We start from the raw sequence: 57,671 nt of genomic DNA, 5'->3' as shown, positions 1-57,671 counted from the left end.
GGTCGGCGCCATCCTCGTCGGCGGTGTCATCGCCGCACCGATCGCGGCATGGCTCGTGCGCCACATCCCGCCGCGCCTGCTCGGCGCCTCGGTCGGCGGCCTGATCGTTCTCACCAACACGCGCAGCCTGCTCAAGAGCGATTTCATCGACGCCCCCGGCTCGGTACGCAGCGTCTTCTACATCGTGATCGCCATCGCCTGGGCCGCGGCGTTCGCCTACTCGCTCCGCGAATACCTGCGCGACCGTGAGAACGAGTCCTCGGACGCGGTCACCCACTTCCGCGAGGAGCAGGAAGAGGCGCTCGTGGGCGCGGAGGGCACGAACCGGTCCGTCGTCGAGGGCGCATCGACGTCCGACATCCCGGCCGCCGATTCCGCACCCGAGCCCGACGCGGGTGCAAGCGGAACGCACTCCCCCACCCGGACGAGCTGACCGTCCGACCCGAACCGTGCAGAACACGTAGAGTGGTGCGACCCGGCCCCCATGGCCGGGTCGCAGTGCGTTCGGGCGATCGTTGTTCAGTTGTTGCGTGATGTAAACGGTGAGTGACGACACACCGAGCGCACCCCCGGAACAATACGAACGCCTCGAGCGTCTGACAGAGTGAGGTTGACGCATCGCCCGGATGTGTCGGCTCGAAGGGAAGGCGACCGGACACCGGCGCCGGACCGGGACGGAGGAACGACAACCATGACTGACATCGCCACCACAGCCCCGATCTACCTGCCGCTCACTGCCGCCGATCGCTGCGATCGCTGCGGCGCCGCAGCCAAGGTACGGGCCGTCCTGCCCAAGGGCGGCGAGCTTCTCTTCTGCCGCCACCACTTCAACGAGCACGAAGCCCGTCTCGTCGAGCTGAGCGCCACCGTCGTCGAGTCCGCCGGCGAGTTGGTCTGACGATCCCGACAATCTGACACGGGCGTTCCTACGCGCACAGAGCCCGGCCGGAATCATCCGGCCGGGCTCTGTCGTGTCTGCCTGGCGAGTCCCGGTCGAGTCCGGGCCGTCACCGGACCCGATCGATCAGCGCCACTGGCGCAGCGCGGCGATCCGTTCCTTGAGCTGCTCGGCGCTCGCCATCGCGGTCGGCGGCCCACCGAGGCGGGTGCGCAGCTCGTTGTGCACCATGCCGTGCGGTTTACCCGTGCGATGGTGATGCATGGCGACGAGGGTGTTCAGTTCCTTACGGAGGGCGTGCAGGTTCTCACCGGTCGTCCCGGGGGGCCGGCCGGGCGTCGGTTGCTCGGAATTCGCCGAGGACTCCGGGGTCGACGCGGCCGACCGCGCGGTGACCTGGTCCTCCTGCCGCTTGCGTAGCAGCGCGCGCACCTGATCGGCGTCGAGCAACCCCGGAAGTCCGAGGTAGTCCGACTCCTCGTCGCTGCCCGCGAACGTCGCCGTGCCGAACGACGTGCCGTCGAAGATGACCTGATCGAGTTCGGCGTCGGCGTGCAGGGACTGGAACTTCGGCTCGTCCTCCCCCGGCTCGTCCTCCTGCTTGTTAGCGTCGATCAGCAACTGGTCGTCGAGGCCGTCGCTCTCGCGGTGCGGCTTGCCGAGCACATGGTCGCGCTCGACCTCCATCTGGCTGGCCAGGTCGAGCAGCACCGGCACCGACGGCAGGAAGACGCTCGCGGTCTCACCCGGACGGCGCGATCGCACGAAGCGGCCGATGGCCTGCGCGAAGAACAGCGGCGTCGACGAACTGGTGGCGTACACGCCCACCGCGAGACGCGGCACGTCGACACCTTCGGACACCATGCGGACGGCGACCATCCACTCGTCGGTGGACGCGGCGAACTGCCCGATCCGCGACGACGACTTCGGGTCGTCGGAGAGCACGAGCGTCGGTTCCTTGCCGGTGATGGCGGTGAGGAGTTCGGCGTAGTCGCGGGCCGCGGTCTGATCGGTGGCGATCACCAGGCCGCCCGCGTCCGGTGTGCCGGTCGCACGCAGCTGTCCGAGTCGGGTGTGCGCCGCGGTGAGCACCGCCGGGATCCAGTCGCCGTGGGCATCGAGGGCAGTCCGCCAGGCGCGGGTGGTGTGTTCGGCCGAGAGCGGCTCGCCCAAGCGCGCGGTGTACTCCTCGCCCGCACTGTCCCGCCAGCTGGCCTCACCGGAGTAGGCGAGGAACACGACCGGACGGACGACGCCGTCCTTCAGTGCGTCGGCGTAGCCGTAGGTGTGGTCGGCCTTGGACCGCTGGTGCCCGCCGGCCTCCGGCTCATAGGTGACGAACGGGATCGGCGAGTCGTCCGAGCGGAAGGGCGTACCGGTCAGCAGCAACCGGCGCTCGGCGTCGTCGAAGGCCTCCCGGATCGCCTCACCCCAGGACTTGGCATCGCCGCCGTGGTGGATCTCGTCGAGGATGACCAGCGTGCGGTAGTTCTCGGTACGCACCCGATGACGAGCCGGATGGGCGGCAACCTGCGCATAGGTGACCACGACACCGTGGAAGTCCGAACTGGTCTGGCCGGCGGCGTTGGTGAACCGGGAGTCGAGTGCGATCCCGACGCGCGCCGCGGCCTCGGCCCACTGGTGCTTCAGATGCTCCGTCGGGGCGACCACGGTGATCTTGTCGACGGTGCGGTCGTCGAGGAGTTCGCGGGCGATCCGCAGACCGAAGGTCGTCTTGCCTGCGCCGGGGGTCGCCACGGCGAGGAAGTCCTTCGGCTTCTGCGTCAGGTATTTGGTCAACGCACGACGCTGCCAGGCGCGGAGCTGCTGCGTGGGGCCGGGGGTCGTGGACCCGGACGGGCTGCCGGCGGAGGGTTCGGCTGACGTCACCTTCTGTGCTGCTCCTCCACGCGTGCGGGTGTACTGCCGGACATGAAATGACCCCTCGCGTGCGGCACCCGCGCCCAAGGGGACCCGCCAATCGTACCGCCGACGGGCGACAGGTCCCGCATCCCGACACCGGGCCGCGGTGCCCGCGGAAGTCGCCGCCCGTGGGCGATCCGAACGACTCGCCTGGTGACCCGAGTACCCAACCGCCCCTCCGATCAGGGATATTGAACACATCACAACGCGCAAGAGGAACCCGGTCCCGCTGGCCGACGAGACGTCGTCGGTGGCTGCGCCGAGCCTTCCGACCGGGCCGCCGCCCGCGCCCGTTCCTGCCGCGATCACCGCCCCGATCGGCGACACCGCGACCGAACCCCTGCGCGCCGCCCGCTTGCGCGCCGCGCCGGCATCCGGCGACGTCGAGGTGGTCCCCGACCCGCACCGTTCCGCGAAGCCGGGGAACGACGACCCGGTCCGGGCCGAGGCACCGACCGGGCCCGGCCTCCCGGTGCTGCCGAACATCCACCGCGTCATCTGGCGCACCATCGTCAAGTCCTGGGACGACGGGATCATCGGCTGGGCCGCGCAGGCCGCGTTCTGGCAGGCGCTGTCCCTGCCGCCATTGCTGCTCGGACTGCTCGGTTCGGTCGGTTACGTCGCCGGCTGGTTCGGTCCCGACACCGTCGACGTCGTGTACGCCCGCATCATCGACTTCGCCGACCGCACGTTCACCCCGACCGTCGTCGACGACCTGATCACCCCCACCGTCGACAGCGTGCTCGGTCGCGGCCGGATCGGGCTGATGTCGGTCGGTTTCGTCCTGTCCCTGTGGGCGGGATCCTCGGCCGTCTCGTGCTTCATCGCCTCGATCGCACACGCTCACGATCAGCACGAGGTCCGTAACCCGGTGTGGCAGCGGTTCTTCGCGCTGTTCCTCTACGTCGGCTTCCTGAGTGTGGCGGTGTTCCTGCTGCCCCTGGTGGCACTCGGACCGAACTACCTCCGGGCGATCGTGCCGGAGTCATGGGGATCGTTCGTCACGACCCTCATCGACTACGGCTATTTCCCGTTCGTCGCGGTCCTGCTGCTGTTCGTGCTCACGACGCTCTATCACCTCGCGCTGCCCAATCCCCTGCCGTGGCATCGGCTCATCGGCGGCGCCGTCGTCGCCGGCGTGTTCTTCTGGGTGGCGAGCTATCTGCTGCGCATCTACCTCACCAAGATCACCGAGGCCGGGGTGTCCTATGGAGCACTGGCCACCCCGATCGCGTTCCTGCTCTTCACGTTCTCGCTGGGATTCGGCATCGTGATCGGCGCCGAGTTCAACGCCGCGGTGCAACAGTTCTGGCCGGCCAAGGCCTCGACCACCACCCAGGTGCGCCACTGGGTGAACTCACAGACCTCGGACTTCACCGGACAACTCCGGACCCTGCCCGACCGCCTGTCCTCAGGTCCGATCCGCCGACATCCGCGGGAACGCGGACGCGACTGACCGGGCCGGGCCCGCCGCCGCGCGGCAGCGTACGAGCCCGGTCAGGGAGCCGCTACTTACGCATCTTGCTGTAGATCTTCTTGCACTTCGGGCACACCGGTGACCCGGGCTTGGCCGACCGCGTCACCGGGAAGGTCTCGCCGCAGAGCGCGACGACGTGGTTGCCCATGACCGCGCTCTCGGCGATCTTGTTCTTCTTCACGTAGTGGAAGAACTTGGGGCGGTCGTCGTCATCCCGATCGGTCGCATCGGCATCGGGACGCTCGTCGGTCTTGGTGTCGGACCATTCGTCGAGGTCCGGGCGTTCGATGGTTTCGGTTCCCATACGTCCATTGTGCGTCAACCGCCCAACGACGGAGCACCGGAGTCCGGATCTGCTCCGCTCCCGGCGGCGGCATGTGATTCGCCCCGCTCGCCCCGCTCCCGGCGGCGGCATCCATTCGCCCCGCTCGCTCCGCTCCCGGCGGCGGCATCCATTCGCCCCGCTCGCTCCGCTCCCGGCGGCGGCATCCATTCGCCCCGCTCGCCCCGCTCGCTCCGCTCCCGGCGGCGGGCGAAGCCGCGGGTGCATTCGATGATCGAAAGTGGGACAGTAGAGAGAGTGTTCGAACAAAGGGAATCCATGGGTGAGACCGGTCGCGGTCAGCACGGCCACAGCAGCACGTCACCGCACGTCGACGAGCACGGCCACCCCCTGTCCAAACGGGCGGACGCGGAGACCTACCTGATCACCGACGCGCCGGACTCGCTGGAGGCCCAGCACCGGGCACGTGTGCGGAAATACTTGTTCCTCATGGCTTTCCGCGTGCCCGCTCTCCTGATCGCCGGCATCGCCTACGGCATCACCGGGTCGGGACTCCTGGCTCTGGCGATCGTCGCGATCTCCATCCCGCTGCCCTGGGCGGCGGTGCTCATCGCCAACGACCGTCCGCCGCGCAAACGCGGCGAGGTCCCCCAGTACAAATACGGCGCGGACCACCACGTCGTCGGTCCTCCTGCGCTCACCGACACCGACCACCAGCTGTCCCGCACCGTCGACGGGCACGTCGTCGACCCCGACGATCCCCGCGCCTGACGCCACCGCGCCTCCACGGGGTCGCCTCGGTTCCATCGCGGTTCCGTCGCGCGCGACATCTCAGCAACTTCTCAGCCACTTGTCGAGTCGCCGAAAAGAATGCGCAGGTCACCAAGCCTCATCGAGGTTTGCTCCGAAGCACTCTCGGGAACTATCGGCCACACATGGACGTTGGACCCAGTGAACGCACTCAAGTCAGGAGGCCGCATGTCACGCTCGACAGTTGCACGTTCGACCCCGACCAAAGGTTTCGCCGAAGTCACCCCTCCGGGTACCCGGCCGGCGATGACCGAACAAGATCTCGACGCCCAGTCTCCAGCGGCGGATCTGGTCCGTGTCTATCTGAACGGAATCGGTCGCACCGCACTCCTCAACGCGGAGCAGGAGGTCGAACTCGCCAAGCAGATCGAGGCCGGCCTCTACGCCAAACACGTTCTGGCGACCAAGAAGCGGCTTTCCGCCGCCAAGAAGCGTGACCTGGCGGTCATCGTCCGTGAAGGTGAGGCCGCCCGAGCTCACCTGCTCGAGGCGAACCTCCGTCTGGTCGTCTCGCTGGCCAAGCGGTACACCGGCCGCGGCATGCCCCTCCTCGACCTGATCCAGGAGGGCAACCTGGGTCTGATCCGGGCGATGGAGAAGTTCGACTACGCCAAGGGCTTCAAGTTCTCGACCTACGCCACCTGGTGGATTCGCCAGGCGATCACCCGTGGGATGGCTGATCAGAGCCGCACGATCCGCCTTCCCGTCCACCTCGTGGAGCAGGTCAACAAGCTCGCCCGCATCAAGCGTGAACTGCACCAGCAGCTCGGCCGCGAGGCGACCGACGACGAACTGGCCAACGAGTCGGGCATCCCCGCGGAGAAGATCGCCGACCTGCTCGACCACAGCCGTGATCCGGTGAGCCTGGACATGCCGGTCGGCAGCGACGAAGAAGCACCGCTGGGTGACTTCATCGAAGACGCCGAGGCCACCTCCGCCGAGAACGCCGTGATCGCCGGACTGCTGCACTCCGACATCCGCGCCGTCCTCGCCACGCTCGACGAGCGGGAACAGCAGGTCATCCGGATGCGCTACGGCCTCGACGACGGCCAGCCGCGCACCCTGGACCAGATCGGCCGCATGTTCGGGCTGTCGCGCGAGCGCGTGCGTCAGATCGAGCGAGAGGTCATGGGCAAGCTCCGCCACGGTGACCGTGCCGAGCGCCTGCGCGCCTACGCGAGCTGAGCGTCCCCCCACGCTCGACTCCCGCCTTCACTGAGTCCTCGGTCGGGTCCTCCGATCAGCCGAGTCGTCTGGGTCCGGTGTCCCGCCTGTCGGGCACCGGGCCCACTCGTATCCGGGCATTGAGCACGGCCGCCCCGTCGACCGAGGCCAGGATCGGGTCGCACACCACCTCGCGGACCTCCGGGATGTCGTCGATGAGGGTGGAGATGCGGAGCAACAGATCCACGAGCGCCTCCTTGTCGGCCGGCGCCTCTCCGCGATACCCCGACAGCAGCGGCGCCGAACGGGGTTCCTCGATGAGTTCGCGCGCATCGAGCTCGGACAGCGGGACAGCACGATAACCGTGATCGCCGAGCAGATCGAAGGTGCGCCCGGACAGACCGAACGACATCACCGAACCGAACGACGGATCGTCACGGACCCGGATGACCGTGCCGACGCCCTTCGGCGCCATCTTCTGCACGTGCAGCACGCGGTCGCCGGTGAGTTCGGTGAGTTCGGCGAACGCGGTCACCACGGACGTCGCGTCGGGTAGGTCCAGACGCGCACCCTCGCGGTCGAGGCGACCGCGCCACTTGTCCGACGTCGCCTTCACCGCCACCGGCAGTCCCAGGTCGCGTGCCGCTCCGGACGCCTCGTGCATCGTGGTGACCTCGCGGAACGGGACCACGTCGATGCCGTACCAGCGCAACAGCTTCGCCGATTCCACGTGTCCGAGCAACCGCTCGCCGGGCTGCTCGGGGACACCCTCGCCCGCCATGGCCTCGCGCACGAACATCCGGGCCGCCTCGGGATCGGTGCCCTCCGGACGATGGACGACGGACTCCGGCCGCATACGCCACCGGGCATACTGCCAGGCCCGGGCCAGCGCTGCCGCGGCCCGTTCGGGTGAGCCGTACGACGGGATCGAGCCCTTCGTCGGCATGCCGCCCGGACCGGGCCGGGTCAGGCCCGGCGGGATGCCGTCGACGGCCAGGAAGGTCGTGACGATCGGCTTGTCGGCATCGGCATCGGGCGTGTTCGCCGCCGCCATGAGCGCGCGGGCATGCCAGTCGGCGCCGACCGCCACCGGCGGCACGAACACGACGATGATCCCGTCGACGCCCGAATCGGCCATCGCCGCCGAGACCGTCGACTCGAATTCCTCCTCGGACGCCCCAGCACCGAGGTCGATGGTGTCGACGACCTCGAGACCGCCGTTGCGCGCCGTGTCGGCCGCCAGGCTGCCCAGCACCGAGGAGTTGCCGATGATGCGGATCCGTGGTCCCCGCGGCAGCGGCTGATAGGCGAACAGGGCGGCGCAGTCGAACAATTCGGGGATCGTGTCGACCTGGATGACGCCGGCCTGTTCCAGCATCATCCGGGCGATCTGGTCGTCGAGGGTGGCCGCCGATCGCGCCGCGCGGACCGGTGTCATGGCACCCCGTCCGGATTTGACCGCGATGATCGGCTTCGAGCGGGAGACCCGGCGCGAGATCCGGGAGAACTTGCGCGGGTTACCGAAGCTCTCGAGGTAGAGCAGGATGACGTCGGTGGTGGCGTCGGTGTCCCAGTACTGCAGCAGGTCGTTGCCGGAGACGTCCGCGCGGTTACCGGCCGAGGCGAACGTCGACAGACCGATCTGGCGCCGGGCGGCGGTGTCGAGGATCGCGATCCCGAGCGCGCCGGACTGACAGAAGAACCCCACCCGTCCGGCGCCCGGGATGCGCGGGGCCAGCGTCGCGTTCAGAGCGACCGTCGGGTCGTTGTTCGCCACCCCCAGCGCGTTCGGCCCGACCAGGCGCATCCCGTGTTCGCGGACCTGGGCGACCAGTCGGCGCTCGTTCTCCAGCCCCTCTTCCTCGCCGGACTCGCCGAAGCCCGACGACACGACGACGAGCGTACGCACGCCCTTGACCAGGCAGTCGTCGAGCACGTCGTCGACACGGGCGGCCGGCACCGCGACCACCGCGAGGTCGACGGGGTCGGGGATGTCGCGAACGGTCTCGTACGCCCGGATCCCGCGCACCGACGGGGGGCGTTCCCGGGTACGGCGACGAGCCGGCGTCGGTTCGCGACCGAGCCCGCGGCGGCCCGGTTCGGGCTCCTCCTCCTCGATCCGGGCAGGACCGTTGACCGGGAACACGGGTCCGGTGAATCCCCCGGCGATGATGTTCGCCAGCAGGGCGTTGCCGACCTTGTTCGGGTCCGTCGACGCGCCGATGACCGCGACCGAGGTCGGACGCAGCAGGTTCGCGACGCTGCGTGCCTCCGAGGCGCGTTCCCGGGCGTTGCGCACCGACAGCAGCGCCTCGGTGGGGTCGATGAGGAACTCGACGTGCACGGTCGAACCGTCGAAGCTCCGCGCCAGCTGATAGCCGGCGTCGCGGAACACCGCGACCATGTTCGGGTTCTCGCTGAGGACCTCGGCCTCGAATCGCGTGAAGCCGTTCTCCGCGGCCGCCCCGGCGAGGTGTTCGAGCAGGATGGGCCCGAGGCCACGTCCCTGGTGTTCGTCGGCGACGACGAAGGCCACCTCCGCCGATTCGGGTTTGCCGTCGAAGCCGAGGCCTTCGTAGATGCCGACCGCGATGATCTCGCCCCCGAGTTCGGCGACGATCGCGACCCGCTGCTGGTGGTCGACGGTCGTCATCCGCGCCACCTCGCGCGGCGGCAGGGTCGGAGTCGGGCCGAAGTAGCGCATGTAGCGCGTTCGCTCGGACAACTTGGAGTGGAACGCCACGATGCGATCGGCGTCATCGGGCACGATCGGCCGCAGATGCACGACGCCGCCGTCGGAGGCCAGCACATCGGCGATCCAGTGCCGCGGGTAGTCCCACGGGCTGCGCGGTTCCGGCTGGTCGGCCACCGCGGCGGGCGGGTCGGCAGGCGCAGCGTCCGGTGCAGTGGTGGTGTCGTCAGTCACGGGGATCCTCCGGGTCGAGACCGTGGAGCGGGTACACCGCGCGTCGCGTGGCGAGAATCGCGCGGTCGGTCTGGCGCTGGGCGTTGGCCGGGACGCCTTCGGGTGGCTCCTGACCGGCGTCACCCGCCCATGGCTGGTAGTCGACGATGCCCCCGTCGCCCATGACCCGAACCGGCGGGGCGGCGTAGTCGGAGTGCACCTGCTCGGAGATCTGTTCGGCCGTGGCACACCAGGATTCGTCGATGACCGACGATACGTCGACCTCGCGCCCGAGAGCGACCCCCAGCAGGTGCGTCCAGCTGCGCGGCACGACGTTGACGACGCCGTAGCCGCCGCCGCCCACCGCGATCCAGCGTCCCTCACAGTATTTGTCGGCCAGGTCGCGCATCGCGATCATCGCGGCGCGCTGGCCGTCGACGGTCAGCGCAAGGTCGGTGAGCGGATCGGCCCGATGACTGTCGGCGCCGCATTGGCTGACGATGATCTGCGGCCGGAACTCGGCGATGAGCGACGGCACCACGGCGTGGAAGGCGCGCAGCCACAACCGGTCCTCGGTGTTGGGCATCAGGGCCAGGTTGACCGCGCTGCCCGCGGCGTCGCCGTCGCCGACCTCGGTCGGCCATCCGGTGCCCGGCCACAGGGTCGCCGGATGCTGGTGCAACGAGACCGTCATCACGCGCGGGTCGGCCGCGAACTCGACCTGGACCCCGTCGCCGTGATGGGCGTCGACGTCGATGTAGGCGATGCGGTCGAAACCGTGGTCGAGCAGGTAACGGATCGCGATGGCGCAGTCGTTGTAGATGCAGAAGCCGGCGGCGCGCGAGCGCATCGCGTGATGCATGCCGCCACCGATGTTGACCGCCCGGGTCGCCGCACCCGAGACCACCGTCTGCGCCGCGGCCAGTGTGCCGCCGACGAGCAGGCGCGCGGCCTCGTGCATCCCGGTGAAGACCGGGTTGTCGGCATCGCCGAGACCGAACAGCCGCTCGAGCAACGGGCCCGACAGCGACGCCGTGCCGGAGCCGACCGCACGCACCGCGTCGATGTAGTCGCGGCTGTGGACGACGGTCAGGGCGTCGTCGTCGATCGCCTGCGGCGGGATCGTCTCGACGTCGTCGAGGACACCGAGGCTCTGCGCGAGGGTCATCGTGAGGGCGAGTCGGACCGGGTTCATCGGGTGCGTGTGGGCCCAGCGATAGGACAGGAAGTCCTCGCTCCAGATGACCGCCGTCGTCATCGGGCGCTCGTAGTGTTGATCACGACCTCAGGCTAGTGGTACACCTCGCGCAGCGGCCACGGATGTCGCGTCGGACACGAGCGGGTACCGCGGCATCCTCGTCGCGGACCACCCGGCCGCGGTGAGATCGCGGTCACCGCTCGCAAAGAGGGTAATCTTGGCGGGGACGAAAGGGATTGCGCACAGTGAACGACCTGGTTGACACCACCGAGATGTACTTGCGAACGATCTACGATCTCGAAGAAGAGGGCATCGTGCCGCTGCGGGCACGTATCGCCGAGCGTCTGGACCAATCCGGTCCCACCGTGTCGCAGACCGTCGCCCGGATGGAGCGCGACGGGCTGCTCCGCGTCGCCGGCGACCGCCACCTCGAACTGACCGACCGCGGCCGCTCGCTCGCCGTCGCGGTGATGCGCAAGCATCGCCTGGCCGAGCGTCTGCTGGTCGACGTCATCGGGATGCCCTGGGATCAGGTCCACGAGGAGGCCTGCCGCTGGGAGCACGTGATGAGCGAGAACGTCGAACGTCGCCTGCTCGCGGTCTTGGAGTACCCGACGACCTCGCCCTACGGCAACCCGATCCCGGGCCTGGAACTGCTGGGCGTGGAGGTGCCGAGTTCCGACGACGGTGCCACCCGCCTCGCCGACCTCCCGCCGGGCGAGACGGTGCCGGTCATCGTGCGACGGCTGTCGGAGCACGCGCAGTCCGACACCGAACTCATCGGCGCGCTCCGCGAGGCGGGCGTGGTCCCCAATGCCCGCGTGACGGTCTCGAACACCGCGGGCACGATCACCATCGACACGCCCGGCCACGACGGCCTCGAGCTCTCGCCCGACATGGCGCACTCGCTGTTCGTCGAGAAGGTCGTCGAGAAGGTCTGATCCATCAGGTCGGTCACCCGGCGGTGCGCAGTGTCACCGCCGGGATGACGACGCCGAGACGTCTCGCCGCGTCGTAGGACTTGTCGATCGTGCCCCACAATCTGGCCGGGCGTACGCCTGCCCGTAGGGCCGAGTCCAGCAACGTGGTCAGCGGCGCCGGGTCTGCGCACGCGAGCGCGACATCCAGCGCGACACCGGCATAGGCCCCGTCCCCGCCGATGTAGTGCAGGTGCGCGAGAAGCGTTGCGGCGGTTGCGCGGCCGCGCCCGGTGAGGCGCCTGGTGAGTTCTCGCCACAGGCGTTCGGCAGCTCCCCGCAGTTCGGTCACGGCCAGGGCGAGCGCGGCGTCGCGGACGTCGTGGCGGAGGATCGCCCGTTCGAGCAGGTCCAGTTCTTCGCAGTCCAACGCCCGGTCCGCTCCGATCATCGCGCTGATCACCAGGTCGAGTGCCAGCGCCGAGACCTCGATGTCGTCGGTGTCGGGATCGCACCGGTCATGACCGGTCCGGTCCAGATCGCGGCCGCGGCACTGATGACAGTCCGGCCGGGGGCGAGCCGGACCACACTCGCCGTCCAGCGGTTCGAGCATGGATCTCATCTCCGAGCGCCGGCCGAGGATACGCCGGCCCGAGCGCACGGCTTCGGCGATCGCCGTCGGACTCGTGTGCGGGTCGTCGAGACGCCCGGTCGCGCCGGCGGACACATCGACGGACCACGCCCGATCCTCCGGGCACCAGATGGTGGTCCACTCGGCGCCGGCGTCGAACGTCGCCAGCGCGAAGCCCGCCGCGACTCCGCCGACCTCGCCGAAGTACCGGTCGCTCATCGCGAGGACCCGGCGATAGCGGTGATCGTCGACAGGATGGCGGTCGTCGATGATGACGACCACGATCTCCTCGATGCCATAGGTGGCGGTGATCTCACCGAGTCCGCCGAGGACGATGACCAACTCCCGGCTGGGGCTGCCGTCGTCCTCGAGGGCGAGGTCGTGTCGCATGGTCGCGTTGACGGTCCGGTCGGCGGCGAATGCGATCACGATGATCGATCGCTCCGGGACGAACCCGAGGCGTGCGGGGATCGAGGTGAGCAGCGTCGATGGGTCGTGGGGTCCCGGTGGATGTGAGTCGAGGATCTGCATGAACGCAGCTTCACCTGCGCGCGGTCGCCCGCACGCCCGCGATCACGTGCTGTGGACAACCCGGACCGGGTCATCCACAGGGCCGGGCAGAATCAGCCGAACGCGGCGGCGTTCGCCTTGACGAAGAGCGCGTCCAGCACGGCAGCCGCCTCCGGAGGCACCGGACCTGCCGCGGGCCAACGGTATTCGGTGTAGACCCGGACGCCGTCACGCTCGCCGAGGAGGGTGAGGGCACTCGTCGTCGTGGGGACGCCGCCGCCGGTCACGATCGTGCGCCGGATGGTGGCCGTCTGGACCCCGTCCGGTCCAGGCGGCGGAGGCAGGACCTCGGTGGTGACCGTCGACGACGCACCGAACGTCGTCGTCGTTGTCTGCCGACACCGCTGCGCCAGCTCGACCACGTCGTCGAGGGTCGAGTCGACACCGGCCACGACCGTGGTCAGCGTCGACCGCTCCCCCGGGCCGGGTCCCAGGTAGGCGACGGCGCCGTCGGCGGAGACGGGAGCCGGTGCGCAGTCCGGTGGCGACACCTCGGTGCCCGCCTGTCCGGACATCGGCGCTCCGGTCACATCCGCGAGCGCGTTCGCGACCGCCGTGGTCGGGATCGGGCTCGCCGCGCCGTCGGGGAAGTCGGCGGCCGTCACCGACCGCGAGGACAGGTCCTGACCCGATGGCTCCGGCTCGCCGGCCACCGAGCAGGCGGACACCACGATCGTCGCCGCCAGCAGGCAAGCGGCCGACACGAGGTGGATGGGACGGCGGGGCTCGGTCACAACGGTCTACTGTGCCACCGTCCCCGACCCCACACGCCCTCCGACACACCGCGCGTCGCACCCGGGGAATCACCGGCGTGTCGAGGTGGTTGCACCCAGATGACGCTCCGCACCCCGGTGCGAGACAATGAACATTCAGCTGTCTCTTCAGACGGCTGCAAGCAGAAGGAGGGACGACGTGGACGAGCAGCCCGCGCGCGATGACGCGCTGTATGAACTCGCCTTTCCCGCTCCGCAGGTGACCCGGCCCGACGGCACGGGTCCGGTACTGATCCATGCCCTCGAAGGGTTCGCCGACGCCGGGCACGCGGTCGCCCTGGCCGCCGCGCATCTGCGCGACAGCCTCGAGTCCGAGTTGGTCGCGACCTTCTCGTCCGACGAGCTGATGGACTACCGCTCACGCCGGCCGACCATCTCGTTCAGCGGCGAGACCTTCACCGACGTGGAGATGCCGTCGCTGGCGCTGCACGCCATCCGCGACAACTCGGGCAAGGGGTTCCTCCTGCTCGCCGGTTCCGAACCCGACCTCCGGTGGGAACAGTTCGTCGATGCGGTCCGTCGGCTCAGCGACGGTCTCGGTGTCACCGATGTCATCGGGCTGAACGCGATCCCGATGGCCGTGCCGCACACCCGCCCGCCGTCGATCACCGCGCACGGCAGCGATCCCGACGCCCTGGGCGACCTGCCCCGGTGGGGATCGGCGATGAAGCTGCCGGCCAGCGCGTCGATGCTCCTCGAACTGCGGATGGGCGAGCACGACTACCGGGCTTCGGGGCTGTCCGTGCACGTCCCGCACTATCTCGCGCAGACCAATTATCCGGCGGCGTCGGCACGGTTGCTGGCGGCGGTCGCCGAACTCACCGGCCTCGACCTCCCCCTCGCCGCGCTCGACAGCGCCGCGGAGAAGGTACGCGCGCAGGTCGACACCGAGGTCGAGGGCAACACCGAGATCGAATCGGTGGTGGCCGCGCTGGAGACCCAGTACGACACGTTCACGCAGGCCGCCCAGGAGCGGGCCTCGCTCCTCGCCGCCGAGGAATCGCTGCCCAGCGGCGACGAACTCGGCGCCGAACTCGAACGGTTCCTGGCCGAGCAGACCGGCACCGGTGAGGCGGACCCCGGGGACGAGGGTCCACGATCACCGATCTGACCCCGGACACCGCACCGATTCCCGGACCCCACGTCCTGGTCCCCACCGACGACGAGGACGCCGCCCTGGAGCGGTACACCGACTGGTGGACGGGGCGTGGCCTCGACCTCTACCCCCATCAGGAGGAGTCGCTTCTCGAACTCCTCGCCGGCAGCCACGTGATCCTGGCGACGCCCACGGGCTCGGGCAAATCACTCGTCGCGGCGGGTGCGCTGTACTTCGCGCGCTGCCGCGGCGAGCGCGCTTTCTACACCGCCCCGATCAAGGCGCTCGTCAGCGAGAAGTTCTTCGAGCTGTGCGCGATGTTCGGTGCCGACCAGGTCGGTCTGCTGACCGGTGACGCCGCGGTCAACGCCGACGCACCGATCGTGTGCGCGACCGCCGAGATCGTCGCCAACCTCGCGCTGGCCGCCGGCGGTGAGAGCGACATCGGCACGCTGGTCGCCGACGAGTTCCACTACTACGGCGAACCCGACCGCGGCTGGGCGTGGCAGGTTCCGCTCATCGAACTGCCGTCGACGCAGTTCCTGCTGATGTCGGCGACGCTGGGCGACGTCTCGTTCTTCGTCGACGACCTGACCCGCCGCACCGGGCGCGAGACCGTCGAGGTCACCGGTGCGCAGCGGCCCGTTCCCCTCGAACACACCTACGCGATGACCCCGGTCCACGAGACGATCGAAGAGCTGGTCGATCGCGGCCGGGCACCCATCTACGTGGTGCACTTCACCCAGGCCGCCGCCGTCGAGCGCGCGCAGGCGCTGCTCAGCGTCCGGATCTGCGACAAGACCGAGAAGGCGGCGATCGGGGAGGCGATCGGGGACTTCCGGTTCTCCACCGGCTTCGGCAACACCCTGTCCAAACTCCTGCGTGCCGGGATCGGCGTGCATCACGCCGGGATGCTCCCGCGGTACCGGCGTCTGGTGGAGCGCCTCGCCCAGCAGGGCCTGCTGAAGGTCATCGCCGGGACCGACACCCTCGGCGTCGGGATCAACGTGCCCATCCGAACGGTGCTGTTCGCGGCACTGAGCAAGTACGACGGACGCCGGGTCCGGCGCCTGCGGGCGCGTGAGTTCCACCAGATCGCCGGCCGTGCCGGGCGGGCCGGGTTCGACACGATCGGCTACGTCGTCGCCCAGGCCCCCGATCACGATGTGGAGAACGCCCGCGCGGTCGCCAAGGCCGGCGACGATCCCAAGAAGCTGCGGAAGCTGGTGCGCAAGAAGCCTCCTGAGGGTTTCGTGTCGTGGGGCGAGAAGACGTTCACCCAGCTCGTCGACGCTCCCGACGAGCCGCTGCGCAGCCACTTCCAGATGACGACGGCCATGCTGCTCGAGGTGCTCGGCCGGCCGGGCGACTGCTTCGCCGCGGTGCGCCATCTGCTCGAGGACAACCACGAACCCCGCGACCGGCAGTTGCGCACCATCACACACACGATCGAGCTCTACCGCGGACTGCGGGACGCGGGCATCGTCGTGCAACGCGACGAACCCGATGACACCGGACGGCACATCGCGCTGAGCGTCGACATGCCGGCGAACTTCGCGCTGACCAATCCGCTGTCCGCCTTCGCGCTGGCGACCTTCGAGATCCTCGACCCGGAGTCGTCCACGTACGCACTCGATGTGGTCTCCGTCCTCGAATCGACGCTGGAGAATCCGCGGCCGCTGCTGCTCGCCCAGCGCAAGGTCGCCCGCGATGCCGCGATCGCCGAGATGAAGGCCGACGGCATCGAGTACGAGGAGCGCATGACCCGCCTGGAGGAGATCACCTGGCCGCAGCCGCTGGCCGAGGAGATCTTCGCCGCCTTCGACATCTATCGCCGCGGCCACCCCTGGGTGTCGTCCTTCCCGCCGGCGCCGAAGTCGGTCCTGCGCGAGATGCTGGAGAAGGCCATGACCTTCACCGAGTTGATCTCCGCCTACGGCCTCGCCCGCAGCGAGGGCGTGCTGCTGCGCTACCTGTCGGACTGCTATCGCGTTCTGCGCCAGGGCGTTCCGACGAGTGTGGTGACGCCCGAGATCGAGCGGATCGTCGAAGACCTGGGCACCATGGTCCGCGAGGTCGACTCGAGCCTCGTCGACGAATGGGAGGCCCTCGCCGCGCAGGCGGCCGCCACCGAGTCGCTCGCAGCGACGGGCGAGCCGGCCTAGAGCGGGGTCACGGCCCCGGTCGCGCCGACGAGATCGCCGATGACGGAGGCCAGTTCGCGGTAGGCCTCGTCGTGGCGGGCGGAGGCCCGGAAGACCAGTCCGATCCGGCGGCCCGGACGGGGGGTCGCGAACGTCGCGGTGGCCAGGTCGCCCGACGCCGTCTCCGACGCCACCGCCGTCTGCGGGATGAGCGTCACTCCGAGACCACCGACGACACAGTGCACCGCCGTGGTCAGCGAGGCGGCCCGGGTCTGCCCGAGGTCGGGCCGAACGCCCGCGAGGCGGCAGACCTCAAGGGCCTGGTCACGCAGACAATGCCCCTCGTCGAGGAGGAGCAGCGGCAGGTCCGCGAGCGCGGTGGGGTCGACGCGGCGACGTCCGGCCAGGGCATGTCCGGACGGGAGCGCGAGAACGAAATCCTCACGGTAGATGGGAACTTCGACGATGCCGGGGATCTCGACGGGAAGCGCGAGCAAGGCCACGTCCAATGTGCCCGTACGCAATTGCTCGACCAGTCGCGCGGTCTGCTCCTCCACCACCCGGGGCACGAGGTCCGGGAGCCGCTCGCCGAGCCCGCGCAGCAGTGTCGGCAGGACGTATGGCGCCACCGTCGGGATGACCCCTACTCGCATGACCCCACGCAGCGGCTGTCCGGCGCCCGCGGCCGCAGAGGTGAACTCGTCGACGGCCTCGGTCACCGCGATCGCCCGCGGCAGGAGCTCGACCCCGTCGGCGGTCAACTGGACACGCCGCGTGGTGCGTTCGACGAGGGTCACCCCGAGACCGGATTCGAGTGCGGACAGCGCCTGTGACAGCGACGGCTGGCTGACGCCGAGATCGGCTGCGGCAGTGCCGAAGTGGCGGCGATGAGCGAGGGCCACGAAGGCACGCAGGCCGGCGACGGTCGGCTGATAAGTTCTATCGGGCATGCCTATCAGTGTAGTGCTAATCATCACGTTTCGCTTTTGGCCAGAATCCGGCACGATGGTACTCGTACGTCGCGAAACTCTTTCGCGCGCAAGTTTCCGTACATTCACCAGCTGAAGGAGCGAAACATGGCCCTGCTCACCATCGGTGACCAGTTCCCCGCCTACAACCTCACCGCCGTCATCGGTGGCGACCTCAGCAAGGTCAATGCCCAGCAGCCCGACGACTACTTCACCACCGTGTCGTCCGACGATCACCCCGGTCAGTGGCGCATCGTGTTCTTCTGGCCGAAGGACTTCACCTTCGTGTGCCCGACCGAGATCGCCGCGTTCGGCAAGCTGAACGACGAGTTCGCCGACCGCGATACCCAGGTGCTCGGCGCTTCGGTGGACAACGAGTTCGTCCACTTCCAGTGGCGCGCACAGCACGAGGACCTCAAGACCCTCCCGTTCCCGATGCTGAGCGACCTCAAGCGTGAACTGGCCACCGCTGCAGGCGTTCTCAATGCCGACGGGGTCGCCGACCGCGCCACCTTCATCATCGATCCGAACAACGAGATCCAGTTCGTATCGGTCACCGCGGGCTCGGTGGGCCGCAACGTTGACGAGGTCCTGCGGGTCCTCGACGCACTGCAGTCCGACGAACTGTGCGCATGCAACTGGAAGAAGGGCGACCCGACGATCGACGCCGGCGAGCTCATGACGGCCGGCGTCTGAGAGGAGAACAGATGAGCATCGACAATCTGAAGGAAGTACTCCCCGAGTACGCGAAGGACCTCAAGCTCAACCTCGGTTCGATCAGCCGCACGACCGCGCTGACCGAGGAGCAGCTGTGGGGCACCCTGCTGTCGACCGCTGCCGCCACGCGAAATGCGAAGGTGCTCAGCGAGATCGCCGACGAGGCCGCCGACACGCTGTCCGCCGAGGCCTACAACGCCGCACTCGGCGCCGCGTCGATCATGGGCATGAACAACGTGTTCTACCGCGGCCGCGGGTTCCTCGACGGCAAGTACGACGACCTGCGCCCGGGTCTGCGGATGAACATCATCGGCAACCCCGGTGTCGACAAGGCGGCCTTCGAGCTGTGGTCGTTCGCGGTGTCCTCGATCAACGGCTGCGGCCACTGCGTCGCCGCGCACGAGAACACCCTGCGCGAGGCCGGCGTCGACCGCGAGGCGATCCTCGAGGCTCTCAAGGTCGCCTCGATCGTCAGCGGCGTCGCCCAGGCGATCGCCACCACCGAGGTGCTCGCCAACGCCTGATCCACCGCGTGCACGACGACGAAGGGGCCCGGCCGCTCTCGAGCAGCCGGGCCCCTTCGTGACGCGCCCTCCGCAAGGTGCAGGCGCTCCTCAGGGAGTAGAACTAACGGGCGCCGGAGGGTCAGCTCAGGGCCGCGCGCATCCGGTCGGCGAGTTCGCCGACCTCGGCGGTCGTCATCACGAAGGCGGGCGAGATCTGCAGCGCCCCTTGTCCCGCGGCTCGCGTACTCACGCCGTGCTCGCGCAGCGTGCGCACCACCGCCGGGGCGGTGGCGGCGTCGGCCAGCTGGACCGCGGTGACCGCACCCAGACCGGTCCGGACCTCGGCGACCGCATCGAGGTCGGTGAGCGATGACAGCGCCGAGGCGAGGTCGCCCTCGAGACGCGTCGCCTCGGCGAGGAGGTTCTCGCGTCGGATGATGTCGAGGTTGGCCAGGGCGGCGGCGGCCGCACCCGCGTGCCCGCCGTAGGTGTAGCCGTGCCGCCACCACACGCCGCCGGCGAAGAACGGCTCGGCGATCCACGGCGCGATGAACACCGCACCCATCGGGACATAGCCGGACGTGAGGCCCTTGGCGGTGGTGATCATGTCCGGTTCGAGGCCGAACCGGGCCGAGGCGAACCAGGATTCGCCGCCGATGCGGCCGAAGCCGGTGACGACCTCGTCGACGACGAAGAGGATGTCGTGGTCCCGGCAGATGCTCCGCACCTCGGCGAGGTACCCCTCCGGCGGCAGGTAGATGCCGCCGGCGCCGATGATCGGTTCGCAGAAGAACGCGGCGATGTTGTCGGCGCCCACCCGTTCGATGAGTCCGAGCAGGCTCTTGGCGTCGTCCCAGTCGACGTTCTGGACGTCGTGCATGAGTTCGCCGTACCCGTCGTGGTTCAGCGGGATACCGGCCAGCGAGGTGCCCGCGGCGTGCATCCCGTGGTAGGCCTTGGTACGGCTGACGACGACCCGCTTGGACTCGCGTCCCTGCTCCACCCAATAACGGCGGGCGAGCTTGACGGCGGTGTCGATCGAGTCGCTGCCGCCGGAGGTGAAGAAGATCTTGGAGCCGGCCACGGGGGCGATCGCGCCGAGCTCCTCGGCGAGTTGCAGGGTCACGTCGCTCGCGATGTCACCGAAGTTCGAGTAGTGCGCGAGCGAGCCGAGCTGCCGGGCGACGGCGTCGGCGATCTCGGTGCGCCCATGCCCCACATTGGTGAACCAGAGTCCCGCGGTCGCATCGAGATAGGACTTGCCGTCGCGGTCGAAGATGCGCGCACCCTCGCCCCGGGTGACGACGAACGGACCTCTCGCGGTCACCGCACCCATGTCGGCGAAACCGTGCCACAGCGACCCGGGAGTTCCGGTACTCGAACCATCAGCCATGGCCCCAATGATGCCGGTCCGCGCACCCCGCACGGCCACTGGGGTGAACTCCGGTCCGCACCGACCCATATCCTGGAGGGATCATGCCGGCCCCGTCTTCCTCACCCTCTCCGTCCCCGGGAGGTGCCCCGTCCACAGGCGCATCGCGCGTCACCCGCTCGGACCTCCTCGGCGCACTCGACGACGTGGGCCTCGTCGACGCCGACCGGTTGCGGCGTCGCATCGACCGGCTCTCGGCGCGCCCCGACGCCGCGAAATGGCAGCAGCTCGTCGCCGACATCGACAAGGCACGCGCACGTCTCGACCGGCGGCGCGCGAGCGTCCCGACTCTGCGTTTTCCCGACGACCTGCCCGTCTCCGCAGCCCGGGACGAGATCGCCGAGGCGATCCGGGACCACCAGGTCGTGGTCATCGCGGGCGAGACCGGCTCGGGCAAGACCACGCAGCTCCCGAAGATCTGCCTCGAGCTCGGCCGGGGCGTCCGCGGGTCGATCGGCCACACCCAGCCCCGGCGGATCGCCGCGAGTTCGGTCGCCAAGCGCATCGCCGACGAGACCGACACCGAACTCGGCGACGCGGTCGGCTACTCGGTCCGGTTCACCGACCGGTCCGGCGCCGACACCCTCGTCCGGGTCATGACCGACGGCATCCTGCTGCGCGAGATCGCCACCGACCCGATGTTGCGCCGCTACGACACCCTCATCATCGACGAAGCGCACGAGCGCAGCCTCAACATCGACTTCATCCTCGGGTACCTGCGCCGGTTGCTGCCCCGACGACCCGATCTCAAGGTCATCATCACCTCGGCGACGATCGAACCGGCCCGGTTCGCACGGCATTTCAGTACCCCGGAGACGTCGGTCCCGGTCATCGAGGTGTCGGGCCGCACCTATCCGGTCGAGATCCGATACCGGCCGCTGAGCCTGCAGGAGCGCCCGGACGACGGGGACGACGCCGGTGGCGGCGAGCATGCCGACCTCGACCAGATCCAGGGCATCGACGCCGCCGTCGACGAACTGTGGGCCGGTGGCCGCGGCGACATCCTGGTCTTCCTGCCGACCGAACGCGACATCCGGGAGACCGCAGACGCGCTGCGTCGCCGAACCGGCGGCGGCAGGGGTCCCGGCGCCGAGATCGTGCCGCTCTACGCGCGGCTGTCGATCGCCGAACAGCAGAAGGTCTTCTCCCCCTCCGACGGGCGCCGGATCGTGCTCGCGACCAACGTGGCCGAGACCTCGGTCACGGTGCCCGGCATCCGGTATGTCATCGACACCGGCACCGCGCGGATCAGCCGGTACTCGACCCGGACGAAGGTCAACCGCCTGCCCATCGAGCCCGTCTCCCAGGCCAGCGCCCGCCAGCGCGCCGGCCGATGCGGTCGCGTCGCGCCGGGTGTCTGCATCCGCCTCTACAGCGAGAACGACTTCGAGTCCCGGCCGGCCTTCACCGATCCCGAGATCCTGCGCACCAATCTGGCCGCCGTCATCCTGCAGATGACCTCGCTCAAGCTCGGCGAGATCGCCGACTTCCCGTTCGTCCAGCCGCCCGACGACCGGGCCATCCGCGACGGCATGGGGGTCCTCACCGAACTCGGCGCCATCACCGTCCCGCGCGAAGGCGGCCCGCCGCGGCTCACCCCGACCGGCCGCTCGATGTCGCGGATTCCGGTCGATCCGCGGGTGGCCCGGATGCTCATCGCCGGACACGAGCTGGGCTGTCTCGACCACCTTCTCGTCATCGCCGCGGCGATGTCGCTCCCCGACCCCCGGGAACGGCCGGCCGAACACCGAGAGGCCGCCGACGCCCAGCACCGGCGCTTCGTCGTCGCCCAGTCGGACTTCCTGTCCTACGTGGAGTTGTGGCGCTATCTCGGCGAACAGCGCACGGCATTGTCCGGCAGCGCATTTCGCCGGATGTGCGAGCGCGAGTACCTGCACTTCCTGCGGATCCGCGAATGGCAGGACCTCCATCGGCAGCTGACCGAGATCGTCAAGGACCTCGACTGGTCGGTGGCCCCCACCGAACTCGACCCCGACGCGGTCCACCGGGCCATCCTGTCCGGTCTGCTGAGCAACATCGCCGCCCGCAACACCGAGGGGCGTGAGTTCACCGGCGCGCGCAACACGACGCTGCTGATCTTCCCGGCCTCGCCGCTCGCCAAGAAGCCGCCCGCGTTCATCATGGCCGCCGAGGTGCTGGAGACGTCACGACTCTTCGCGCACACCGTCGCCGGGATCGATCCGCTGTGGGCCGAGCGCCTCGCCGGCGACCTCGTCAGGCGCACCCACAGCGAGCCGCACTGGTCGGCCCGACGCGGGGCCGCCATGGCCTACGAGCGGGTCACCCTCTACGGCGTTCCCCTCGTCGCACGGCGGCGCGTCGACTACGGACCCATCGACCCGGTCGTCGCACGCGAACTGTTCATCCGGCACGCTCTCGTCGAGGGCGACTGGCGTACGCAGCACGCGTTCTTCGAGCGCAACCGCGCGCTCCTCGACGCCGCCTCCGATGTCGAGAACCGCACGCGCACCCGCGGACTCGTGATCACCGAGGATCAGCTCTTCGAGTTCTACGACCGGCGCCTGCCGCCGGACGTCACCTCGGCACGCCACTTCGACACCTGGTGGAAGAAGGCTCGCCGGGCCGAACCCGATCTGCTCGATCTGCGTCCCGAGGATGTCACCGGCGGCACCGAGGTGGCGCCCACGGACTACCCCGGCGCCTGGCAGCAGGGCGACACCCGACTCGAACTCCGCTACCGCTTCGAACCCGGCGCATCCGACGACGGGGTCACGGTCGTGATCCCACAGGCCCTTCTCCCCCATGTCCGACCGGCCGGCTTCGACTGGTCGGTCCCGGGTATGCGTGTCGAACTGGCCACCGCCCTGGTCAAGTCCCTGCCGAAACAGCTCCGCAAGAGCATGTCCCCCGCGCAGCGGTTCGCCGAGCTCGCTCTCGGCCGGCTCACCCCGCGCGCGGAGCCCCTCGCCGCCGGCTTGGCCCGCGAACTGTCGGCGATCACCGGGATGAGGGTCACCGCAGCAGATTTCGACACCGACCGGGTGCCGGCTCACCTCCGGATGCACTTCGCGGTCGCCGACGACACCGGACGGATCATCGCCCGCGCCGACTCGTTGTCCGAACTCCAGCAGAAGGGCGTGCCCGCGGCGCCGAAGACGGTGACGCGTACGTTGTACCGGACCTGGACCGCCGACGGGATCGGTACGCTCCCCGAGCAGACGACGGTCGACGTCGCAGGGCAGCGGCTCACCCGCTACCCGACGATCGACGCGGTCTCCGATGAGAAGGGCCGCCCCCGTGGCGTGATCGTCGTGGACGCGGCCTCCACCGAGACCCGCGAGCGCCTCCGCCGTCGCGGGATCGACGCCCTGCTCGACCTGGCGATTCCCCCGCTGTCCAAACGGGTCGCCGGATCACTCGGTCCCGCCGAACGACTCGCCCTCAGCCAGAGCCCGTATGCGGACATCGAGGCGCTGCTCGCCGACTGCACGCGACGGGCCATCCGGGACGCCCTCGACGGTGTCGCCGACGCCGAGTTGGCGGCTGTTCGCTCGCCGCAGGCCTTTTCGGCGTTCCTCGAGCGGATCAGGCCACGCGTCGCCGAGGCCGCACCGGACTACTTCTCGCTCGCCGTCGCGGCGCTCGAACGGCTGGCGCCGGTCCGGGCGGCGATCGACCGCCACGCCGGATCGCTGGCCGCCGACGACGTCGCCGAGCAGATCGACCACCTCGTGTTCGACGGCTTCGTGGCGGCCACCGCGCAGCGGCACCTGCAGAACCTGCCTCGGTATCTCGATGCAGCCCGATCCCGTCTCGAAGCGCTGCCCGCTTCTGCCGCGCGCGACCAGGCCGGTGTGGCGGTCCTCGATCGCGTCGTCGAGCGGTGGGCCCAACGGCTGGAACAGGTGCCGGAGCACCGCCGGGCGCGCGTGGACGACGAAGCGCAGTGGCTCGTGGAGGAACTACGGGTGGGGCTGTTCGCCGAGCGTCTCGGTACCGCGTTCCCCGTGTCGGAGAAGCGCGTCCTACGAGCTCTGGACCGACTCGGCTGAGACGGGATCGGCAGCGGTTTCCGCACGCCCGCCCGCGGACGCCGACGACTTCAGGTCGTCGATCTCGCGCTGGAAGTCCTCGACCGAGTCGAATGACCGGTACACCGAGGCGAACCGCAGGTATGCCACTTCGTCGAGATCACGCAGCGGCCCCAGGATCGCGAGACCTACCTCGTTGCTGGGGATCTCCGCCGATCCGCTGGCCCGCACGGTGTCCTCGACCTGCTGGGCCAGTTGCGCGAGTGCGTCTTCGGCGACATGCCGGCCCTGACAGGCGCGACGCACACCGCGCATCACCTTCTCGCGACTGAACGGCTCGGTGACACCGTTGCGTTTGACCACGGCGAGAACGGCGCTCTCCACCGTGGAGAATCGGCGCCCGCACTCGACACACGAGCGACGCCGTCGAATGGCCTGCCCTTCATCTGCGACACGCGAGTCGATGACCTTGGTGTCGTCGTTCTTGCAGAAGGGGCAGCGCATCGTGTCCTCACGCAGGTCGCGGGACGCTGGAACGCACCGAAACCGTGCGCCCCGCCGCTTCTCGGCCGGCCCCTGTGCCATCGAGGATACCGCCCGGCCTCAGCGGTACCGGGGGGTGAGCAGGGGCTGACCCACCTGCAGCGCACTCGACGGCAGATCGTTCATCGCGACGATCTCGTCGATCACGACCTCACGAGGCATCTCGGGCGCCACCCGGCCGGCGATCGAGCTGAGCGACTCCCCGGCGCGCACGTGGACGACCTCCGCGCTCACCGCGGCGGGCGTCATCGAGTCCGAATAGTTCTGACCGACGACACCGAACACCCACACCACGAAGGCGAGCCCGACGCCGGCGAGGACCGCGATCGCCGCGCGGCGACGGCGACGGAACACGGCCGCCTCCGGGCCGACCGGCCCCCGGCCCCGCACGCCCACCGCGGAACCACAGTGCGTGCCGCCGACACGTGGCGTCAGCGGTGACCCGCCCACCGGACGGTTGCCTGCCGGCCGGTTGTCGACGGGGCGGGAGCCGTCGGACAGCGGGGTCCGGGTCCGGACACGGTCGGCGCGGTCGGTGCGCGCCCGGATGGTGTCGGGACGGTCGGTACGGACGGGAGCGACGAGAGTGGCGGTGCGCATGGTGCCCTCCGGGTGTTCGGTGCGGATCTTCTGGTGTTCGGGTGTGGCGGTCGGTGTTCGAACTTCGATCAGATGTTCGATGCACTGATGTTCGAATTTGTAGCACGGCGCACCGACAAAGTCCCGCGACACATCGAACAAATGTTTGAGGTGGAGGTCGCACTCCGCTAGGCTCGGACCCGGCTGAACATCCCCTCGGGACATCCCACGGGCCATCTACCAGCACGTTCCGAAGACGAGAGGAACCGAACATGAGTGACACCGGCGATAGGCGCGGCCGAGCGCGGGGAGCCGACGACGAGGCCCCGATCGACGTCGCCGCCGCCGAGGCCTCACTCACCCCGCGACAGCTCGGGGTCCTGGAAGTGATCCGCCGCTCGGTACGCGAGCGCGGCTACCCGCCGAGCATCCGGGAGATCGGCGACGAGGTCGGCCTGGCGTCGACATCATCGGTCGCCCACCAGCTACGGACCCTCGAGCGCAAGGGCCTGCTCAAGCGGGACGCCAACCGGCCGCGTGCGGTCAACATCGCCCCGAGCGAATCGCCCTCGCCGGAGACCCCGTCGGCCGGCCAGCTGCCCGAGCCGACCTTCGTGCCCGTCCTCGGGCGGATCGCGGCGGGTGGTCCGATCCTGGCCGAGGAGGCCGTTGAGGACGTGTTCCCACTTCCCCGCGAGCTGGTCGGCGAGGGTTCGCTCTTCCTGCTGCGCGTCGTGGGCGAGTCGATGATCGATGCCGCCATCTGCGACGGCGACTGGGTCGTCGTGCGGCAGCAGAACGTCGCCGACAACGGCGACATCGTCGCGGCGATGATCGACGGCGAGGCCACCGTGAAGACCTTCAAGCGTCAGGGCGCCAATGTGTGGCTGATGCCGCACAACGAGCTGTTCGACCCGATCCCGGGCAACGACGCCGTGATCCTCGGCAAGGTCGTCACCGTGATGCGGCGAGTCTGACCTCTCCACCGACCGAACGGTCGAGCACCGCCGCGGCGGCTTCCCGCGCCGCGGCGGGATCGGACGTGGCCAGGGCGGCGTCGGCAGCAGCGCGGCAGTCCTGCGCGGTCACCTCGCCGAGCCGGGCGCCCACCGCAGCGGCCGCGGCCGGCGCGCTGGACAGCGACGTCACCCCGAGACCGACGAGCACGCAGGCGAGATTCGGATCGGCGGCCGCCTCACCGCACACCCCGACCGGCTTCCCCTGACGGACACCCGCCGCGGCGACACCCGCGATCAGGCTCAGCACGGCGGGCTGCCACGGGTCGGTCAGTCCGGCGAGGTCGGCCGACATCCGATCGGCCGCCATCGTGTACTGCGTCAGATCGTTGGTGCCGATGGACACGAAGTCCACCTCGGCGAGCACGGCCTCGGCCAGGATCGCCGCCGCGGGCACCTCGATCATGACCCCGGCGACGAGGCCCCGTCCGCGAACCTCCGCGGCGAAGGCGCGCGCCTCGGCCGGCGAGGCGATCATCGGCGCCATGACCCACGGCGCGACGTCGGAATCCGCGGCGGCACGCGCGATCGCGTCGAGCTGATGAGCGCGGATCTCGGGATGCGCCAGGGCGATTCGATCCCCACGGACACCGAGCGCGGGATTGGACTCGTCGGGGTGGGTCACGAACCGGAGGGGTTTGTCCGAGCCGGCGTCGAGGGTACGGATCACCACCTTCTGGCCGTCGAAGGCATCGAGTACCTCGCGGTAGATCGCCGCCTGTTCGTCCACCGACGGTTCGTCGGCACGTTCGAGGAAGGCGAGTTCGGTGCGGAAGAGTCCGACGCCCTCGACCGGGTGCCCGGCGGCGGCCCGCGCCGACGATCCGTCGGCGACATTGGCGAGCACCGAGACGGCGATGCCGTCGGCGGTCTGCCCCGGACCCGTCCACCCGGCGACGAGCTCGGCGTGCCGACGATCCTCCTCGACTCGCGCCCGCGCCGTCTCCGCGTCAGGCTCCACCTCGACCCGGCCGGTCGTCCCATCGACGAGAACCGTTGTGCCGGGACCGATCTCGTCGAGATCGGCCACGGCCACCACACACGGAATCCCCAGTTGCCGGGCGATGATCGCGGTGTGGCTGGTCGGCCCACCCAGCCGGGTGACGAGCGCGATCGTGGTCGTCGGGTCGAGGCCGGCGGTGTCGGCGGGCGCTAGGTCGTCGGCGAGCAGCACCGAGGGCACCTGCGGTGTCGGCACGCCCGGTTCGGGTAGACCGAGCAGTTCGGCGAGCACGCGGTCGCGAACATCGTTCAGATCGGTGACCCGCTCGGCCATCAACCCGCCGAGTTTGGCGAACACCGCCGCGAACTGATCGGTCGCGGCGACGGCAGCGGCCTCGGCCGTGGCGCCCTTGGTGATGAGCGCGCTCGCGGCCCCGATCCACCCCCGGTCCTCGGCGAGTCCCGCAGTCGCCGCGAGCACCTCCGCGGTCACCCCGGTGTTCTGGGAGGCGCGCGTACGCAGTCGCGAGGCGACGGCGCCGGCCGCCGTGGCGAAGCGTGTCACCTCGTCGGCACGACGCTCCTCGGGGATCTCCACGCCGACGCCGAGCTTCTCCGGTGAGTGATCGGGTCGTCCGCCCGGCCACAGCGCGGGACCGTGGGCCAGTCCGCCGACCACCGGGGTCCCTGTCAGGATCTGCGCCATCGTCTTGCCTCTCACTCGACTACCGATGTGACCACCGTTACAAAAAGTGCTTGACTTGTCAACACAAACAGGCGTAAACACAATTACTACAACATGCAATCCCACACGCCTCAACAAGCGGGGTGGTCGGAACCGGAGATCGGAGCGGTGTGTACGCCGAGGAGAGACAACAGGCGATCGTCGACGAGGTGCGCGTCGCCGGGCGGGCGTCGGTGGCCGCGCTCGCCGAGAAGTTCGACGTCACGAGCGAGACCGTCCGTCGAGACCTCGCCGTCCTGGAGCGTGCCGGACATCTGCAGCGAGTCCACGGCGGTGCCGTGCGCGCCGAGGTCATGCGCGCCCTGGGCGAGCTCGGCATCGACGAGCGCGAGTCGAGCCAGATCGAACAGAAGACGGCGATCGGCCGGGCGGCGATCCGTTTCCTGCCGCCGGACGGCGGTTCCGTGCTCTTCGACGCCGGCACCACGACCTACCGCGCCGCCGAGGCGACCGCGCCCGATCGGAGGCTCACCCTGTTCACCAACAGCCTGCCCATCGCCGGCCTGCTGGCCGGCACCCACCCCGACGGGCTCCATGCGCTCGGCGGACGCGTCCGTGGTCTCACCCAGGCCACGGTGGGCGTCGAGACGGTGGACGCGCTCCGCCGCCTGCGGGTCACCACCGCGTTCCTCGGCACCAACGGTCTGAGCGAATCTCATGGGCTGTCGACTCCCGATCCCGACGAGGCGGCGGTGAAAGCGGCGATGGTCGCGGCCGCGCAACGCGTCGTGGTCCTCGCCGACAGCTCGAAGATGGATCGCGAAGACCTCTCCTCCTTCGCCGGAATCGACGACGTCGACGTCCTCATCACCGACTCCGGGATAGACCCGGCCTTCTCGGCGGCACTGTCCGCGCGCGGCGTCGAGGTCGTGATCGCATGATCGTCACCGTCACCGCGAACCCCAGCCTCGACCGCACCCTCGAGCTCGGCGCACCGCTGGCACGCGGCGAGGTGCAGCGCGCCGGTACGGTCCGCACCGAACCCGGCGGCAAGGGCGTCAACGTGGCCCGCGTCGTCGCGGCCGCCGGCCTGTCCACCCGAGCCCTGCTCCCCGCGCGGACGGGCGACCCGCTGCGGACCGCACTCGACGAGCTCGGACTCCCCTACGACGCCGTGCCCGTCGACGGCGAGGTCCGCTCCAACATCACCATCGCCGAGTCGGACGGCACGACCACCAAGATCAACGCTCCGGGTGTCGCGCTGACCGCGCGGGATCGCGATGCGCTCGTCGAACTCATCCGGGCGCACGCCGCCTCCGCCCAGTGGGTCACCCTCTGCGGCTCCCTCCCGCCCGGCGTGCCCGACGACTGGTACCGCGCGATCGCCGACGACCTCGTCCTGGCCGGGTGCCGCGTCGCGGTGGACACGTCCGGCGCCCCGCTCCGGGCCACCGTCGCCGGTCGCGTCGACCTGATCAAACCCAACGAGGACGAACTCGCCGAACTGACCGGCGCCGACCCGGCCACGCTCCGGGAAGCCCTGTCGCGCAACGACCTCGAACCCGTGGTCGAGGCCGCGACCTCGATCGCGGATCAGATCGGCGGCAACGTCCTGGCCACACTCGGCGCCGCCGGCGCCGTCCTGGTCACCGCATCGGGCGTCTGGTCGGCGACACCCCCGCCGATCGTGCCGCGCAGCACCGTCGGCGCCGGCGACTCCTCGCTCGCCGGCTTCCTCATCGCCCAGAGCACGGGGGCCTCGCCCGCGGACTGCCTCCGGTCGGCGGTGGCCTACGGCGCCGCGGCCGCCTCGTTAGCGGGCACCCAGGCCCCGACTCCCGACCATCTCGACCTTCCCGGCGTCCGGGTGACCGAACTGTCGGGAGCCGCGCGCATGACCTGACGCCCCGGAACAACCCGAACCGCCCAGAACCACCCGTTGACCCCGTACCCCCTGTCACCGAAGGACATCCCATGACCGAGCAGATCATCACCGCCCAGACGGTGAGTCTCGACGTCGACGCCGGCGGCGATCCCGCCGCCGTCATCACCACGCTGGCCGACGCGCTCGCCGCAGCCGGCCGGACCACCGATCCCGCCGATCTCGCGCGGGCTGCGCTGGACCGGGAGGCCAAGTCCGCGACCGGACTTCCCGGCGGCATCGCCATCCCGCACGCCCGCACCGCGTCGGTGACCACGGCCAGCCTCGCCATGGCGCGGCTGTCCCGCAAGGTCGACTTCGGCGCGCCGGACGGGCCTGCCGACCTGGTCTTCCTCATCGCCGCCCCCGAGGGGGGCGCCAGCGCGCACATGAAACTCCTCAGCTCGCTGGCCCGCTCGCTCGTCCGGCCCGACTTCGTGGCCTCGCTCCGTGCGGCGGAGAACGAGGAGCGAGTGATCGAACTGGTCGACGAGGCCATCAACCCCTCACCCCCGGCTGCTGCGACCGCGCCGCCGGCCTCGTCGGTATCGACCGCGAAGACCGAGGGCGTCCCCCCGAGCACGGACACCCACAGCACGGACACCCACAGCACCGAGCCCACGGACCAGACCGCGGAGTCCGCGAAGCCGCGCATCGTGGCGATCACCGCGTGCCCGACCGGGATCGCCCACACCTACATGGCCGCCGATGCGCTCAAGTACGCCGCCGAGCGGGCCGGTGTCGAGTTCGCGGTGGAGACCCAGGGGTCCTCGGCCACGACCGCCTTCGATCCGGAGGTGATCGCCTCGGCCGATGCCGTCATCTTCGCCACCGACGTCGGAGTGAAGGGCCGCAACCGGTTCAGCGGCAAACCCGTCATCGCCTCCGGGGTGAAACGGGCGATCAACGAACCCGACGCGATGATCGCCGAGGCGATCGCGGCGGGACGCAACCCGAAAGCGGCGCGCGTCACCGGCGACGGCTCGGACGCCGACGCGGCGGAGTCGTCGACATCAGGGGTGGGCCTCGCGGGCCGCACGCGCCAGGCTCTCATGACCGGTGTCAGCTACATGATCCCGTTCGTCGCCGCCGGCGGACTCCTCATCGCACTCGGCTTCCTCCTCGCCGGCTACGAGGTCGCGAACACGACCCTCGACGACGGCGGCACCCTCAGCGACGGCGCCTTCATCGCGCTGAACAACAGTCTGTGGGACCTGCCGTCCGGCGGACTCCTGCAGTACCTGGGCGCGGTGAGCTTCGCGATCGGCTCGGGGGTGATGGGACTCGCGGTCCCGGTGCTCGCGGGCTACATCTCGTTCGCGATCGCCGACCGCCCCGGAATCGCACCCGGTTTCGTGGCCGGGATCGTCTCGCTCGCGGTGGGCGCCAGCTTTATCGGCGCGCTGATCGGCGGTCTCATCGCCGGCGTGGTGTGCCTGTGGATCGCGCGAACCCCGGTGCCCCAGTGGGCGCGCGGCCTGATGCCGGTCGTGGTGATCCCGCTGTTCGGCAGCATGATCGTCGGCGGGTTGCTCTACATGGTGCTCGGCAAGCCGCTCGCCTGGCTGACCGAGCAGATGAACAGCGGCCTGGAGAGCATGTCCGGCGGATCGGCCATCGCCCTCGGAATCGTGCTCGGCCTGATGATGTGCTTCGACCTCGGCGGGCCGGTCAACAAGACCGCCTACCTGTTCGCCACCGCCGGGATCGCCGACGCGGCGACCTCCGGAACCGCCCAGTACCAGATCATGGCGGCCGTGATGTGCGCCGGCATGGTCCCACCGCTGGCGCTCGCACTCGCCACCGTCCTGCGCCCCGGCCTGTTCACCGAGCCCGAGCGCGAGAACGGCAAGGCCGCATGGCTTCTCGGCGCGTCCTTCATCTCCGAGGGCGCCATCCCGTTCGCGGCGGTCGATCCCTTCCGCGTCATCCCGTCGATGATGGCCGGCGGTGCGCTCAGCGGCGCGCTGATCATGGCGTTCGGCGTCGAACTCCGCGCCCCGCACGGCGGCATCTTCGTCTTCTTCGCGATGAACAACTGGGTGCTCTTCCTCGTCGCGCTCGTCGCCGGTACCGTCTTGTCCGCCGTCCTGGTGATCGCGGCCAAGCAGGTGCATCGCAGTCGCGATGCCGTCGCCTTCGACGAACTCGAGGCGGTCGCCGCCTGACGCCTCGACGACGCGACCACACGACCACGCGACATCCGGGTCGGAGCCCGGCACCGAATCGCACGACGACCGATCACATTCGACACCTCACCCCACCAGAAGGAGTTCCCATGCCCAGCACCACCGCCACCGTCGGCTCCGCCGTCGGTCTGCACGCCCGCCCCGCCACGATCATCGCCGAGGCGGTCGCCGAGATCGGGAGCCCGGTGACATTGGGCCTCGAGGGCGGCGACCCGGTGGACGCGGGATCGGCGCTGATGATCATGACGCTCGGCGCCGAGAAGGGCACCCGGGTGGTGGTCACCGCCGACGACCAGACCGCGCTCGACACCGTCGTCGATCTCGTCGAGAAGGACCTCGACGCGGACTAGTCCATACGCAGGGATCCGTTCAGATCCGGAGGTCCGCGATCTCGCCCGCGAAAGCGGCCGGGACGCGGACCTTCAACGTCGTGCCGGCCGCGGTGTGCTCGGAGGAGATGACCTCGCCCTCGCTGTGGACGCGCGAGACAACGTCGCCCCGGTCGAACGGCACCTCGATGGTCATCTCCACGTCCTCGCGACCGACGAACTCACGAACCCGCCCGAAGAGTTCGGGCAGTCCCTCGCCGGTGCGGGCGGAGATGAAGACCGCATCCGAACCGAGCGCACCGCGCAACTCGGTGAGGCGGTTGCCGTCGATCGCGTCGATCTTGTTGATCACCAGCAACTCCGGCGGCGCGGTGACCCCCTCCTCGGCGACGATGTCGTTGATGACCTGGCGGACAGCCGAGATCTGTTCCATCGGAAAGGCGTCCGCTCCGTCGACGACGTGCAGCAGCAGGTCGGCGTCGACGACCTCCTCGAGCGTGGAGCGGAATGCCTCCACGAGCTGGGTCGGCAGATGACGGACGAAACCGACGGTGTCGGTGAACACGACCGCCCGACCGTCGTCGAGCGTGGCGCGCCTCGTGGTGGGATCGAGGGTCGCGAACAAGGCGTCCTGCACGAGGACCCCCGCACCGGTCATCGCGTTGACCAGACTGGACTTCCCCGCGTTGGTGTATCCGGCGACGGTGATCGTCGGGATCGAACCACTCTTGCGCGCAGCGCGTTTGGTCGTCCGCGCCTTCTTCATGCCGCGGATCTCGCGGCGCAGTTTGGCCATCCGCTCCCGGATCCGCCGACGGTCGGTCTCGATCTTGGTCTCACCCGGACCGCGAAGGCCCACGCCGCCGTTGCTGCCGGCCCGGCCACCGGCCTGCCGGGACATCGACTCGCCCCAGCCGCGCAGCCGCGGAAGCATGTACTCCATCTGTGCGAGGGAGACCTGCGCCTTGCCCTCCCGCGAGGTCGCGTGCTGGGCGAAGATGTCGAGGATCAGCGCGGTGCGGTCGATGACCTTGACCTTCACCACCTTCTCCAGCGCGTTCAGCTGCGCGGGGGTGAGCTCACCGTCGCAGACGACAGTATCGGCGCCGGTCGCGAGGACGATCTCGCGGAGTTCCTCGGCCTTGCCACTGCCGATGTAGGTGGCGGGGTCGGGTTTGGAGCGGCGCTGGATCACCGCGTCGAGGATCTGCGAACCGGCCGTCTCGGCAAGCGCGGCCAGCTCGGTCATGTTGGCCTTGGCGGCGGCCGCGCTGCCCTCGGTCCACACGCCGACCAGGACCACGCGTTCCAGTCGTAGCTGCCGGTACTCGACCTCGGTGACGTCGGTGAGTTCGGTGGAGAGTCCCGCGACGCGTTGCAGTGACGCGCGCTCGGAGAGTTGGAGTTCGCCGGTGGTGGGGTCCACGCCGTTCGGGTCCCCACTGGTGGGACCCGCGGTGTCCCGGACACCGAGATCGGCTGCGGACATGATGTCTTCTCGTGATTCGGTCATACGAGGTCCATGGTCTCACGTCCGCCGGGACGCGAGCACGCGAATATCGAGCTCAGCACTCCCAGCCGGGCCGCAGCACGCCGTCGGCGACCAGCATCGACGGTCCGCGCAGGGTCGATCCGTCGGGACGGATCGTCACCGTGACCTCACCGCCGGGGATGCCGATGCGTAACTCCCCCGTGTCCGTCCCGCGGGCGTCGAGCGCGGCGCGCGCGGCCGCGACCAGGCCGGTCCCGCAGCTGCGCGTCTCGCCGACACCTCGCTCGAAGACCCGCATCCGCGCGGTCAGGCCGCCATCGGGCCCCTCGACGGGCGGGGTCAGCAGTTCGACGTTCGCACCATGGGGGAAGTCGTCGGCCTCGATGGTGACGCCGGCGCCGAAGTCGACCGCGTCGAGGTCGGCGGCGGTCATGTCGGCGACGACGCACGCCAGGTGGGGATTGCCGACGTCGACCATCGCGCCCGGGTAGATGTCGTCGCCGATGCGGACCACCGACGATCCGTCCAGGCGTGCCACGCCCATCTCCACGGTGACCTCGGCGTGCACCGCGTCGAAGGAGTGGATGGTGACGCCCCGGGCGCCCGCCCGGGAACCGACGGGGAACGTGTCGGAGTCAATCAGGCCCGACGCGCGTACGAAGTGCGCGAACACCCGGACGCCGTTGCCGCACATCTCGGCGACCGAGCCGTCGCCGTTGCGGTAATCCATGAACCAGTCGTCGTCGGACACCCCGTCGGGCAGCGCATCGAGTACGCCGGCGGCCAGCAGGGCGCCCGAGCGCGCGACGCGCAGCACTCCGTCCGCGCCGATCCCCCGCTGCCGGTCACACAGCGCGGCGACCATCTCGGCGTCGAGCGTCAGCTCGGCCTCGGGGTCGGCGAGGACCACGAAGTCGTTCTGGGTGCCATGCCCCTTGACGAAGTGGAGACCGGCACCATGCACACCCTGGGGGGGCAGGCCGTCGTGCGCACTGCTCTGCGGGGCGGAAGTCACGGACAACAGCCTACGGGGCGTCGCCGGCGACGACACGCAGCGCTCGGTCGAGGAGGCCGGGTGCGGCGGCGTCGAGCCACACGGCCCGGTGATCGCGCCGGAACCACGACCGCTGCCGCCGGACGTACCGCCGGGTCCCGATGAACGTCAGTTCCTCGGCCTGCGCGAGGTCGTACTCGCCGTCGAGAGCGGCGAGCACCTGCCTGTAGCCGATGGCCTGCGATGCCGTGCGCCCGTCCCGGAGGCCGCGGGCACAGAGCTCCTCCACCTCGCCGACGAGACCCTGCTCGAACATCGCTCTCGTCCGCCGCCGGATCCGGTCGTCGAGTTCCTCGGTGTCCCGGTCGAGGGCGAGGATGATCGTGCCCCAGCGCGGCTCGCCGATCGTGGGTTGTGACGCGGCGAACGGCGCACCCGTCAGCTCGACCACCTCGAGCGCCCGCACGATGCGGCGGCCGTCGGTGTCGAGGATGGTCGCCGCCGCAGCCGGGTCGACCGAGGCGAGCAGCCGGTGCATCGCGCCCACCCCGCGCTCGTCGAGCAGGTCCTCGTAGCGCCGCCGGACGTCGGGGTCGGTAGCCGGGAACTGCCAGTCGTCGAGCAGTCCCTGGACGTACATCATCGATCCGCCGACGATCACCGGAACCCGCCCCGCCGCGCGCAACCGATCGACGTCGGCCCGCGCGGCCTGCTGATAACGCGCGACGGTCGCCACCTCGGTCACGTCGAGCACATCGAGCTGATGGTGCGGGATGCCGCGGCGCTCGGCGGGCGGGAGCTTGGCCGTTCCGAGGTCCATGCCCCGGTACTGCTGCATGGCGTCGATGTTGATGATCTCCCCACCGAGCCGCTCGGCGAGGTCGAGCGCCAGGTCGGACTTGCCTCCGGCGGTCGGGCCGACCACAGCGATGGGGGTGGGGGCCTCCGGGAGGGATGCCGGGTTCACCGGTCGCGTCCACCGTGCTCGACGGTCCACGTCGCGACGACGTACCCCACGCCGAAGGGTGCGTCGGCGAAGTCGAGTGCGCCCCGGGCGCGCCGGTCGCCCACGAGGCCGGCCGCCACCTGCCACGCGACCCGGCCACCGACACCCTCGACATCGCACTGCTGCGGATCGAGAGCCGCCAGCGCTGACGTGTCCGCCGAACCGAGCGCAGCGACGACGGCGTCGTTGAGCGCCACCGCCGACTCCCGCCGACCCCCGCCGGGAGCCTTGTCGGTCAGCGCCGTCGACCCGTCGCCCACCACGAGGACCGCGACCCTCTCCGTCCCCTCCTCGAGCGGCGCGGACAGCTCCGCTCCGAGCGCCGCACAGTCCGCGGGCGGCGTCGTCGACCCGACACTGCACACGTGCAGGGGACCCAGTGACATCCGCTCGGCGACCCAGCCGGCGATGAGGACCGACAGGCTCATCCGCGGCGTCGTACCGTCGAGAGCGTTGTCCGCGGCGGTGACTGTCGGGGACCCTGCCGCTGTCGGCGTCACGGTGTCGGTCGCGACCGGGACGTCGACGCCGAACCGCGCGAAGGTCCCCCGCACCGGCTCGCAGACCCGGCCCGCGGTCGCCGCGTCGGCGGTCCCGAGAGCCACCCAGCGGTCGATGCCGAGCTCGCGCGCCGCCGCCACCGCGTCGAACACGGCCCGGCGCACCGGCTGGGTGTCAGACGCAGCCGGTCCGGCCAGTTCGGGAACCAGCAGAGGAGCACTCGGAACGAAGACGAGGGCCGCAAGCACACCACGACGCTAGTCGAAAACAACGGGCCCGCTCGCTCCGCTCCCGGCGCGCGAACATTCGGCCCGCTCGCTCCGCTCCCGGCGCCGGGACATTCGGCCCGCTCGCTCCGCTCCCGGCGCCGGGACATTCGGCCCACGACCCACCAACTCGGCACGGACGCCACATCGACGGTCCTGAACTGCTTGAATGGAGCGGTACTCCTCGGCGATCGCGGGCATCGGATGCCCGGTGAGAGTCGACTCCAGCGACCGGCAGCCGTGACGCGCGGCACCACTGAGCGGCAGGACACGTGCACATGACCAACCCGACCGAATCGGCACCCGCGACCGGATCATCAGCCCCGGGCGACGCCTCACCCGACACCCAGGCGGCTCCGGCAGGCCAGAGCGCACCGGCGCCCACGCCCAAACCCGGGCCGCGCCCGAAACCCGGTCCACGTCCGGGCGTCGCGTCGGAGCCGGTCGTCACGCACCTGGTCACGGCCGATCCGCACCGCTTCGGCCGGATCGACGAGGCGGGCGTCGTGTGGCTCAAGACCGAGGACGGCGAACGCGAGATCGGTTCGTGGCAGGCCGGCACGGTCGAAGAAGGACTCGCGCACTTCGGACGCCGGTTCGACGATCTCGCCACCGAGGTCGAGATCCTCGAGGAACGGCTCACCGCCCGGTCGGGCGACCCGCGCAAGGCGCAGGGTGCCGCCAAGCACCTGCTCGACGAGTTGCCCAACGCGCACGTGATCGGTGACGTCGCCGCGCTGCAGCGCCGGCTCGAGGCCATCGTCGGCAGCGCCGACGAGGTCGCCGAGACGCTCCGCGCCGAACGCGAGAAGACCCGCGCCGAGGCGATCGCCCGCAAGGAGGTGCTGGCCACCGAAGCCGAGCAGATCGGCGCCGACGCCACCAACTGGAAGAGCGCGGGCGACCGGTTGCGCGAGATCCTCGACGAGTGGAAGTCCATCAAGGGCGTCGACCGCAAGACCGACGACGCGCTGTGGAAGCGCTACGCGAAGGCGCGCGACGCCTTCAACCGCCGGCGCGGTGCGCACTTCGCCGAACTCGACCGCGAGCGCGCCGGCGCGAAGGAACGCAAGGAGGCACTGATCGCCCGCGCCGAGGAGCTGTCCGGCTCGACCGACTGGGGCCCGACATCGGCGAAGTTCCGGGAGCTGCTCGGGGAGTGGAAGGCCTCGGGACGCGCACCGCGTGACACCGACGAGGCCCTGTGGCAGCGGTTCAAGGCCGCCCAGGACGTGTTCTTCGGTGCGCGCAACGCGGCGTCGTCGGAGCGCGACGCCGAGTTCAGTGCGAACGCGACCGCCAAGATCGCGCTGCTCGACGCCGCCGAGAAGGCCATCGATCCGGCCGCCGACCTCGACGCCGCCCGGCGCGAGTTCCGGTCGTTCCGCGACCAGTGGGACGAACTCGGCAAGGTCCCGCGCGACCAGATGCACAGCCTCGAGGCCAGGGCCCGGGCACTGGAGAAGCGCATCCGCGACGCCGAGGACGCACAGTGGCAGCGCACCGATCCCGAGGCGCTGGCGCGGGCGGCGCAGTTCGCCGATCGCGCAGCGCAACTCGAGGACCAGGCACGCAAGGCCGCCGAACGCGGCAAGGACCGCGACGCCGCGAAACTGCGCGACCAGGCGGCGCAGTGGCGCGAGTGGGCCGACGCCGCGGAGAACGCCGTCACCGACCGCTGAACCACCTGACCGCCGACCCCTGGCCGGGGTTCGGCGGTCAGTCGTCGGCGGTCAGATGTCAGCGGTCAGATGTCGGTGGTCAGGGCTGCTGCGGCTTCTTGTGATAGAGCGCCGAGGCGTAGGCCTCCTGCTCGGCGGCCTGGCGGCGGCGTTCGTCCTCGAGGGCGAGCTGGTACGAGCTACGTGCCCACACCACACGCGACCAGTGGAACGTCAGCACGAACACCGCGATCCAGCCGAGCACGAGTCCGACGCCGACGCCCGACGGCGGCTCGACTCCCCCGACTCCCGGGGTGTTGCGCGACCACCACGCGAGCATCCCGGCAACGCAAGCGATCGCGCACCCGCACAGGGCTATCCAGGCCAGGAACCAGCGCCGGGTGAGCAGCGCGAGCATCGAGACGACGATGCCGAAGATCGTCACCAGGTAGACGAAGATCCTCGACACGATCGTGACGCGCTCGGCGGCCGCCTCGGGCGTGAAGGTGAGCACCTCGAGGCCGGTCACCGATCCGGTGTGCGGCAACACCATCGACACCATGGCCAGGACGACGGCCACGGCGACGACGACCGCGCGCGCTCCCGGATCGATCTCGCCGGCGACCCGGCGTTCGGCCTTGCGCAGGTCGCGCTCGTACTGTTCGAACGTCGATTTCTCGGCCACGGACTTCTCGAACGCCGTCGTGTCGGGGTCGGACTTGCCGGGGTCGGGCTTACCGGGTTCGGACATGGTCATCGCCTCACTTCGTGATGGTGGTCAGCTGCCGCAGCCGGTGCCGCAACCGGCGTCGGCCGGAGCCGGGGCGGGGGCACCGACCCCCGGCAGCCCGAGCCCGACGCCGACGGGTGCGGTGGTGGGGGTACGGCTCTGTTCGTGCGCATCGCCGGCACGGGTCCGACGGTGCGCGAGGACGCCGGAGTCGGCGATCAGATGGTGCGGCGCGGCCGCGGTGAGCTGCGTGTGCACGATGTCGCCGGGTCGGATACCGGCTGCCGTGCCGGGCGCGAAGTGCACCAGCCGGCCGTCGCGGGCGCGTCCGGTCATGCGCTGGGTCTTCGCCGACTTGCGGCCCTCGTCGGCGACGACGAGCAGTTCCACCTCGGTGCCGACCAGTGCCTCGTTCTCCGCCAGGCAGATCCGTTCCTGCAGCGCGATGAGTCGTCGGTAGCGGTCGGCCACCACGTCGGGCGGGACCTGGTCGGCCATCGTCGCCGCGGGGGTGCCGGGGCGGGGCGAGTACTGGAAGGTGAACGCGCTCGAGAAGCGGGCTCGCTCGACGACGTCGAGGGTGGCCTGGAAGTCCTCCTCGGTCTCGCCGGGGAAGCCGACGATGATGTCGGTGGTGATCGCCGCATGCGGCATGGCCTCGCGGACCTTGTCGAGGATGCTCAGGAACTTGGTCTGCCGATAGCTCCGACGCATCGCGCGCAGGATGCGATCCGACCCGGATTGCAGTGGCATGTGGAGCTGCGGACACACGTTCGGCGTCTGGGCCATCGCCTCGATCACGTCGTCGGTGAACTCGGCGGGGTGCGGTGAGGTGAACCGGACGCGTTCGAGCCCCTCGATGTCACCGCAGGCGCGCAGCAGTTCGGCGAAGGCCCCCCGGTTGCGGGGCTGGTCCGGGTCGGCGAAGGACATGCCGTAGGCGTTGACGTTCTGGCCGAGCAGGGTGACCTCGACGACGCCCTGGTCGACGAGGGCCTGCACCTCCGCGAGCACCTCACCCGGCCGGCGATCGACCTCCTTGCCGCGCAGCGACGGCACGATGCAGAACGTGCAGGTGTTGTTGCACCCCACCGACACCGAGACCCAGCCCGAGTAGGCGGAGTCGCGCTTGGCCGGGAGGTTCGAGGGGAACCGTTCGAGTGCGTCGAGGATCTCCACCTGGGCGGCGTCGTTGTGGCGGGCCCGATCCAGCAGCGCCGGCAGCGAACCGATGTTGTGCGTGCCGAACACCACGTCGACCCACGGGGCCCGCGACAGCACGGTGTCCTTGTCCTTCTGGGCGAGGCAGCCGCCCACGGCGATCTGCATACCCGGCCGGTCGGACTTGACCGGCGCGAGATGCGACAGGTTGCCGTACAGCTTGTTGTCGGCGTTCTCGCGGATGGCACAGGTGTTGAAGACGACCAGATCCGCGGCGTCGTCCTCGGCGGCGCGCACGTAGCCGGCGTCCTCGAGGAGACCCGCGATCCGCTCGGAATCGTGGACGTTCATCTGGCAGCCGTAGGTACGAACCTGATAGCTGCGCGCGGCGGGTGCTGCCTGCTCAGGCCGATCCGACAACTCGATACTCACTCTTACGAGGGTACGGGGCGCAGGCAAATCGACTCCCACAGGTCACCCGGATGCACGTCGGCGGATAGGGTTCCCCAATGACCATTTCGCCGAGCAAGTCCGCGGACCCTGGGTCCAAGCCGATGATCGCGATGCGCGGGGTGCAGAAACACTTCGGGTCGTTGCACGTCCTCAAGGACATCGATCTCGAGGTCCCCGCCGGCCAGGTCGTGGTGGTCCTCGGACCCTCGGGTTCGGGCAAGTCCACCCTCTGCCGCACGATCAACCGCCTCGAGCCGATCGACGGCGGCGAGATCCTCGTCGAGGGTCAGGTCCTACCGGCCGAGGGCAAAGATCTCGCCCGCCTCCGCGCGGATGTCGGGATGGTCTTCCAGTCCTTCAACCTGTTCTCGCACAAGACGATTCTCGAGAACGTCACGCTCGCGCCGATCAAGGTGCGCAAGAAGAGCAAGGACGAGGCGGGCAAGCGCGCCCTCGAACTGCTCGAACGGGTCGGCATCGCCAGCCAGAAGGACAAGTATCCCGCCCAGCTCTCCGGCGGTCAGCAGCAGCGGGTGGCGATCGCCCGCTCGCTGGCGATGGACCCCAAGATCATGCTGTTCGACGAGCCGACCTCGGCGCTCGACCCGGAGATGGTCAACGAGGTGCTCGACGTGATGGTGTCCCTCGCCAAGGAGGGCATGACGATGGTGGTCGTGACCCACGAGATGGGCTTCGCGCGGAAGGCCGCCGATCGCATCATCTTCATGGCCGACGGGGCGATCATCGAGGACTCCGATCCGGAGACGTTCTTCAGCAACCCCTCGACCGACCGCGCCCGGGACTTCCTCGGCAAGATCCTGGGGCACTGACATGAGACAGGTACGCACCGCCGGGTTGATCCTGGCAGTCGGCGCGATGCTCGCCACCGTGCTGTCGGCGTGTGGCAGCACCGAACCCCGCAATCTGCTCGATTCCATCCGCGAGGGCTCGGTCGTGCTGGGCGTCAAGTTCGATCAGCCGGGTCTCGGTCTGTACGAGCCGGACGGCAATGTCGAGGGATTCGACGCCTCGGTGTCGCGGTACGTGGTCAACCACATCGCCGACGACCTCGGTGTCCCCCATCCCGAGGTCACCTGGCGCGAGACCCCCTCGGCACGACGTGAGGCGATGATCGACAACGGCGAGGTCGACCTCATCGCGGCCACGTACTCGATCAACGCGGCCCGCTCGAAGAAGGTGACCTTCGGCGGCCCGTACCTCGTCACCTATCAGGGGCTGATGGTGCGCGCCGACGACACCTCGATCGACCAGCTCGCCGACCTCGACAAGGGCAAGAAGCTCTGCTCGGTGACCGGTTCGACGCCGGCCCAGAACGTCAAGGCACAGCTGCCCGCGGTCCAGTTGCAGGAGTACGACTCCTACTCCGCCTGCGTCGAGGCGCTGCGCCGCGACAAGGTCGACGCGGTGACCACCGACGAGGCGATCCTGGCCGGCTACTCCAACTTCTGGGAGGGCGAGTTCAAGCTCGTCGAGATGACCTACCTCAAGGACGCCTGCGTCAAGGACGCCCTGAAGACAGCCGGCAGCCCGTTCTCGACCGAGCGCTACGGCGTGGGCCTCGCCCTGAACGACACCGCCTCGCAGGGCGCCGTGAACAAGGCGCTCGACGCCATGCTCGCGCCGGCCGTCGACAGCGAGTCCGCGTGGAACGCGGCACTGCGCAAGGCGCTCGGCAACCCCTATGTGGACGAGATCATCGCCCGCGCCGACCGGCCGGACTCGAAGTTCCCGTATCTGCCCGATCCCGGCGATCTCGAATTCCTCGACTCGCCCTCCACCCCGTGCCCGCCCGGGCTCCAGTGAGCGACGGAGCAACCGATGAATGACGTCTCTCTGTGGGAGAGCATGGGCCCAGAGCTGTGGCCCGCCTTCTGGGTGACCATCCAGCTGACCTTCTACTCGGCGATCGGCTCGCTGATCTGGGGCACCATCCTCGCCGCCATGCGCGTCTCCCCTGTCCCGGTGATGCGCGGATTCGCCGAGGTGTACGTGAACATCGTCCGGAACACACCCCTGACATTGGTGGTGCTGTTCTGTGCGATCGGCCTGTATCAGAACCTGGGTCTCACGTTCGCGCCGACGATCGAGTCGAACAACTTCTGGCTCGCCGTCCTGGCCTTCGTGCTGTACACCTCGACGTTCGTCTGTGAGACGTTGCGGTCGGGCTTCAACACGGTCCCGCTCGGCCAGGCCGAGGCCGCCCGTTCCCTCGGCCTGTCGTTCACGCAGGTCTTCGGGATCATCGTGCTGCCGCAGGCGATCCGGTCGGTGATCGGTCCGCTCGGTAGTGTCCTGATCGCGCTCACCAAGAACACCACGGTCGCCTCGGTGATCGGTGTCGCCGAGGCGGCCGCCCTGATGAAGACCGAGATCGAGACCTACTCCGATCAGCTGTTCGTCATCTTCGGCGTCATCGCAGTCGGGTTCATGATCATCACACTCAGCGAGGGCGCCGTCTTCGGCTACCTCGCCAAGCGACTGGCGGTGAAACGATGAGTGCCGACTCGACCGTTCTCTACGACGCGCCGGGGCCACGCGCCCGGGCCCGCAACCGCCTGCTGGCGGTCGCCTTCCTCGCGATCCTGGCCGCCATCGCGATCTACGTGATCGTTGTCCTCGCCGCCAACGAGCAGTTCACCGCCGAGAAGTGGTCGCCGTTCGTCACGTGGAGCACCTGGACCGGTTACATCCTGCCGGGCCTGTGGCGAACCCTGGCGGCCGCGGCGGTGTCCATCGTGCTGTCGCTGCTGCTCGGCGCCGTCCTGGGCATCGGCCGGCTCTCCGATCATTTGTGGGTGCGGACGCTCGCGGGGCTCTTCGTCGAGGTCTTCCGTGCCATCCCGGTGCTGATCCTGATGGTCTTCACCTGGTTCCTGTTCGCCATCTACGGCATCTTCCCGTCGTCGGCGCTGGCCTTCGCGGCCGTGGTCACCGGCCTGACCCTGTACAACGGGTCGGTCATGGCCGAGATCCTGCGGTCGGGTATCAACTCGCTGCCCAAGGGTCAGACCGAGGCGTCGATGGCGCTGGGATTGCGCAAGAGCCAGATGATGCGCATCGTCCTTCTGCCGCAGGCGATCACCGCGATGATGCCCGCACTGATCTCGCAGATGGTCGTGGCATTGAAGGACAGCGCACTGGGCTACATCATCGGGTACTCCGAGGTGGTGCGCAGCGGTCTGCTCTCGGCGTCGCGCTACGGCAACTACATCCCCGCGCTGATCGTCGTGGCCATCATCATGATCCTGATCAACTTCGGGCTCTCGACGTTCGCCACCGCTCTCGAGCGCCGGCTCCGTCAGGGGCGCCGATCATCCGGACCGACCGCGGATCCCGAGGCGACCGAACTCGCCGCGTCGGAGAATCTGCCGACCGGCACATAGTGCGAGGCGGGGCGCTCAGCCGCTGCGAAGCGCGCTGAGCGCCTCCCCTACGACCTCGAAGGCCAGGGACTGGGAGTAGCCACGGCGCACCAGCATGCCGACGAGGCGACGCATCGCCTTGTCGCGTTCGGCCCGATCATCGCCGATGCGGTCGACGACCGAGGGCGTGAGTTTGCGGGCCACCAGACCGGACGCGATCTCTCGTTCGTCATCGGGGTCGATGTCGGCCAGGGCCTCGGAGATGACCGACTCGTCGACGCCCTTGGTGCGCAGTTCATGCCGTAGCGCCAGGCGTCCCTTACCGGAGTTGAGGTGCCGGGACCGTACCCACTCGGAGGCGAACTCTTCGTCGTCGAGCAGGTTGTGCTGTTCCAGGCGGGCCATCACCTCGTCGACGACGTCGGGCTCGAATCCCTTGCGCGTCAATCGGTCCCGCATCTCCTGCCGCGAACGTGCACGGACCCCGAGCAGCCGCAGTGCCGAGTCCCATGCGCTGGGGCCCTTGCGGTCGGGATCTCTGTCCCGGCGCCTGCGCGTCTGTTCGGGGTCCGATGCCTCGCTCACGATCTATCTGATCAGAATTCGACCGGGGCCGGGGCGATGTCGTCGGCGTCGACCGTGGCACCGATGCCCAGCTTCTCTTTGATCTTCTTCTCGACCTCGTCGCGGATGTCGACGTTCTCGAGCAGGAACTTGCGGGCGTTCTCCTTGCCCTGGCCGAGCTGATCGCCTTCGTAGGTGAACCACGAACCCGACTTGCGGATGAAGCCCTCCGCGACGCCCATGTCGATCAGCGAGCCCTCCTTGCTGATGCCCTGGCCGTAGAGGATGTCGAACTCGGCCTGCTTGAACGGCGGTGCGACCTTGTTCTTCACGACCTTGACACGGGTGCGGTTACCGACGGCGTCGGTACCGTCCTTCAGGGTCTCGATGCGTCGGACGTCGAGACGCACCGACGAGTAGAACTTGAGAGCCTTGCCGCCCGTGGTGGTCTCGGGCGTGCCGAACATGACGCCGATCTTCTCGCGCAGCTGGTTGATGAAGATCGCGGTGGTCTTGGACTGGCTGAGCGCACCGGTCATCTTGCGGAGCGCCTGACTCATCAGGCGGGCCTGCAGGCCGACGTGGCTGTCGCCCATCTCACCCTCGATCTCGGCCTTGGGCACCAGCGCGGCGACCGAGTCGATGACCAGGATGTCCAGGGCGCCCGACCGGATCAGCATGTCGGCGATCTCGAGCGCCTGCTCACCGGTGTCGGGCTGGGACACCAGCAGCGCGTCGGTGTCTACACCGAGCTTGGCGGCGTAGTCGGGGTCGAGTGCGTGCTCGGCGTCGATGAAGGCGGCGAGGCCGCCGTTGGCCTGGGCATTGGCGACGGCGTGCAAGGCCACCGTGGTCTTACCCGACGACTCCGGACCGTAGATCTCGACGACGCGGCCACGGGGCAGACCGCCGATGCCGAGAGCGACGTCCAGGGCGATCGAACCGGTCGGGATGACCTCGATCGGCTGCCGGGTCTCCTCGCCGAGCCGCATCACCGAGCCCTTGCCGAAGTTCTTGTCGATCTGCGCGAGGGCGAGGTCGAGAGCCTTCTCGCGGTCTTGGGGCGCAGGTGCCATGGGAGTTCTCCTCGGTTGTGGGCCGGCTTTCCGGCGGGCGGTCTGTGCGGTCCGGGCGTTCATGTGATGAAAGGTAGCCGGAGGGTCCGACAACTCTTCAGACGCAGACTCGGCCCGTGTGGTTCCGTCTGATTTCACCTCTGGCCACCAGAATGGACGAACACCTGTTCGATGGCAAGTGCGACACGCGGTCGTGTGTCACCATCGGTGGCGCGGCACGTCGAAGTCGCGACAGATCGCGACCCAGACGTCGCGCGGGTCGACCCCCTCGTCGATCGCCTGGGCACCGGTGCGTCCGCCGACATCGATCAGGATGTGATCGGACAGGATCGAATCCGCCGAGGGCACACCGAATTCGGCGGTCATCAGCTCGGTGAACTCGGTCAGACGCACGGGTCCAGCCTAGGTGACGACGCCAGGACGCGGCGCGCGACCGCCACCGGGTCGACGACGTCGGTCACCGACTCCCCGATCACGCCCGCGGCCCGTGCGTGCGCCGGATCGTCGAGCACCGCGCGCACGGCCTCGGCGACTGCCGCCGGGGTGACCGGGCGTACGACACGGCCGGCGCCGGCACGCCGGATGCGAGTGGCGAGCTCCCACTGGTCTCCCCCGCCGGGCACCGCGACGACCGGCACCGACGCCAGCATCGCCTTGGCGAGAATGCCATGACCGGAACCGCAGATCAGCAGATCCGCGTGGGTCAGCACCTCGTCCTGTCGGCACGGTCCGGCGGTGATCAGCTCGCCGCCGAATCTCGCGAGATCGGCGTCCGCCGGGTCCCGCAGCCCCGAGACCACCACCCGAACCGTCCTGCCCAGCGAGGCCGGCGACAACGCGTCGAGCGCCGCGCCGAGCATGTCGGCGGCGCCGGTCTCCGCGGTGGACGGTGCGACGACGACGAGCGGATCGTCACCATCCGGCACGGCGAAGAGTTCGTCGGTCGGCTCCCAGACCAGGGGTCCGACGAGATGTGCGTCCGCCGGCCAGTCCGGGCGCGGGACCTCGAGCCCGGGCAGGGTGGCGATCAGACGCGCCGCCGGTTCCGCGTCGGCTCCGCCCAGGCCGATCGAGCGGCGGGCGACCGCGCGCTGCCGCACACCCTGGCGGATCGACGAGGCAGTGGCCGCCCGCATCAGCGTGTCGCGCAACCGACCAGCGATGCCGCGTCCCGGCTCGAGGCCCGAACCGACCGGTGGCAGTCCCCGGGACGGCCGGTACAGCGGGTGCGGGGAGAGCTCGACCCACGGCAGGCCGCTCAGCTGGGCCGCCCAGCCTCCGCCCACCGTGATGACATCGGAGACGACGAGTTCGGTACCGGCCGCCCGTAACGGCCCGACGAGCTGCCGGGCCATACGCGCGGCGCGTGCGCTCAGCTTGGCGCCGGCGTCGGTGTCGTCGTCGGAGTCCTCGGCACGCAATCCGGGGAGCTCGGCGACGTCGATGCCCCGGCGTCGTGCGGCGTCCGACCACCCGAGCGAGGTGAACACGGTCGGGTGATCGCCGGCGGCACGGAACCGTTCGGCCAGGGCGAAAGCCGGGAAGGCGTGTCCGGCGTCGGAACCCGCGACAATTGCGACGCGCACGGGTTCACCGTGCGCGCGTACCGATCGCGTCAGTTCTGCCGCGTCAATTCTGCTGGGGCGGTTCGGTGGTCGGCGGCGCGGCCTGGGTCGCGGGCTTCTGCAGGCCGGGTGTGGTGGCACCGGCGGAGGGCAGCGCGTCACCGCGCATGCTGGCGCGGATCTGCTCGAGGCGAGAGTGTCCGGCCATCTGGACGCCGGCCTGCTCGACCTCCTGCATGCGGCCCTGGACGGAGTTCTTGGCCAGCTCGGCCGAACCGAGCGCATTCGCGTAGCGGCGCTCGATCTTGTCGCGGACCTGATCGAGGCTGGGCGTGTTGCCGGGCACCGACAGTTCGCTCATCTGGTTGAGCGACGCCGAGACCTGTTCCTGCATCTTCGCCTGCTCGAGCTGGCTGAGCAGCTTCGACCGCTCGGACAGCTTCTGCTGCAGGATCATCGCATTGCGTTCGACGGCCTTCTTGGCCTGATCGGCGGCCTGCAGCGACTGATCGTGCAGGGATTTGAGGTCTTCCACGCTCTGCTCGGCGGTCACCAGCTGCGCCGCGAAGGCCTCGGCGGCATTGGTGTACTCGGTCGCCTTCTGGGTGTCGCCCGCGGCGGCGGCCTGGTCGGCCAGGGTCAGGGCCTGACGCGTGTTGGCCTGCAACCGTTCGATGTCCTCGAGCTGGCGGTTCAGCTTCATCTCGAGCTGACGCTGGTTGCCGATCACCGACGCCGCCTGCTGCGACAGCGCCTGGTGCTGGCGCTGGGCGTCCTCGATCGCCTGCTGGATCTGGACTTTCGGGTCAGCGTGCTCGTCGATCTTCGCGTTGCCGAGTGCTGAGAGGTAGCGCCACAACTTCACGAACGGGTTCGCCATGCTCGTCGTACTCCATTCCGGGGTCTGAGAACTCTGGTGACCAATCTAGCGTCTGTGAGTCCCGGGTGATTCGGTGTCGTTCGGATGGTGCAAGCCGGCGTCGGTCGGCGCTGCAAAACAGCGTCCGTCGGACGGAACCGGGATCAGGCGGCGGCCAGCGCAGTCGCGTCGCGCCGACCGGCGGGAGCGGGGATCACGACCTTGGTCGCGGTCAGTCCTGCCTCGGCCGACTCCACAACGGTGGCGTCGCCGATCGGCTCGGCGCCGACCACGACCGGTTCGGCACCGGCCGGACGCATGGCGCTCCCCACCTCGAGCAGCAGGTCGGCGATCTCCACGTCGAGCGCGTCACAGATCGCGGCGAGCAACTCGCTCGACGCCTCCTTCTGCCCGCGTTCGACTTCCGAGAGGTACCCCAGGCTCACCCGCGCTCCGGTGGACACCTCGCGCAGGGTTCGGCCCTGTTGCGTGCGGACCCGACGCAGGCTGTCGCCGAGCGCCTCGCGTAAGAGCATCGCCATCGAGTCTCCTCCCTACTGAACTTCTCGGCCCAACTGAACTGCTCGGCGCCCACCTGACCGGCGGGGCGTCTGCTTCCCTACCCAACGCTTCGCGGCGTCGACGAGTTCCCGCAGCACCGATGGGTCACCGCAGCACCGTCTGGTCGACGATAGTCGAACTCAGCGACCGCCGCCGGTTCCTCCCACAGCACGTCGGCGCGGAGCCGACGGTCGGGGTTCGGGATCGTCGCGGTCGGACCGGACCTTGACCGCCTGCCACGTGTAGTCCAACCCGGTGTAGATGGTCACCACCACGGCCAGTCCCATCAGGATGTCGGCGGCGACCTGCCACGGACCGCCCAGCGGGAGCAGGTAGAGGCCGATGGCGAGCGCCTGTAGCAGCGTCTTCAGTTTGCCGCCGCGACTGGCGGGGATGACCTTGTGCCGCAACACCCAGAAGCGCAGCGCGGTCACCCACACCTCGCGGGCGATGATCACCACGGTCACCCACCACGGCAGGATTCCGAGAATCGACAGTCCGACGAGCGCGCCGCCGATCAGCGCCTTGTCCGCGATCGGGTCGGCGAGTTTGCCGAAGTCGGTGATCAGACCGCGCTGCCGGGCGATCATCCCGTCGTATCGGTCGGTCAGCGCCGCGACACCGAAGACGATCGTCGCGATCGAACGCCACAGCGTCGATTCGCCGGACTCCATGAACAACGCCACGAGGAACACCGGGACCAGGACGATCCGGAACACCGTGAGCGCATTGGCGATGTTGACCACCGGAACCGGGTCGACGGGGTCGGTGATGTGATCGGGTCCGCGCCCGACGTTGGCGATGCCCTTCTCGTCGACCGCTCGTCTGATCCGGTCGGTCATGAGCTCGCCCCCGATCGCGGCATCGTGCCGCAGTTCAGGGCAGTCCTCATGTACACGCCCATCAGGGTATCCGCAGGCCCGGTGGACGTGGTGAACAGGTCGGTCCAGCGCGCCGCGTCGGCGTGGGCTGCGCGCGCCGGACAGGACTAAGGTGAATTCCCATGTCCCCCGCCGAACACGTCGTCATCCGTCGTGCGCGCACCTCCGACGTCCCGCGGATCAAAGAACTGATCGATCAGTACGCCGGCAAGATCCTGCTCGAGAAGAATCTCGTCACCCTCTACGAGTCCGTCCAGGAGTTCTGGGTCGCCGACATCGACGGGGTGGTCGTCGGTTGTGGTGCGCTGCATGTGCTCTGGGCCGACCTCGGCGAGGTCCGCACCGTCGCCGTCGACAATGCGCACGCCGGGCGGGGCATCGGCCACCTGCTCGTCGACCGGCTCATGGCGGTGGCGCGCGAGCTCCAGCTCTCCCGGGTGTTCGTGCTCACCTTCGAGACGACCTTCTTCGCTCGTCACGGCTTCGCCGAGATCCAGGGCACCCCGGTCACCCGGGAGGTCTTCGAGGAGATGTGCCGGTCCTACGACACCGGCGTCGCGGAATTTCTCGACCTCAGCTATGTCAAACCCAACACGCTGGGCAACACCCGGATGCTGGCAACCATCGAGCAGGAGTGATCATGCCGTACTTCGCCGTGCAGTACACCTACCGTCCCGCCAAGGCCGCCTTGCGGGATCAGCACCGGCCACTGCACCGCGAGTGGCTCGCCGAGGAGCACTCGGCCGGGAACGTGCTGATCGCCGGACCGTACCCCGACGGCTCGGGTGCGCTCATCGTCATCCGCGCCGCCGACCTCGAGGCGGCCGAGGCGTTCCTCGCCAATGATCCGTTCCAGGCGCACCAGGCCGTCGACGCCATCCGTATCGACGAGTGGACGCAGGTGTTCGGGCCGTTCCCGGCCTGACCCACGTCCACCCGTCGCGTCGGGAAGGACCTGACGGTCAGAGGTCGGTGGACTTCGGCGCCGGGGCGTCGGGGTCGGCCGGCTCGCCGGCGGACTCGACCTCCGCCGTCGTCGCCATCCCCCGGCTCTTGATCAGGCTGGCCACCGTCGTGATCACCAACACACCGAGGATCACCGACAACGAGAGGCCGGTGGAGATCTCCGGGACCGCCACGTGCTCGCCGCCGTTGATGAAGCCCAGGGTGTTCTCGTGCAGAGCGTGCAGCACCAGCTTGACGCCGATGAAGGCGAGGATGATCGACAGACCGATGGACAGGTACACGAGGCGATCGAGCAGCCCACCGATGAGGAAGAACAGCTGACGCAGGCCCATCAGGGCGAACGCATTGGCGGTGAAGACCAGGTAGGGCTCGGACGTGAGGCCGTAGATCGCCGGGATCGAGTCGAGCGCGAACAGGACATCGGTGAAGCCGATGACGATGAGGACCATCAGCATCGGGGTCGCGAGCCGCTTGCCGTTGACGCGGGTGAACAGTTTGTCGCGGTCGTACGAGTCATGCGTGCGCAGGTAGCGCTTCACGAAGCGCTCGAGGCGCGTCTCGCGCTCCTCCTCGTGCTCGACCGGGTCGTCGCTCTCACGGAGCAGCTTGACGGCCGTGAAGATCAGGAACGCACCGAACAGGTAGAAGACCCAGCTGTACGCGTTGATCGCGGCGGCGCCGACGGCGATGAAGATACCGCGCATGACCAGGGCCATCAGGATGCCGAGCAGCAGGACCTTCTGCTGATACTCCTTGGGCACCGCGAACTTCGCCATGATGATGACGAAGACGAACAGGTTGTCCACCGAGAGGGCCTTCTCGGTGACGTACCCGGCGAAGTACTCACCACCGAAGGTGGAACCCCAGTTCCACCAGACGAAGAGACCGAAGATGACGGCGAAGCCGATGTAGACCGCCGACCAGATGCCCGACTCCTTCAGCGACGGCGCGTGGGGCACGCGAACGTGGGTGAAGAAGTCGAACACGAACAGTCCGAGGATCACCGCACAGGTGATCAGCCATACGGACAGCGACACATCCATTCCAAACCTCCAGCAGGCAGCATGAGCTGACGAGCCAGAGGTCTCTCCCACCGAACGGGGGCCGACGCTCCGGGTCCCGGCCGCGACGATGATCGGCATCGTCGGGGGTCGTGACCGTATTGACGGAGACGCCGCTTTGGGGATACTCCCCTCATGGATCTGCGGCCACCTTATACAAACCGCCGGTGACCCGCAGAAACTGCAGGTCAGGCGGTTGCGTCAGGTGTCGGAACTGTCCGTTTCGCCGTCGCCGCCGGTGATCGACGCGATGACGCCGGCGAGATCGTCGGGCTTGACGAGCACCTCTCGCGCCTTCGATCCCTCGCTGGGCCCGACCACTCCCCGTGTCTCCATCAGGTCCATCAGCCTGCCGGCCTTGGCGAACCCGACCCGCAGCTTGCGCTGCAGCATCGACGTCGAGCCGAACTGGCTCGACACGACCAGCTCGATCGCCTGCAGGAGATCGTCGAGGTCGTTGCCGATGTCGCTGTCGATGTCCTTCTTGTCGCCCGCCTTCGCCGCGGTGACACCCTCGGTGTACTCCGGCTCGGCCTGCTCCTTGGAGAAGTCGACGACCGCCGCGATCTCCTCGTCGGTGATGTAGGCACCCTGCATGCGGATCGGCTTGTTGGCGCCCATCGGCAGGAACAGGCCGTCGCCCATGCCGATCAGCTTCTCCGCACCCGGCTGGTCCAGGATGACGCGTGAGTCGGTCAGCGACGACGTCGCGAACGCCAGCCGCGACGGCACGTTGGTCTTGATCAGACCGGTGACGACGTCGACCGACGGTCGCTGCGTCGCGAGCACCAGGTGGATTCCGGCGGCGCGCGCCTTCTGGGTGATCCGCACGATCGCGTCCTCGACGTCGCGGGGCGCGGTCATCATCAGGTCGGCGAGCTCGTCCACGATCGCCAGGATGTACGGGTATGGCTTGTAGACGCGCTCGCTGCCCAGCGGGGCCGTGATGTCACCGGACCGGACCTTCGAGTTGAAGTCGTCGATGTGACGCACCCGCGAAGCCTTCATGTCCTGGTAGCGCTGCTCCATCTCCTCGACGAGCCAGGCCAGTGCCGCGGCGGCCTTCTTGGGCTGCGTGATGATCGGCGTGATGAGGTGCGGGATGCCCTCGTACGGGGTGAGCTCCACCATCTTCGGGTCGATGAGGATCATCCGCACCTGCTCGGGGGTCGCCCGGCTGAGCAGCGAGACGAGCATCGAGTTGACGAAGCTCGACTTGCCCGAACCGGTGGAACCGGCGACGAGCAGGTGCGGCATCTTCGCCAGATTCGCGCTGACGAAATCCCCCTCGATGTCCTTTCCGAGGCCGATCACCAACGGATGCTTGTCTTTCCGGGTCGACGGCGAGTTCAGCACGTCGGCCAGGCGGACCATCTCGCGGTCGGAGTTGGGGACCTCGATACCGACCGCCGACTTGCCTGGGATCGGCGCGAGCAGGCGGACGTTGTCGGTCGCCGCGGCGTAGGCGATGTTGCGTTGCAGCGCGGTGATCTTCTCGACCTTCACACCCGGGCCGAGTTCGATCTCGTAGCGCGTGACGGTCGGACCGCGGGTGTATCCGGTGACCGCGGCGTCGATCTTGAACTGCTCCAGCACTCCGGTCATCCGGTCGATCATGTCGTCGTTGGCGCTGCTGCCCATCTTGGGCGGGTCGCCTTCGATGAGGAGGTCGGCCGGCGGCAGCAGGTAGTCTCCTTCTGCCGTCGGGTCCGACGGGACGAACGCCTCGTCGTCCCCGCTCTCGTCCTCGAGATCGGGCCGGGGCTCCGGCTCGGGTGCGGGACGCGGCGCGGGCCGCGCGGTCGACCGTCGAGCCGGGGTGGCACGGGTGCGCGGGCCCGGCGGGATCACCTCGGTGACCTGATCGGCGACACCCGCGGGGGCGTCCGCGAGACTCTCGGTGACGGCCTCGTCGAGCGGTGCGACGTCGGCGACCTCGGCGGGCTTGCGCCGGGATGACCGACCCGAGGTCCGCGCGGGCGCCGAATCCGGCGGGTAGTTGTCGTACGGGTTCGACGAATACGGGCGGCGGCGGGACCGTGATCCGAGCGCGTCGGAGTCCCAGGGGTCCGACGCGGTGGCGTCCGCGTCGCCGGCCGGATCGCCGAAATCGGGATCCTCGTAGTTCTCGGCGTCGGTGTCCCACGCCTCGGCATCCCACTCGTCGTCGTCCCAGGGCGCGTCGTCGCCACGCCCCACACCGAGACCGAGGTAGCCCGCGGCGGCGTCCACGACCTCGCGGACGGTTCGCCCGCTGAGGATGAGTACGCCGAATGCCATGCACAGCAACAGGATCGGGACGGACACCCAGGCGGTGACACCCGCCGTCAGCGGGGTACCGACCGCGAAACCGACGAACCCGGCGGCCGCGGAACGGCCCGGGAGGTCCACCGGCGCCCCGGCGACGAGGTGCATCAGACCGAGTAGCGGGAGGGCCACGAGGAAACCGCCGGCCAGGTAGCGACCGCGTCGCTCCGGCGCGGCCGGACGACGCATCAGGACGATCGCCAGCGCGAGCAGGCCGACCGGTACGAGCACGGCCGCGGCTCCGATGACCGCGCGGATGAGTGCCTCGATGAAGGCGCCCACCGGGCCCGCCGCGCCGAACCAGACGCTGGCGCCGACGAGCAGCCCGAAGGCCAGCAGCCCGAGCGCCGTCCCGTCCCGCCGATGGCTGTGACCGCCGGCGACGGGTCGGCCACGCACGTCTGCCCCGGACTCGTCGTCGAACAGGTCGGCGTCGACATCGGCATCGTCGTTGTCGTCGAACTCCCCGACGACCTCGGTGCGCGGTCCGCGCCCGACTCCCGAGCCGGCCCGCGCGGCACTGCCCACTCCGCGCGCGAACAACGACCATCCGGCGCCGATGCCCCGGCCCACCGCGGACGCCCCCGCCGCGGCGACGGACCGTCGATGCAGGTCCACCGACTCGGCCGGAGCCGAGCGGGCGGTGGACCGCGAACCGCTGCGTGACGTCCCGGCCTTCGACCTGGTGGTACCCGCGGTCTTCGACTGGCTCTTCGGACCGCTGCTCTTCGCGGAGCCACCCCGCGAACCGCTCGTCGCACCACCGCTCGTCGCGCGTCGGCCACCAGTCGATTTCCCTGCGGTCGAACCCCCGCGCGTCGAACCACCGCGTGCGGAACCGCCGCGCGAGGAGGACGCGCGCGTACCCGTGCTTGCCTTCGAAGCCATACGCACAGACTAATGGGCGGTGATCACATCAGTCACACGGGCAACACGGACGATGGGGTACGTGTCGAAGTTGTGACCGCCTACAGGCCCCGTGAACTCTCGCGGACCCCCGTGATCGCCGACTCGTCGCCGGAGTACGTGACGTCGACGGGGGAACGACCGAAGGCGAAGAGCACCAGCTCACCGATCCGACCGGTGACGACGACCTCGTCGCCCGAACCGGCGGTGACGAGATCCTCGCCGTCGGGGGTACGCAGCGTCACCCGGGCCGGGACCTTCTTGAGCGTCATCTTGCCCATCGACTTCGCCGGGGTCCGGAGTTCCGCCTCGAGTTCCGGGGTCAGGACCCGGGGCGTCCAGGGACCGTCGGGATCGGCGCCGCCGCGCAGCACGTCTTCGTGGTGGACGAACATCTCGGCCAGGTTGGCGAATCGGTCGACCAGCTTGAACGGCGAGAAGACCGGTGGCCCCGACGCGAGCAGGGCGAGTTGGGAGTCCCAGTCCTTCGACGTCGCCTGGGCCCGTACCTTCTCGGTGTGGCCGGCGAACGCCGGGATGAGGATGCCCGGACCGGTGTCCGGGCGTCGCTCGCGGACGACGAGATGGGCCAGCAGGTCGCGGGTGGTCCAGCCCTCACACAAGGTGGGCGCGTCGGGACCCACCTTTGTCAGGGTCTCGACGAGGGCTGCTCTTTCGTTCTGCGCACCGGTCACACGACCACGGTAGCGACAGTGCGGTGAATCCGTTCCCCGCCGCCGGTCAGTCCCCCACCGCGATGACCGTGGGCACGATCATCGGGCGGCGACGATACGCAGCCGAGACCCAGCGGCCGACGGCTCGCCGGATCCCCTGGGCGATCCGGTGCGTGTCGGTGACACCCTCGGCCGCCAGCGAATCGAGCGTCTGATTGACGATGTTCGCGGCCTCCTTGAGCGCGTCCGGGTCGTCGGAGAAGCCGCGTCCGGAGACCTCGGGCGTGCTCACCGCACGGCCCGTGGTGACATCCACGGCCACCGTGATGGCGATGAACCCGCCTTCCCCCAGCACGAGACGTTCGGACAGCGTCGACTCCCCCACGTCGCCGACCGAGAGGCCGTCGACGTAGACGTGTCCGACCGGAACCCGCCCGACGATGTCGGCGCGGCCGTCGACGAGGTCGACGACGACGCCGTCCTCGGCGAGGACGACCCGGTCCTTAGGCACCCCGGTCGCGACCGCGAGCGCGGCGTTGGCGCGCAGGTGCCGCCACTCGCCGTGGACGGGCATCGCATTCGAGGGCCGCACCGCGTTGTAGAGGTAGAGCAGCTCACCGGCCGAGGCGTGGCCCGAGACGTGGACCTTCGCGCTCTGCTGGGTGATGACGGTCGCACCTCGCTTGGCCAGACCGTTGACGACCGCGAACACCGAGTTCTCGTTGCCGGGGATCAGCGAGGACGCCAGCACGACGAGGTCGTCGGCCCGGATGTTGATCTGCCGGTGCTCGCCGCGGGCCATCCGGGAAAGCGCCGACAGCGGCTCGCCCTGCGAGCCGGTCGAGATCAGCACGACGCGGTGGTCGGGCAGACTGGCGGCGGTGTCGAGATCGACGACGACGCCGTCGGGTACCGAGAGATAACCGAGATCCTGCGCGATCTGCATGTTGCGCACCATCGAACGGCCGACGAAGGTGACCCGCCGGTTGTGGGTGTGCGCGACGTCGATGATCTGCTGGATGCGATGGACGTGGCTCGCGAACGACGCCACGATGACTCGCTGCTTCGCCTTGCCGATGACCTGGTCGAGAACCCCGCCGATCTGACGCTCCGGGGTCACGAAGCCCGGCACCTCGGCGTTGGTCGAGTCCACCAGGAACAGGTCGACCCCCTCGTCGCCGAGTCGGCTGAAACCGGCGAGGTCGGTCAGCCGGCCGTCAAGCGGGAGCTGGTCGAGCTTGATGTCGCCGGTGTGCAGCACGACGCCGGCGGGAGTCCGGATCGCGACGGCCAGGGCGTCGGGGATGGAGTGGTTGACCGCGAAGTACTCGCACTCGAACGGACCGTGTGAGGTCTTCTGACCTTCGATGACCTCGACGAGCTTGGGCCGCAGTCGATGCTCCCGGCACTTGGCCTCGACCAGCGCCAGCGTGAACTTCGCGCCGATCACCGGGATGTCGCTGCGCAGCCGGAGCAGGAACGGCAGAGCACCGATGTGGTCCTCGTGACCGTGGGTCAGGATCACCGCGTCGACGTCGTCCATGCGGTCTTCGATGTACCGGAAGTCCGGCAGGATCAGGTCGACACCCGGTTGGGCGTCCTCGGGGAAGAGCACGCCGCAGTCGACGATCAGCAGACGGCCGTTGTACTCGAAGACGGTCATGTTGCGGCCGATCTCGCCGATGCCGCCGAGCGCCACCACGCGCAGACCGCCCTTGGGCAGTCGTCGGGGTGTGCCCAGCCGATCGACGGGGGCCGGGGTCGCCGGTTCGGGCCGGCGGCCGCCGCGGGCATCGCCGCGCTCATGGCGGGGCCGACGGGTGTTCGACGCGGGATTCGCGGGACGTTTGGCCGCGTGCTTCGGCGAGTTCGCGTCCGACTTCTGCTCCGATGATCCGGCCCGCTCGGCTCGCGCACGCCGGGGTTCCCGTGCTTCCGTCTTCGCCTCGACGGGCTCGGCGGGCGGGGTGGGCTC

The 57,671-nt window shown here is 69.4% G+C and carries 51 protein-coding genes (1 of these 51 running past the window's edge); 23 read left to right on the top strand and 28 right to left on the bottom strand.

The window, feature by feature from the left end; genetic code table 11:
• Both CA982_RS18890 and CA982_RS18885 read left to right on the top strand, forming a co-directional pair.
• Positions 1-433, top strand: partial view of a sulfite exporter TauE/SafE family protein gene (locus CA982_RS18890; protein ID WP_086536796.1) — the final stretch only. The gene continues 617 nt to the left of window position 1, outside the view; the window shows 433 of its 1,050 coding nt (coding positions 618-1,050); its start codon lies off the left edge, out of view; the stop codon is at positions 431-433.
• 258 nt (positions 434-691) lie between these two features.
• A complete protein-coding gene (locus CA982_RS18885) occupies positions 692-898 on the top strand; it encodes a DUF7455 domain-containing protein (RefSeq protein ID WP_004018852.1) in 207 nt (68 codons plus the stop codon).
• A gap of 126 nt (positions 899-1,024) precedes the next feature.
• Here the strand turns inward: CA982_RS18885 and CA982_RS18880 are convergent, their stop codons facing one another.
• Complete coding sequence (locus tag CA982_RS18880) at positions 1,025-2,788, bottom strand: DEAD/DEAH box helicase (protein ID WP_086536795.1); 1,764 nt, start codon at positions 2,786-2,788, stop codon at positions 1,025-1,027.
• 283 nt (positions 2,789-3,071) lie between these two features.
• Between CA982_RS18880 and CA982_RS18875 the strand changes: the two genes are divergently transcribed.
• Positions 3,072-4,277 carry a YihY/virulence factor BrkB family protein gene (locus CA982_RS18875; protein ID WP_086536794.1) on the top strand — a complete coding sequence of 402 codons (1,206 nt, stop codon included), beginning with the start codon at positions 3,072-3,074 and terminating at the stop codon, positions 4,275-4,277.
• A gap of 52 nt (positions 4,278-4,329) precedes the next feature.
• On the opposite strand, the gene CA982_RS18870 is transcribed toward CA982_RS18875, so the two are convergent.
• Entirely contained in the window at positions 4,330-4,602 is a 273-nt protein-coding gene (locus CA982_RS18870; protein WP_010840877.1) for a DUF3039 domain-containing protein, read from the bottom strand.
• A 297-nt stretch (positions 4,603-4,899) separates the two neighbouring features.
• Here CA982_RS18870 and CA982_RS18865 point away from each other — a divergent pair, with 297 nt between their 5' ends.
• Both CA982_RS18865 and CA982_RS18860 read left to right on the top strand, forming a co-directional pair.
• Positions 4,900-5,352, top strand: coding sequence for a DUF3099 domain-containing protein (locus tag CA982_RS18865; protein ID WP_086536793.1), 453 nt, complete (start codon positions 4,900-4,902; stop codon positions 5,350-5,352).
• Positions 5,353-5,637: 285 nt separating this feature from the next.
• Positions 5,638-6,576, top strand: coding sequence for a sigma-70 family RNA polymerase sigma factor (locus tag CA982_RS18860; RefSeq protein WP_175401036.1), 939 nt, complete (start codon positions 5,638-5,640; stop codon positions 6,574-6,576).
• A gap of 55 nt (positions 6,577-6,631) precedes the next feature.
• Here the strand turns inward: CA982_RS18860 and CA982_RS18855 are convergent, their stop codons facing one another.
• Positions 6,632-9,481 (bottom strand): bifunctional acetate--CoA ligase family protein/GNAT family N-acetyltransferase, encoded by a 2,850-nt coding sequence (locus CA982_RS18855; protein WP_086536792.1) that lies wholly within the window; start codon positions 9,479-9,481, stop codon positions 6,632-6,634.
• The gene (locus tag CA982_RS18850; protein ID WP_086536791.1) at positions 9,474-10,718 is read right to left on the bottom strand and encodes an acetoin utilization protein AcuC; all 1,245 of its coding nucleotides are present in this window, start codon (positions 10,716-10,718) and stop codon (positions 9,474-9,476) included. Before CA982_RS18850 ends, CA982_RS18855 begins: the two co-directional genes overlap by 8 nt.
• 185 nt (positions 10,719-10,903) lie before the next feature.
• Between CA982_RS18850 and CA982_RS18845 the strand changes: the two genes are divergently transcribed.
• Positions 10,904-11,599, top strand: coding sequence for an iron-dependent transcriptional repressor DtxR (locus CA982_RS18845; RefSeq protein ID WP_004018860.1), 696 nt, complete (start codon positions 10,904-10,906; stop codon positions 11,597-11,599).
• A gap of 13 nt (positions 11,600-11,612) precedes the next feature.
• On the opposite strand, the gene CA982_RS18840 is transcribed toward CA982_RS18845, so the two are convergent.
• Together CA982_RS18840 and CA982_RS18835 are read right to left on the bottom strand one after the other, a co-directional pair.
• Positions 11,613-12,737, bottom strand: coding sequence for a DUF4192 domain-containing protein (locus CA982_RS18840; RefSeq protein ID WP_086536790.1), 1,125 nt, complete (start codon positions 12,735-12,737; stop codon positions 11,613-11,615).
• 92 nt (positions 12,738-12,829) lie between these two features.
• A complete protein-coding gene (locus tag CA982_RS18835) occupies positions 12,830-13,510 on the bottom strand; it encodes a hypothetical protein (RefSeq protein ID WP_244176374.1) in 681 nt (226 codons plus the stop codon).
• Positions 13,511-13,688: 178 nt separating this feature from the next.
• Between CA982_RS18835 and CA982_RS18830 the strand changes: the two genes are divergently transcribed.
• Together CA982_RS18830 and CA982_RS18825 are read left to right on the top strand one after the other, a co-directional pair.
• Positions 13,689-14,660: a PAC2 family protein gene (locus CA982_RS18830; RefSeq protein WP_086536789.1), complete on the top strand. Its 972-nt coding sequence runs from the start codon at positions 13,689-13,691 to the stop codon at positions 14,658-14,660.
• 17 nt (positions 14,661-14,677) lie between these two features.
• On the top strand, positions 14,678-16,810 hold the full coding sequence (locus CA982_RS18825) for a DEAD/DEAH box helicase (protein ID WP_086536788.1): 2,133 nt from the start codon (positions 14,678-14,680) through the stop codon (positions 16,808-16,810).
• Here the strand turns inward: CA982_RS18825 and CA982_RS18820 are convergent.
• On the bottom strand, positions 16,807-17,739 hold the full coding sequence (locus CA982_RS18820; protein ID WP_208618014.1) for a hydrogen peroxide-inducible genes activator: 933 nt from the start codon (positions 17,737-17,739) through the stop codon (positions 16,807-16,809). The two genes, CA982_RS18825 and CA982_RS18820, sit on opposite strands and share 4 nt — an antisense overlap.
• Before the next feature lie 126 nt (positions 17,740-17,865).
• Between CA982_RS18820 and CA982_RS18815 the strand changes: the two genes are divergently transcribed.
• Complete coding sequence (locus CA982_RS18815) at positions 17,866-18,453, top strand: peroxiredoxin (protein WP_004019399.1); 588 nt, start codon at positions 17,866-17,868, stop codon at positions 18,451-18,453.
• 11 nt (positions 18,454-18,464) lie between these two features.
• On the top strand, positions 18,465-18,998 hold the full coding sequence (locus CA982_RS18810) for an alkyl hydroperoxide reductase (protein ID WP_086536786.1): 534 nt from the start codon (positions 18,465-18,467) through the stop codon (positions 18,996-18,998).
• Between the two features lie 121 nt (positions 18,999-19,119).
• Here the strand turns inward: CA982_RS18810 and CA982_RS18805 are convergent, their stop codons facing one another.
• A complete protein-coding gene (locus CA982_RS18805; protein ID WP_086536785.1) occupies positions 19,120-20,373 on the bottom strand; it encodes an aminotransferase family protein in 1,254 nt (417 codons plus the stop codon).
• Positions 20,374-20,456: 83 nt separating this feature from the next.
• Between CA982_RS18805 and hrpA the strand changes: the two genes are divergently transcribed.
• Positions 20,457-24,446, top strand: coding sequence for an ATP-dependent RNA helicase HrpA (hrpA, locus tag CA982_RS18800; RefSeq protein ID WP_208618013.1), 3,990 nt, complete (start codon positions 20,457-20,459; stop codon positions 24,444-24,446).
• Here hrpA and nrdR read toward each other — a convergent pair.
• Both nrdR and CA982_RS18790 read right to left on the bottom strand, forming a co-directional pair.
• Positions 24,420-24,929 (bottom strand): transcriptional regulator NrdR, encoded by a 510-nt coding sequence (nrdR, locus tag CA982_RS18795; RefSeq protein WP_086536783.1) that lies wholly within the window; start codon positions 24,927-24,929, stop codon positions 24,420-24,422. The genes hrpA and nrdR overlap by 27 nt on opposite strands.
• A gap of 99 nt (positions 24,930-25,028) precedes the next feature.
• Positions 25,029-25,568 carry a LysM peptidoglycan-binding domain-containing protein gene (locus tag CA982_RS18790; protein WP_086536828.1) on the bottom strand — a complete coding sequence of 180 codons (540 nt, stop codon included), beginning with the start codon at positions 25,566-25,568 and terminating at the stop codon, positions 25,029-25,031.
• Positions 25,569-25,819: 251 nt separating this feature from the next.
• Between CA982_RS18790 and lexA the strand changes: the two genes are divergently transcribed.
• Positions 25,820-26,524, top strand: coding sequence for a transcriptional repressor LexA (gene lexA, locus CA982_RS18785; protein WP_086536782.1), 705 nt, complete (start codon positions 25,820-25,822; stop codon positions 26,522-26,524).
• Here the strand turns inward: lexA and CA982_RS18780 are convergent.
• The gene (locus CA982_RS18780) at positions 26,502-28,211 is read right to left on the bottom strand and encodes a phosphoenolpyruvate--protein phosphotransferase (protein WP_086536781.1); all 1,710 of its coding nucleotides are present in this window, start codon (positions 28,209-28,211) and stop codon (positions 26,502-26,504) included. The two genes, lexA and CA982_RS18780, sit on opposite strands and share 23 nt — an antisense overlap.
• A 149-nt stretch (positions 28,212-28,360) precedes the next feature.
• Here CA982_RS18780 and CA982_RS18775 point away from each other — a divergent pair, with 149 nt between their 5' ends.
• The 4 genes from CA982_RS18775 (at position 28,361) to CA982_RS18760 (ending at position 32,650) form a co-directional block, all read left to right on the top strand.
• Positions 28,361-29,131 carry a DeoR/GlpR family DNA-binding transcription regulator gene (locus tag CA982_RS18775; protein WP_010840857.1) on the top strand — a complete coding sequence of 257 codons (771 nt, stop codon included), beginning with the start codon at positions 28,361-28,363 and terminating at the stop codon, positions 29,129-29,131.
• Positions 29,128-30,093 carry a 1-phosphofructokinase gene (gene pfkB / locus CA982_RS18770; RefSeq protein WP_086536780.1) on the top strand — a complete coding sequence of 322 codons (966 nt, stop codon included), beginning with the start codon at positions 29,128-29,130 and terminating at the stop codon, positions 30,091-30,093. Before CA982_RS18775 ends, pfkB begins: the two co-directional genes overlap by 4 nt.
• A 71-nt stretch (positions 30,094-30,164) precedes the next feature.
• Entirely contained in the window at positions 30,165-32,279 is a 2,115-nt protein-coding gene (locus CA982_RS18765) for a PTS fructose transporter subunit IIABC (protein ID WP_086536779.1), read from the top strand.
• A gap of 110 nt (positions 32,280-32,389) precedes the next feature.
• On the top strand, positions 32,390-32,650 hold the full coding sequence (locus CA982_RS18760; RefSeq protein WP_086536778.1) for an HPr family phosphocarrier protein: 261 nt from the start codon (positions 32,390-32,392) through the stop codon (positions 32,648-32,650).
• Between the two features lie 19 nt (positions 32,651-32,669).
• Here CA982_RS18760 and hflX read toward each other — a convergent pair whose 3' ends face one another.
• The 4 genes from hflX to CA982_RS18740 all read right to left on the bottom strand — a co-directional run bounded on the left by hflX (position 32,670) and on the right by CA982_RS18740 (position 36,870).
• Positions 32,670-34,142, bottom strand: coding sequence for a GTPase HflX (gene hflX / locus CA982_RS18755; protein WP_086536777.1), 1,473 nt, complete (start codon positions 34,140-34,142; stop codon positions 32,670-32,672).
• Positions 34,143-34,194: 52 nt separating this feature from the next.
• The gene (gene dapF / locus CA982_RS18750) at positions 34,195-35,085 is read right to left on the bottom strand and encodes a diaminopimelate epimerase (protein ID WP_208618016.1); all 891 of its coding nucleotides are present in this window, start codon (positions 35,083-35,085) and stop codon (positions 34,195-34,197) included.
• A 61-nt stretch (positions 35,086-35,146) separates the two neighbouring features.
• Positions 35,147-36,082: a tRNA (adenosine(37)-N6)-dimethylallyltransferase MiaA gene (gene miaA / locus CA982_RS18745; protein WP_086536776.1), complete on the bottom strand. Its 936-nt coding sequence runs from the start codon at positions 36,080-36,082 to the stop codon at positions 35,147-35,149.
• Positions 36,079-36,870, bottom strand: coding sequence for a class III extradiol ring-cleavage dioxygenase family protein (locus CA982_RS18740; protein ID WP_086536775.1), 792 nt, complete (start codon positions 36,868-36,870; stop codon positions 36,079-36,081). Before CA982_RS18740 ends, miaA begins: the two co-directional genes overlap by 4 nt.
• 296 nt (positions 36,871-37,166) lie before the next feature.
• Here CA982_RS18740 and CA982_RS18735 point away from each other — a divergent pair, with 296 nt between their 5' ends.
• Positions 37,167-38,570 (top strand): DUF349 domain-containing protein, encoded by a 1,404-nt coding sequence (locus CA982_RS18735; RefSeq protein ID WP_086536774.1) that lies wholly within the window; start codon positions 37,167-37,169, stop codon positions 38,568-38,570.
• Between the two features lie 79 nt (positions 38,571-38,649).
• On the opposite strand, the gene CA982_RS18730 is transcribed toward CA982_RS18735, so the two are convergent.
• Entirely contained in the window at positions 38,650-39,300 is a 651-nt protein-coding gene (locus tag CA982_RS18730) for an Rv2732c family membrane protein (protein WP_425269091.1), read from the bottom strand.
• Positions 39,301-39,327: 27 nt separating this feature from the next.
• Positions 39,328-40,860: a tRNA (N6-isopentenyl adenosine(37)-C2)-methylthiotransferase MiaB gene (miaB, locus tag CA982_RS18725; protein ID WP_086536825.1), complete on the bottom strand. Its 1,533-nt coding sequence runs from the start codon at positions 40,858-40,860 to the stop codon at positions 39,328-39,330.
• Between the two features lie 134 nt (positions 40,861-40,994).
• Between miaB and CA982_RS18720 the strand changes: the two genes are divergently transcribed.
• The 4 genes from CA982_RS18720 to CA982_RS18705 are packed head-to-tail and all read left to right on the top strand — an operon-like array spanning position 40,995 to position 44,297.
• Entirely contained in the window at positions 40,995-41,723 is a 729-nt protein-coding gene (locus CA982_RS18720) for an amino acid ABC transporter ATP-binding protein (protein WP_167383378.1), read from the top strand.
• 1 nt (position 41,724) lies between these two features.
• On the top strand, positions 41,725-42,717 hold the full coding sequence (locus CA982_RS18715; protein ID WP_086536772.1) for a glutamate ABC transporter substrate-binding protein: 993 nt from the start codon (positions 41,725-41,727) through the stop codon (positions 42,715-42,717).
• Between the two features lie 15 nt (positions 42,718-42,732).
• Complete coding sequence (locus CA982_RS18710) at positions 42,733-43,410, top strand: amino acid ABC transporter permease (protein ID WP_086536771.1); 678 nt, start codon at positions 42,733-42,735, stop codon at positions 43,408-43,410.
• The gene (locus CA982_RS18705; protein WP_086536770.1) at positions 43,407-44,297 is read left to right on the top strand and encodes an amino acid ABC transporter permease; all 891 of its coding nucleotides are present in this window, start codon (positions 43,407-43,409) and stop codon (positions 44,295-44,297) included. The genes CA982_RS18710 and CA982_RS18705 overlap by 4 nt, the downstream gene beginning before the upstream one ends.
• Positions 44,298-44,312: 15 nt before the next feature.
• Here the strand turns inward: CA982_RS18705 and CA982_RS18700 are convergent, their stop codons facing one another.
• From CA982_RS18700 to pgsA, 7 genes are all read right to left on the bottom strand, one after another.
• Positions 44,313-44,861, bottom strand: coding sequence for a regulatory protein RecX (locus CA982_RS18700; RefSeq protein ID WP_086536769.1), 549 nt, complete (start codon positions 44,859-44,861; stop codon positions 44,313-44,315).
• An 11-nt stretch (positions 44,862-44,872) separates the two neighbouring features.
• Positions 44,873-45,916: a recombinase RecA gene (recA, locus tag CA982_RS18695; protein WP_086536768.1), complete on the bottom strand. Its 1,044-nt coding sequence runs from the start codon at positions 45,914-45,916 to the stop codon at positions 44,873-44,875.
• A gap of 198 nt (positions 45,917-46,114) precedes the next feature.
• Positions 46,115-46,309, bottom strand: coding sequence for a DUF3046 domain-containing protein (locus CA982_RS18690; protein WP_086536767.1), 195 nt, complete (start codon positions 46,307-46,309; stop codon positions 46,115-46,117).
• On the bottom strand, positions 46,300-47,502 hold the full coding sequence (locus CA982_RS18685; RefSeq protein ID WP_086536766.1) for a glycosyltransferase: 1,203 nt from the start codon (positions 47,500-47,502) through the stop codon (positions 46,300-46,302). The genes CA982_RS18690 and CA982_RS18685 overlap by 10 nt, the downstream gene beginning before the upstream one ends.
• A 43-nt stretch (positions 47,503-47,545) precedes the next feature.
• Entirely contained in the window at positions 47,546-48,361 is an 816-nt protein-coding gene (gene pspA, locus CA982_RS18680; protein ID WP_086536765.1) for a phage shock protein PspA, read from the bottom strand.
• 143 nt (positions 48,362-48,504) lie between these two features.
• Positions 48,505-48,882: a helix-turn-helix domain-containing protein gene (locus tag CA982_RS18675; RefSeq protein WP_086536764.1), complete on the bottom strand. Its 378-nt coding sequence runs from the start codon at positions 48,880-48,882 to the stop codon at positions 48,505-48,507.
• A gap of 159 nt (positions 48,883-49,041) precedes the next feature.
• Positions 49,042-49,743: a CDP-diacylglycerol--glycerol-3-phosphate 3-phosphatidyltransferase gene (gene pgsA, locus CA982_RS18670; protein ID WP_086536763.1), complete on the bottom strand. Its 702-nt coding sequence runs from the start codon at positions 49,741-49,743 to the stop codon at positions 49,042-49,044.
• A 161-nt stretch (positions 49,744-49,904) separates the two neighbouring features.
• Here pgsA and CA982_RS18665 point away from each other — a divergent pair, with 161 nt between their 5' ends.
• Both CA982_RS18665 and CA982_RS18660 read left to right on the top strand, forming a co-directional pair.
• Entirely contained in the window at positions 49,905-50,420 is a 516-nt protein-coding gene (locus tag CA982_RS18665; RefSeq protein ID WP_086536762.1) for an amino-acid N-acetyltransferase, read from the top strand.
• Between the two features lie 2 nt (positions 50,421-50,422).
• Positions 50,423-50,707, top strand: coding sequence for a YciI family protein (locus CA982_RS18660; RefSeq protein ID WP_086536824.1), 285 nt, complete (start codon positions 50,423-50,425; stop codon positions 50,705-50,707).
• Between the two features lie 37 nt (positions 50,708-50,744).
• Here the strand turns inward: CA982_RS18660 and CA982_RS18655 are convergent, their stop codons facing one another.
• From CA982_RS18655 to CA982_RS18635, 4 genes are all read right to left on the bottom strand, one after another.
• Positions 50,745-51,791 (bottom strand): TerC family protein, encoded by a 1,047-nt coding sequence (locus CA982_RS18655; RefSeq protein ID WP_086536761.1) that lies wholly within the window; start codon positions 51,789-51,791, stop codon positions 50,745-50,747.
• Positions 51,792-52,010: 219 nt separating this feature from the next.
• A complete protein-coding gene (locus tag CA982_RS18650; RefSeq protein ID WP_167383376.1) occupies positions 52,011-55,004 on the bottom strand; it encodes a DNA translocase FtsK 4TM domain-containing protein in 2,994 nt (997 codons plus the stop codon).
• 80 nt (positions 55,005-55,084) lie between these two features.
• Positions 55,085-55,717 carry a TIGR03085 family metal-binding protein gene (locus CA982_RS18640; protein WP_086536759.1) on the bottom strand — a complete coding sequence of 211 codons (633 nt, stop codon included), beginning with the start codon at positions 55,715-55,717 and terminating at the stop codon, positions 55,085-55,087.
• Positions 55,718-55,763: 46 nt separating this feature from the next.
• Positions 55,764-57,671: ribonuclease J (locus CA982_RS18635; protein ID WP_279627979.1), on the bottom strand; the 1,908-nt coding region annotated here is incomplete at its 5' end.

The sequence above is a fragment of the Gordonia lacunae genome, assembly GCF_002149015.1.
GTDB lineage: Bacteria > Actinomycetota > Actinomycetes > Mycobacteriales > Mycobacteriaceae > Gordonia > Gordonia lacunae.
This window is presented reverse-complemented; position numbering and strand designations above follow the sequence as displayed.

Excerpts from the sequence above, each read along its gene's own strand:
- CA982_RS18705 (WP_086536770.1), top strand. The coding sequence starts at position 43,407 with ATGAGTGCCGACTCGACCGTTCTCTACGACGCGCCGGGGCCACGCGCC.
- CA982_RS18765 (WP_086536779.1), top strand. The coding sequence starts at position 30,165 with ATGACCGAGCAGATCATCACCGCCCAGACGGTGAGTCTCGACGTCGAC.
- pgsA (WP_086536763.1), bottom strand. The coding sequence starts at position 49,743 with ATGACCGACCGGATCAGACGAGCGGTCGACGAGAAGGGCATCGCCAAC.
- pspA (WP_086536765.1), bottom strand. The coding sequence starts at position 48,361 with ATGGCGAACCCGTTCGTGAAGTTGTGGCGCTACCTCTCAGCACTCGGC.
- CA982_RS18840 (WP_086536790.1), bottom strand. The coding sequence starts at position 12,737 with ATGCAGATCCTCGACTCACATCCACCGGGACCCCACGACCCATCGACG.
- CA982_RS18665 (WP_086536762.1), top strand. The coding sequence starts at position 49,905 with ATGTCCCCCGCCGAACACGTCGTCATCCGTCGTGCGCGCACCTCCGAC.
- pfkB (WP_086536780.1), top strand. The coding sequence starts at position 29,128 with ATGATCGTCACCGTCACCGCGAACCCCAGCCTCGACCGCACCCTCGAG.
- CA982_RS18810 (WP_086536786.1), top strand. The coding sequence starts at position 18,465 with ATGAGCATCGACAATCTGAAGGAAGTACTCCCCGAGTACGCGAAGGAC.
- CA982_RS18885 (WP_004018852.1), top strand. The coding sequence starts at position 692 with ATGACTGACATCGCCACCACAGCCCCGATCTACCTGCCGCTCACTGCC.
- CA982_RS18815 (WP_004019399.1), top strand. The coding sequence starts at position 17,866 with ATGGCCCTGCTCACCATCGGTGACCAGTTCCCCGCCTACAACCTCACC.
- CA982_RS18675 (WP_086536764.1), bottom strand. The coding sequence starts at position 48,882 with ATGGCGATGCTCTTACGCGAGGCGCTCGGCGACAGCCTGCGTCGGGTC.
- CA982_RS18650 (WP_167383376.1), bottom strand. The coding sequence starts at position 55,004 with ATGGCTTCGAAGGCAAGCACGGGTACGCGCGCGTCCTCCTCGCGCGGC.
- nrdR (WP_086536783.1), bottom strand. The coding sequence starts at position 24,929 with ATGCGCTGCCCCTTCTGCAAGAACGACGACACCAAGGTCATCGACTCG.
- CA982_RS18780 (WP_086536781.1), bottom strand. The coding sequence starts at position 28,211 with ATGGCGCAGATCCTGACAGGGACCCCGGTGGTCGGCGGACTGGCCCAC.
- CA982_RS18870 (WP_010840877.1), bottom strand. The coding sequence starts at position 4,602 with ATGGGAACCGAAACCATCGAACGCCCGGACCTCGACGAATGGTCCGAC.
- CA982_RS18710 (WP_086536771.1), top strand. The coding sequence starts at position 42,733 with ATGAATGACGTCTCTCTGTGGGAGAGCATGGGCCCAGAGCTGTGGCCC.
- CA982_RS18660 (WP_086536824.1), top strand. The coding sequence starts at position 50,423 with ATGCCGTACTTCGCCGTGCAGTACACCTACCGTCCCGCCAAGGCCGCC.
- CA982_RS18860 (WP_175401036.1), top strand. The coding sequence starts at position 5,638 with ATGACCGAACAAGATCTCGACGCCCAGTCTCCAGCGGCGGATCTGGTC.
- CA982_RS18820 (WP_208618014.1), bottom strand. The coding sequence starts at position 17,739 with ATGCCCGATAGAACTTATCAGCCGACCGTCGCCGGCCTGCGTGCCTTC.
- CA982_RS18865 (WP_086536793.1), top strand. The coding sequence starts at position 4,900 with ATGGGTGAGACCGGTCGCGGTCAGCACGGCCACAGCAGCACGTCACCG.
- CA982_RS18805 (WP_086536785.1), bottom strand. The coding sequence starts at position 20,373 with ATGGCTGATGGTTCGAGTACCGGAACTCCCGGGTCGCTGTGGCACGGT.
- CA982_RS18735 (WP_086536774.1), top strand. The coding sequence starts at position 37,167 with ATGACCAACCCGACCGAATCGGCACCCGCGACCGGATCATCAGCCCCG.
- CA982_RS18730 (WP_425269091.1), bottom strand. The coding sequence starts at position 39,300 with ATGTCCGAACCCGGTAAGCCCGACCCCGGCAAGTCCGACCCCGACACG.
- CA982_RS18720 (WP_167383378.1), top strand. The coding sequence starts at position 40,995 with ATGATCGCGATGCGCGGGGTGCAGAAACACTTCGGGTCGTTGCACGTC.
- hflX (WP_086536777.1), bottom strand. The coding sequence starts at position 34,142 with ATGACCGAATCACGAGAAGACATCATGTCCGCAGCCGATCTCGGTGTC.
- CA982_RS18850 (WP_086536791.1), bottom strand. The coding sequence starts at position 10,718 with ATGACGACGGCGGTCATCTGGAGCGAGGACTTCCTGTCCTATCGCTGG.
- hrpA (WP_208618013.1), top strand. The coding sequence starts at position 20,457 with ATGCCGGCCCCGTCTTCCTCACCCTCTCCGTCCCCGGGAGGTGCCCCG.
- recA (WP_086536768.1), bottom strand. The coding sequence starts at position 45,916 with ATGGCACCTGCGCCCCAAGACCGCGAGAAGGCTCTCGACCTCGCCCTC.
- CA982_RS18760 (WP_086536778.1), top strand. The coding sequence starts at position 32,390 with ATGCCCAGCACCACCGCCACCGTCGGCTCCGCCGTCGGTCTGCACGCC.
- CA982_RS18655 (WP_086536761.1), bottom strand. The coding sequence starts at position 51,791 with ATGGATGTGTCGCTGTCCGTATGGCTGATCACCTGTGCGGTGATCCTC.
- lexA (WP_086536782.1), top strand. The coding sequence starts at position 25,820 with ATGAGTGACACCGGCGATAGGCGCGGCCGAGCGCGGGGAGCCGACGAC.
- CA982_RS18715 (WP_086536772.1), top strand. The coding sequence starts at position 41,725 with ATGAGACAGGTACGCACCGCCGGGTTGATCCTGGCAGTCGGCGCGATG.
- CA982_RS18790 (WP_086536828.1), bottom strand. The coding sequence starts at position 25,568 with ATGCGCACCGCCACTCTCGTCGCTCCCGTCCGTACCGACCGTCCCGAC.